The 53,578-nt window shown below is 44.6% G+C and carries 54 protein-coding genes (1 of these 54 only partly in view); 38 read left to right on the top strand and 16 right to left on the bottom strand.

What is annotated here, in order from left to right; genetic code table 11:
* Nucleotides 1-470: 470 nt before the first annotated feature.
* Both KUL49_RS10515 and KUL49_RS10510 read left to right on the top strand, forming a co-directional pair.
* The gene (locus KUL49_RS10515) at nucleotides 471-1,289 is read left to right on the top strand and encodes a glycosyltransferase family 2 protein (RefSeq protein ID WP_131137242.1); all 819 of its coding nucleotides are present in this window, start codon (nucleotides 471-473) and stop codon (nucleotides 1,287-1,289) included.
* Between the two features lie 25 nt (nucleotides 1,290-1,314).
* Entirely contained in the window at nucleotides 1,315-1,857 is a 543-nt protein-coding gene (locus tag KUL49_RS10510) for a gamma carbonic anhydrase family protein (protein ID WP_014947739.1), read from the top strand.
* Here the strand turns inward: KUL49_RS10510 and aroE are convergent.
* A complete protein-coding gene (gene aroE / locus KUL49_RS10505) occupies nucleotides 1,854-2,693 on the bottom strand; it encodes a shikimate dehydrogenase (protein WP_131137241.1) in 840 nt (279 codons plus the stop codon). The genes KUL49_RS10510 and aroE overlap by 4 nt on opposite strands.
* Here aroE and KUL49_RS10500 point away from each other — a divergent pair.
* Nucleotides 2,692-3,123, top strand: a complete 432-nt coding sequence (locus KUL49_RS10500; RefSeq protein WP_014947737.1) for a group II truncated hemoglobin — start codon at nucleotides 2,692-2,694, stop codon at nucleotides 3,121-3,123. The two genes, aroE and KUL49_RS10500, sit on opposite strands and share 2 nt — an antisense overlap.
* Nucleotides 3,124-3,247: 124 nt before the next feature.
* Here the strand turns inward: KUL49_RS10500 and KUL49_RS10495 are convergent, their stop codons facing one another.
* The 7 genes from KUL49_RS10495 to KUL49_RS10465 all read right to left on the bottom strand — a co-directional run bounded on the left by KUL49_RS10495 (nucleotide 3,248) and on the right by KUL49_RS10465 (nucleotide 9,070).
* A complete protein-coding gene (locus tag KUL49_RS10495) occupies nucleotides 3,248-3,928 on the bottom strand; it encodes an OmpW family outer membrane protein (RefSeq protein ID WP_131137240.1) in 681 nt (226 codons plus the stop codon).
* 233 nt (nucleotides 3,929-4,161) lie between these two features.
* A complete protein-coding gene (hemF, locus tag KUL49_RS10490; RefSeq protein ID WP_131137239.1) occupies nucleotides 4,162-5,094 on the bottom strand; it encodes an oxygen-dependent coproporphyrinogen oxidase in 933 nt (310 codons plus the stop codon).
* Nucleotides 5,091-5,696 carry a Sua5/YciO/YrdC/YwlC family protein gene (locus KUL49_RS10485; RefSeq protein ID WP_014975257.1) on the bottom strand — a complete coding sequence of 202 codons (606 nt, stop codon included), beginning with the start codon at nucleotides 5,694-5,696 and terminating at the stop codon, nucleotides 5,091-5,093. The genes hemF and KUL49_RS10485 overlap by 4 nt, the downstream gene beginning before the upstream one ends.
* A gap of 45 nt (nucleotides 5,697-5,741) precedes the next feature.
* Nucleotides 5,742-6,284 (bottom strand): type I DNA topoisomerase, encoded by a 543-nt coding sequence (locus tag KUL49_RS10480; protein ID WP_131137238.1) that lies wholly within the window; start codon nucleotides 6,282-6,284, stop codon nucleotides 5,742-5,744.
* Between the two features lie 85 nt (nucleotides 6,285-6,369).
* Entirely contained in the window at nucleotides 6,370-6,846 is a 477-nt protein-coding gene (locus KUL49_RS10475; RefSeq protein ID WP_014947732.1) for a DUF494 family protein, read from the bottom strand.
* Nucleotide 6,847: 1 nt separating this feature from the next.
* Nucleotides 6,848-7,957: a DNA-processing protein DprA gene (dprA, locus tag KUL49_RS10470; protein ID WP_131137237.1), complete on the bottom strand. Its 1,110-nt coding sequence runs from the start codon at nucleotides 7,955-7,957 to the stop codon at nucleotides 6,848-6,850.
* A gap of 39 nt (nucleotides 7,958-7,996) precedes the next feature.
* On the bottom strand, nucleotides 7,997-9,070 hold the full coding sequence (locus tag KUL49_RS10465) for a LysM peptidoglycan-binding domain-containing protein (protein ID WP_014947730.1): 1,074 nt from the start codon (nucleotides 9,068-9,070) through the stop codon (nucleotides 7,997-7,999).
* 216 nt (nucleotides 9,071-9,286) lie between these two features.
* Between KUL49_RS10465 and def the strand changes: the two genes are divergently transcribed.
* From def to trkA, 4 genes are all read left to right on the top strand, one after another.
* The gene (def, locus tag KUL49_RS10460; protein WP_014977863.1) at nucleotides 9,287-9,796 is read left to right on the top strand and encodes a peptide deformylase; all 510 of its coding nucleotides are present in this window, start codon (nucleotides 9,287-9,289) and stop codon (nucleotides 9,794-9,796) included.
* A gap of 8 nt (nucleotides 9,797-9,804) precedes the next feature.
* A complete protein-coding gene (gene fmt / locus KUL49_RS10455) occupies nucleotides 9,805-10,755 on the top strand; it encodes a methionyl-tRNA formyltransferase (RefSeq protein WP_039228916.1) in 951 nt (316 codons plus the stop codon).
* A gap of 2 nt (nucleotides 10,756-10,757) precedes the next feature.
* Nucleotides 10,758-12,077 (top strand): 16S rRNA (cytosine(967)-C(5))-methyltransferase RsmB, encoded by a 1,320-nt coding sequence (gene rsmB, locus KUL49_RS10450; protein ID WP_131137236.1) that lies wholly within the window; start codon nucleotides 10,758-10,760, stop codon nucleotides 12,075-12,077.
* A 64-nt stretch (nucleotides 12,078-12,141) separates the two neighbouring features.
* On the top strand, nucleotides 12,142-13,521 hold the full coding sequence (gene trkA / locus KUL49_RS10445) for a Trk system potassium transporter TrkA (RefSeq protein ID WP_014947726.1): 1,380 nt from the start codon (nucleotides 12,142-12,144) through the stop codon (nucleotides 13,519-13,521).
* Nucleotides 13,522-13,635: 114 nt separating this feature from the next.
* On the opposite strand, the gene KUL49_RS10440 is transcribed toward trkA, so the two are convergent.
* Together KUL49_RS10440 and elbB are read right to left on the bottom strand one after the other, a co-directional pair.
* Nucleotides 13,636-15,087: a TrkH family potassium uptake protein gene (locus KUL49_RS10440; protein WP_131137235.1), complete on the bottom strand. Its 1,452-nt coding sequence runs from the start codon at nucleotides 15,085-15,087 to the stop codon at nucleotides 13,636-13,638.
* A 264-nt stretch (nucleotides 15,088-15,351) separates the two neighbouring features.
* Nucleotides 15,352-16,005 (bottom strand): isoprenoid biosynthesis glyoxalase ElbB, encoded by a 654-nt coding sequence (gene elbB / locus KUL49_RS10435; RefSeq protein WP_131137234.1) that lies wholly within the window; start codon nucleotides 16,003-16,005, stop codon nucleotides 15,352-15,354.
* Between the two features lie 420 nt (nucleotides 16,006-16,425).
* Here elbB and polA point away from each other — a divergent pair, with 420 nt between their 5' ends.
* The gene (polA, locus tag KUL49_RS10430; protein WP_131137233.1) at nucleotides 16,426-19,218 is read left to right on the top strand and encodes a DNA polymerase I; all 2,793 of its coding nucleotides are present in this window, start codon (nucleotides 16,426-16,428) and stop codon (nucleotides 19,216-19,218) included.
* Between the two features lie 416 nt (nucleotides 19,219-19,634).
* On the opposite strand, the gene yihA is transcribed toward polA, so the two are convergent.
* The gene (gene yihA / locus KUL49_RS10425) at nucleotides 19,635-20,270 is read right to left on the bottom strand and encodes a ribosome biogenesis GTP-binding protein YihA/YsxC (RefSeq protein ID WP_014947722.1); all 636 of its coding nucleotides are present in this window, start codon (nucleotides 20,268-20,270) and stop codon (nucleotides 19,635-19,637) included.
* 174 nt (nucleotides 20,271-20,444) lie between these two features.
* On the opposite strand from yihA, the gene KUL49_RS10420 reads away from it, so the two are divergent.
* The 4 genes from KUL49_RS10420 (at nucleotide 20,445) to KUL49_RS10405 (ending at nucleotide 23,182) form a co-directional block, all read left to right on the top strand.
* A complete protein-coding gene (locus tag KUL49_RS10420) occupies nucleotides 20,445-21,068 on the top strand; it encodes a cytochrome c (RefSeq protein ID WP_014947721.1) in 624 nt (207 codons plus the stop codon).
* Between the two features lie 300 nt (nucleotides 21,069-21,368).
* Complete coding sequence (locus KUL49_RS10415; protein ID WP_014947720.1) at nucleotides 21,369-22,070, top strand: class I SAM-dependent methyltransferase; 702 nt, start codon at nucleotides 21,369-21,371, stop codon at nucleotides 22,068-22,070.
* Between the two features lie 127 nt (nucleotides 22,071-22,197).
* Complete coding sequence (gene yihI / locus KUL49_RS10410) at nucleotides 22,198-22,701, top strand: Der GTPase-activating protein YihI (RefSeq protein ID WP_014947719.1); 504 nt, start codon at nucleotides 22,198-22,200, stop codon at nucleotides 22,699-22,701.
* Nucleotides 22,702-22,720: 19 nt separating this feature from the next.
* Nucleotides 22,721-23,182, top strand: coding sequence for a DUF2489 domain-containing protein (locus tag KUL49_RS10405; RefSeq protein ID WP_014975247.1), 462 nt, complete (start codon nucleotides 22,721-22,723; stop codon nucleotides 23,180-23,182).
* A 111-nt stretch (nucleotides 23,183-23,293) separates the two neighbouring features.
* Here the strand turns inward: KUL49_RS10405 and KUL49_RS10400 are convergent, their stop codons facing one another.
* A complete protein-coding gene (locus KUL49_RS10400; RefSeq protein ID WP_014975246.1) occupies nucleotides 23,294-23,902 on the bottom strand; it encodes a DNA-3-methyladenine glycosylase I in 609 nt (202 codons plus the stop codon).
* A gap of 146 nt (nucleotides 23,903-24,048) precedes the next feature.
* Between KUL49_RS10400 and glyQ the strand changes: the two genes are divergently transcribed.
* From glyQ to KUL49_RS10385, 3 genes are all read left to right on the top strand, one after another.
* Nucleotides 24,049-24,954: a glycine--tRNA ligase subunit alpha gene (gene glyQ / locus KUL49_RS10395; RefSeq protein WP_014996763.1), complete on the top strand. Its 906-nt coding sequence runs from the start codon at nucleotides 24,049-24,051 to the stop codon at nucleotides 24,952-24,954.
* A 2-nt stretch (nucleotides 24,955-24,956) separates the two neighbouring features.
* Entirely contained in the window at nucleotides 24,957-27,035 is a 2,079-nt protein-coding gene (gene glyS, locus KUL49_RS10390; RefSeq protein ID WP_131137232.1) for a glycine--tRNA ligase subunit beta, read from the top strand.
* Between the two features lie 84 nt (nucleotides 27,036-27,119).
* Entirely contained in the window at nucleotides 27,120-27,563 is a 444-nt protein-coding gene (locus tag KUL49_RS10385) for a hypothetical protein (protein WP_039234509.1), read from the top strand.
* A gap of 171 nt (nucleotides 27,564-27,734) precedes the next feature.
* Here the strand turns inward: KUL49_RS10385 and gyrB are convergent, their stop codons facing one another.
* The 4 genes from gyrB to dnaA form a co-directional block, all read right to left on the bottom strand.
* Nucleotides 27,735-30,155 (bottom strand): DNA topoisomerase (ATP-hydrolyzing) subunit B, encoded by a 2,421-nt coding sequence (gyrB, locus tag KUL49_RS10380; RefSeq protein WP_131137231.1) that lies wholly within the window; start codon nucleotides 30,153-30,155, stop codon nucleotides 27,735-27,737.
* Between the two features lie 8 nt (nucleotides 30,156-30,163).
* Nucleotides 30,164-31,252, bottom strand: a complete 1,089-nt coding sequence (recF, locus tag KUL49_RS10375) for a DNA replication/repair protein RecF (RefSeq protein WP_110289605.1) — start codon at nucleotides 31,250-31,252, stop codon at nucleotides 30,164-30,166.
* Nucleotides 31,253-31,377: 125 nt separating this feature from the next.
* The gene (gene dnaN / locus KUL49_RS10370) at nucleotides 31,378-32,478 is read right to left on the bottom strand and encodes a DNA polymerase III subunit beta (protein ID WP_012516526.1); all 1,101 of its coding nucleotides are present in this window, start codon (nucleotides 32,476-32,478) and stop codon (nucleotides 31,378-31,380) included.
* 32 nt (nucleotides 32,479-32,510) lie between these two features.
* Nucleotides 32,511-34,166 carry a chromosomal replication initiator protein DnaA gene (gene dnaA / locus KUL49_RS10365; RefSeq protein WP_039228897.1) on the bottom strand — a complete coding sequence of 552 codons (1,656 nt, stop codon included), beginning with the start codon at nucleotides 34,164-34,166 and terminating at the stop codon, nucleotides 32,511-32,513.
* Between the two features lie 438 nt (nucleotides 34,167-34,604).
* Here dnaA and KUL49_RS20805 point away from each other — a divergent pair, with 438 nt between their 5' ends.
* The 23 genes from KUL49_RS20805 to KUL49_RS10255 all read left to right on the top strand — a co-directional run.
* Nucleotides 34,605-34,772: a hypothetical protein gene (locus tag KUL49_RS20805; RefSeq protein ID WP_155279887.1), complete on the top strand. Its 168-nt coding sequence runs from the start codon at nucleotides 34,605-34,607 to the stop codon at nucleotides 34,770-34,772.
* Nucleotides 34,773-34,792: 20 nt separating this feature from the next.
* Nucleotides 34,793-34,927 (top strand): 50S ribosomal protein L34, encoded by a 135-nt coding sequence (gene rpmH, locus KUL49_RS10360; protein ID WP_014290886.1) that lies wholly within the window; start codon nucleotides 34,793-34,795, stop codon nucleotides 34,925-34,927.
* Between the two features lie 15 nt (nucleotides 34,928-34,942).
* Nucleotides 34,943-35,302 carry a ribonuclease P protein component gene (gene rnpA, locus KUL49_RS10355; protein ID WP_015000154.1) on the top strand — a complete coding sequence of 120 codons (360 nt, stop codon included), beginning with the start codon at nucleotides 34,943-34,945 and terminating at the stop codon, nucleotides 35,300-35,302.
* Complete coding sequence (gene yidD / locus KUL49_RS10350) at nucleotides 35,287-35,535, top strand: membrane protein insertion efficiency factor YidD (protein WP_014951464.1); 249 nt, start codon at nucleotides 35,287-35,289, stop codon at nucleotides 35,533-35,535. Before rnpA ends, yidD begins: the two co-directional genes overlap by 16 nt.
* Nucleotides 35,536-35,545: 10 nt before the next feature.
* The gene (yidC, locus tag KUL49_RS10345) at nucleotides 35,546-37,204 is read left to right on the top strand and encodes a membrane protein insertase YidC (RefSeq protein WP_131137230.1); all 1,659 of its coding nucleotides are present in this window, start codon (nucleotides 35,546-35,548) and stop codon (nucleotides 37,202-37,204) included.
* A 64-nt stretch (nucleotides 37,205-37,268) separates the two neighbouring features.
* Nucleotides 37,269-37,751: a YajQ family cyclic di-GMP-binding protein gene (locus KUL49_RS10340; RefSeq protein ID WP_039228889.1), complete on the top strand. Its 483-nt coding sequence runs from the start codon at nucleotides 37,269-37,271 to the stop codon at nucleotides 37,749-37,751.
* A 2-nt stretch (nucleotides 37,752-37,753) separates the two neighbouring features.
* Nucleotides 37,754-39,142 (top strand): tRNA uridine-5-carboxymethylaminomethyl(34) synthesis GTPase MnmE, encoded by a 1,389-nt coding sequence (mnmE, locus tag KUL49_RS10335; RefSeq protein ID WP_131137229.1) that lies wholly within the window; start codon nucleotides 37,754-37,756, stop codon nucleotides 39,140-39,142.
* A 90-nt stretch (nucleotides 39,143-39,232) separates the two neighbouring features.
* The gene (gene mioC, locus KUL49_RS10330; protein WP_110289603.1) at nucleotides 39,233-39,670 is read left to right on the top strand and encodes an FMN-binding protein MioC; all 438 of its coding nucleotides are present in this window, start codon (nucleotides 39,233-39,235) and stop codon (nucleotides 39,668-39,670) included.
* A 27-nt stretch (nucleotides 39,671-39,697) separates the two neighbouring features.
* Complete coding sequence (locus KUL49_RS10325) at nucleotides 39,698-40,366, top strand: DnaT-like ssDNA-binding domain-containing protein (RefSeq protein ID WP_015000151.1); 669 nt, start codon at nucleotides 39,698-39,700, stop codon at nucleotides 40,364-40,366.
* Between the two features lie 6 nt (nucleotides 40,367-40,372).
* Nucleotides 40,373-41,200 carry an ATP-binding protein gene (locus KUL49_RS10320; protein WP_131137228.1) on the top strand — a complete coding sequence of 276 codons (828 nt, stop codon included), beginning with the start codon at nucleotides 40,373-40,375 and terminating at the stop codon, nucleotides 41,198-41,200.
* 896 nt (nucleotides 41,201-42,096) lie between these two features.
* On the top strand, nucleotides 42,097-43,998 hold the full coding sequence (gene mnmG, locus KUL49_RS10315; protein WP_014951457.1) for a tRNA uridine-5-carboxymethylaminomethyl(34) synthesis enzyme MnmG: 1,902 nt from the start codon (nucleotides 42,097-42,099) through the stop codon (nucleotides 43,996-43,998).
* 318 nt (nucleotides 43,999-44,316) lie between these two features.
* A complete protein-coding gene (gene rsmG / locus KUL49_RS10310) occupies nucleotides 44,317-44,952 on the top strand; it encodes a 16S rRNA (guanine(527)-N(7))-methyltransferase RsmG (protein ID WP_015000148.1) in 636 nt (211 codons plus the stop codon).
* A gap of 35 nt (nucleotides 44,953-44,987) precedes the next feature.
* Nucleotides 44,988-45,782, top strand: a complete 795-nt coding sequence (locus KUL49_RS10305) for a ParA family protein (RefSeq protein WP_014951455.1) — start codon at nucleotides 44,988-44,990, stop codon at nucleotides 45,780-45,782.
* Between the two features lie 45 nt (nucleotides 45,783-45,827).
* Nucleotides 45,828-46,706, top strand: coding sequence for a ParB/RepB/Spo0J family partition protein (locus tag KUL49_RS10300; protein WP_015000147.1), 879 nt, complete (start codon nucleotides 45,828-45,830; stop codon nucleotides 46,704-46,706).
* A gap of 206 nt (nucleotides 46,707-46,912) precedes the next feature.
* Nucleotides 46,913-47,299: an ATP synthase subunit I gene (locus KUL49_RS10295; protein ID WP_131137227.1), complete on the top strand. Its 387-nt coding sequence runs from the start codon at nucleotides 46,913-46,915 to the stop codon at nucleotides 47,297-47,299.
* A 101-nt stretch (nucleotides 47,300-47,400) separates the two neighbouring features.
* Nucleotides 47,401-48,234 carry a F0F1 ATP synthase subunit A gene (atpB, locus tag KUL49_RS10290; RefSeq protein WP_131137226.1) on the top strand — a complete coding sequence of 278 codons (834 nt, stop codon included), beginning with the start codon at nucleotides 47,401-47,403 and terminating at the stop codon, nucleotides 48,232-48,234.
* 99 nt (nucleotides 48,235-48,333) lie between these two features.
* Entirely contained in the window at nucleotides 48,334-48,564 is a 231-nt protein-coding gene (gene atpE, locus KUL49_RS10285; protein ID WP_075177146.1) for a F0F1 ATP synthase subunit C, read from the top strand.
* A gap of 37 nt (nucleotides 48,565-48,601) precedes the next feature.
* The gene (gene atpF, locus KUL49_RS10280; RefSeq protein WP_075177147.1) at nucleotides 48,602-49,072 is read left to right on the top strand and encodes a F0F1 ATP synthase subunit B; all 471 of its coding nucleotides are present in this window, start codon (nucleotides 48,602-48,604) and stop codon (nucleotides 49,070-49,072) included.
* Between the two features lie 14 nt (nucleotides 49,073-49,086).
* The gene (atpH, locus tag KUL49_RS10275; RefSeq protein WP_014951451.1) at nucleotides 49,087-49,620 is read left to right on the top strand and encodes a F0F1 ATP synthase subunit delta; all 534 of its coding nucleotides are present in this window, start codon (nucleotides 49,087-49,089) and stop codon (nucleotides 49,618-49,620) included.
* A 13-nt stretch (nucleotides 49,621-49,633) separates the two neighbouring features.
* Complete coding sequence (atpA, locus tag KUL49_RS10270) at nucleotides 49,634-51,175, top strand: F0F1 ATP synthase subunit alpha (RefSeq protein WP_014951450.1); 1,542 nt, start codon at nucleotides 49,634-49,636, stop codon at nucleotides 51,173-51,175.
* A 58-nt stretch (nucleotides 51,176-51,233) separates the two neighbouring features.
* Complete coding sequence (gene atpG, locus KUL49_RS10265) at nucleotides 51,234-52,094, top strand: F0F1 ATP synthase subunit gamma (protein ID WP_012520217.1); 861 nt, start codon at nucleotides 51,234-51,236, stop codon at nucleotides 52,092-52,094.
* Nucleotides 52,095-52,127: 33 nt separating this feature from the next.
* Nucleotides 52,128-53,513, top strand: a complete 1,386-nt coding sequence (atpD, locus tag KUL49_RS10260) for a F0F1 ATP synthase subunit beta (RefSeq protein ID WP_014951449.1) — start codon at nucleotides 52,128-52,130, stop codon at nucleotides 53,511-53,513.
* Nucleotides 53,514-53,573: 60 nt separating this feature from the next.
* Nucleotides 53,574-53,578 carry the 5' end (the start) of a F0F1 ATP synthase subunit epsilon gene (locus tag KUL49_RS10255; protein WP_014951448.1) on the top strand. It continues 409 nt past the right edge of the window, so the window shows 5 of its 414 coding nt (coding positions 1-5); the start codon lies at nucleotides 53,574-53,576; the stop codon falls past the right edge of the window.

Raw genomic sequence — 53,578 nt, 5'->3', positions numbered from 1 at the left:
AAGGCTTGCTGTTTTGCTTTTCCCCCGAAGCGGATGCGCATTTTAGGGAAATGAGCGCTCACGTCAACACTTATTTTAAAAAAAGTGTCATATTTGCTTTGATTGCTTAAAATAGCCGCAACATGAAGAAATATCGAACGAACAAAGGAGCAAAAGTCCGTATTCTATTACCTGTTATTAGTCATCTTACCTATAAACCGCATTTGTTGACTGGTAAACTAATTCAAGTATTACATCTTTTAACTCTCGGCGAACTTGTTAGGCTTTGAAGCTATCTATAAGAAGTTCAAATATGAAATAAGATTCGTCGCGAACAAATATATGTCTATACCCCCTACTGCGTAGATAGTCTACCGAGCGCTACTGATACTCTCGATTATTCTTATGAGAGAAGTCAACTTGTTCGCGGGTACTGGGTATGTCATCCGACATTGCTACACTTATTATATAGATGAGGTTCATCACGCAATATGAAAACGAGCGTTATTTTTACAACCTATAATTCACCAGCATGGTTAGAGAAGGTGCTATGGGGTTTCTTTGAGCAAACCGCAAATGATTTCGAAATAGTTATTGCAGATGATGGCTCTCGTGATGAAACCAAGATGCTTATTCAACGCATGCAAAGTGAAACAGAGATTCCTATCAAGCATGTATGGCAAGAAGATGATGGCTTTCAAAAATGTCGTATTCTCAATAAAGCCATTTTAGCCTCTGAAGGTGAATATCTTATTTTCACAGATGGCGACTGTATACCTCGAAAAGATTTTATCGCTCAACATTTAAGACTGTCAGAGGAAAATACCTATCTTTCTGGTGGTTACTTCAAATTGCCTATGAACGTGAGCGAAGCAATAACCCGAGAAGACATAGTAACTCAACGTGCATTCGACGTTGATTGGTTAGTTAGTAAAGGGTTAAAGAAAACGCACAAAACAATGAAGCTAACTGCAAGAGGTGCTTGGGCAGAGTTTTTAAATAAAATAAGCCCAGCTCGCCCAACATGGAATGGTCATAGTGCGTCATGCTATAAAAAACATATTCTTGCCGTAAATGGGTTCGAAGAAACGATGCAGTATGGTGGTCAAGATTGTGAATTTGGAGACCGCTTAGTTAATTACGGATTAAAGGCCAAACGGATACGCTATTCAGCTGTTTGTGTTCACCTAGATCATAAACGTGGGTATGTTACACCAGAGATGCTTCAAAGAAGTAAGGCAATACGCGAAGATACTAAGAAGAATAAGATAATTAAAGCACGTGTTGGTATAGAAGAATCATCACAGTAGAACTGTAATTAAAAGAGTTGTTCTGATGCATAAGTCGATTGATAGTTTTAAAGGTGTTTCTCCTACATTAGGAAAGAATGTCTATGTTGATGGCTCGGCAAGAATCGTCGGTGATGTAGTTTTAGAAGATGATGCGAGTATTTGGCCGCTGGTTGCAGCTCGTGGCGACGTGAACAAAATTCGTATTGGTGCCCGTTCTAATATTCAAGATGGCAGTGTTTTACACGTTACCCGTAAATCTGAGAAAAACCCCAACGGCTTCCCACTTATTATTGGTGAGGACGTTACCGTTGGGCATAAGTGTATGCTGCACGGCTGCCAGTTGGGCAATCGAATTCTCGTTGGCATGGGCGCTATTGTAATGGATGGTGTTGTTGTTGAAGACGATGTGTTTATTGGTGCAGGTACATTAGTACCGCCGAACAAAAGGTTAGAAAGCGGATTTCTTTACGTGGGAAACCCCATGCAAAAGAAAAGACCGCTCAACGACGCTGAAATGGCATTCCTGAAACAGTCTGCCGTTAACTATGTTGTATTGAAAGATGAGTACCTTGAAGAAGCGAACTAGTTTCGCTTCTCACCGTGCTCAACGATAGCCCTGACACGTTTTACAATATCTGAAGTATCGGGGCGCTTTAGTGTCCATATGTAGAATGCTTCAGCCGCTTGCTCAACCAGCATCCCTAACCCATCTATTTGCGTTTTAACACCAAGTTCGGCCGCATCTCTCATAAAGCGCGTGGGTGAGTTTTTATAAACCATGTCGTACACCACTTCACAGTTTTGTAAAACACCATCATTTAAACGGCACGGCAATTCATTGCTTAAACTGGCGGCTGTTGAATTAATAATAATATGAGGCGCAACATCTGCGATATCTTCAAGCGCAGCCACCTGCACTTTAGCGTTTGAAGCGGCACTTGCCACTTCCTCTGCTTTCGCTTTGGTTCTATTGGTGATGGTTAAAGAGGCGGCCCCTGCTTTTAATAACGGGGAGATTACGCCACGGGCGGCGCCGCCGGCACCAATAACCAACACGCGCTTACCCTTAATTTCCACACCGCTGTTAAGCAAGTCGTTTACCAGCCCTACACCATCAGTGTTGAATCCCCATATTTCACCGCTGTCACCATTCATTAGCGTATTAACAGCTTGTGCATCTTTGGCTGCTTGGTCATCTACCTTTGCCAAGTTGAATGCATCAAGCTTAAAAGGCATGGTAACGTTACAACCTACAGCGCCTTCCTGAGCTAAAAACGCGTTGGCGGCATCTACAAAACCGTCTACTGGCGCAAGTATCTTTTCATAAGAAATCTTTTCTCCCACTTGTTCAGCAAACATTTGATGGATAGTTGGTGATAAACTCTGTGCAATAGGATTTCCGAATACAGCGAATTTTTTCATGGGAATACGAGACTTATTTAATATAAAGAAGAAAAGCGATAATCGTGCTTCGCAGAGTACACCATATGAACGTATAGGTGGAGAGGAGAAAGTACGGGAATTAGCAAATACGTTTTACGACATAATGGAAACCGATCCACTCGCCAATGAATTGCTAGCTATTCACCCCCAGCCATTAGACAGAATTCGCCACGTGTTCTTTCTCTATTTAAGTTTATGGCTTGGTGGTCCTGATGATTATCAGCAGCAGTATGGCCACCCGCGTCTGCGTGCACGGCACCTACCTTATACCGTAACACCAGAGTTAAAAGCGCAGTGGATGTACTGCATGCGAAAAGCCATGTTTAAAACGGTTGAAGATATCGCCTTAGCTCAACAGTTAATAGACGCACTTGATCAACTCGCCAATCACATGGTGAATACAAAATAAAAAAGCGCGTTGAAAGGATTAACCTCTTAACGCGCAACTCCCCTGTTACTGTCTACGCTCTTTATGGCGCATAAAGTAGTGCAATTGTGAAAGCCTAATAGTTAATAAGGCGTAGAACTAATAATTAGAATGTGTAACCCACCGATAAGGTATACACCCAAGGATCTATTTCAACATCACTTACCTTTCCAGCAGCATCACCCACTTTGAAGGTTGCTTCCGTATCTATATCAATGAATCGAACCGATGCATTGACATGCCATTTGGTATCAATTTGGTAATCCATTCCCACCTGTGCTGACAAGCCAAATGAATTATCAAGCGATAGGTCGCTTAAGCCAGCTGTTTCATTCGCACCTGTGAACTCTTCATCAAAGATAAAGGTATAGTTGATACCTGCACCAATGTATGGCTGAAACGCAGAGCTGGCATCATTAAAATAGTAGTTTGCGGTAAGCGTAGGAGGAAGATGCGTGACTTCACCAAGCTGATTACCCGTCCCTAACGGGTCAGCAACAGAAAAATTAACGTCGTGCTTAAAGGGCGTTGCGGCAAGCAGCTCGATATTAATGTTGTCAGTAATAAAGTACGCTACATTTAAACCTAGCTGAGTATCGTTATCGATATTAAGAGCCACGCCAAGATCAGTTCCACCCGCGACGATGTTAGAGGTAGATTCGTCAGGAGCAACGGTCGTAAGACCGCCACGAACAATCCAGTCGCCCTGCTGGTGAGCGCTAGCTAAAGGTGAGAGTGCAGCAAGTGTAAGGCAAAGTGCAGATGCAGATAAAAAGTGTTTGCGCATGATGTGTCTCTTTTGTGTTTAACTAAGATGGCGCTACTTTACGCCTGTAGTTAAGAGAAACATTGATCCAGCGCAAGTTTGATAACTCACTGAAACACAGATGATATTCCACCTTGATGTAGATCAAAAAAACGCCGCATTAACGTTAATACGGCGTTTTTTAGTCATTAAAGATGAAAGCTGCTATCGGCGGTCTGCGTAAGGATTTAAGCGGAGCCTTATTTAACAAATAATCACCAATCAGTAGGTTTTAACCAGTCTGTCAGCTTGGCTTCGGCGCTACCCGGTGCAGGTGTATAACAATACTCCCAGCGCGCGAGCGGCGGCATCGACATTAGAATTGATTCAGTACGCCCGCCGGTTTGCAGTCCAAATAAAGTGCCTCGGTCGAATACAAGGTTAAACTCAACGTAACGGCCCCGGCGGTAAAGTTGGAAATCACGCTCTCTTTCGCCGAAATCGGTTTGCTTACGACGTTCAACAATAGGAACGTAAGCATCGATGAAGCCATTACCAACAGCCTGCATATATGCAAATGACTGTTCAAAGCCCCATTCATTCAGGTCGTCGAAGAATAAACCGCCCACTCCGCGAGTTTCATTGCGATGCTTTAAGTAAAAGTAGTCGTCGCACCACTTTTTGTACTTAGGGTAAACATCATCGCCAAACGGCTTACATAATTTTTTAGCAGTATCATGCCAGTGTAAAACGTCATCTTTAAACGGATAAAATGGCGTCAAGTCGAAGCCGCCGCCAAACCACCAGATAGGTGCTTCGCCCTCTTTTTCTGCAATGAAAAAGCGAACATTAGCATGTGACGTTGGGATATAAGGGTTATGTGGATGAATAACGAGTGATACCCCCATTGCTTGAAAGTTTCTTCCCGCAAGCTCAGGGCGATTAGCCGTTGCTGAAGCAGGCATTTGACTGCCAAACACATGAGAAAAGTTAACGCCGCCTTGTTCAATCACCGCACCATTTTTTATTACTCGAGAACGGCCACCGCCACCTTCTTCTCGCTGCCAGCTGTCTTCAACAAACTGGCCCTTACCGTCGGCAAGTTCAAGGGTTTGACAGATGGTGTCTTGCAGCCCTAGTAAATAGCTTTTTACTTGTTCTATTACTTCAGGGGCATTTTTACCGTCCAGTAATTCTGCTGATGTCATGCTCTTATTACCTCTGCTGTGTCACCATCGCGAATGGTACTGGGTTTAGTTGCACCGCCTACTTCCCCTTCTACATAGAAAACGGAATCAGCGAATACGGCTTTTGCCTCTTCAGTGGTGATGGCTGGCGGTTGGCCGGTCAGGTTAGCGCTTGTAGAAACTAACGGTTTACCTAACTTGTTGCACAATTCCACTACTACAGGGTGATTAGTTACGCGCACCGCTATTTTACTATGCTTGCCGGTTAACCAAACTGGCGCAGATGACGACTTAGGTAATAGCCAAGTATTAGGGCCTGGCCAGCTCGAAAAAATATCGGTGCGTCTGTCAGGGCGAATGGCGTTATCGTTAACATAAGGCAGTAGCTGACTGTAGTTTGCAGCAATCAAGATCACGCCCTTTTCTACCGGTCGCTGTTTTATCTCTAACAGCGCATTTACAGCGGCTTCATTGTCGGGGTCACATCCGATGCCCATTACCGCTTCGGTTGGATAAACGATTAAACTGCCAGCTTGGAATGCGGCAACAACAGGGTCTACTTCAGGTGAGTTAGCCTCAACGGGGGTAAACGTGTTTACGTTCCCATTTTGGATATCAGACATGGTTTTAATCTCTACGTATAGTTCTTCGTTTAGTTGTTCGTATAATTACTTTTTAAAGCCACAACTAGGCTGAGGACACTGTAACTGCCCCTTTTTATCTATCAATACTCCCCAACCGCAATCTGGGCAGCTTTCATTAACCGGCGTGAAATTTAGCACATATCGACATTGTGGATAATGGTTGCACGCAAAAAACTGTTTGCCGTATTTGTTAGTACGCGAGATTAGATGCCCTTTCTTACACTTTGGACAATCCACCAAAGTATCTTCTTTTTCTTTAATGGGCTCTATGTGATGGCATGAAGGAAAATTGGTACAGCCGATAAACATGCCAAACCGCCCTTTCTTTATGGCTAAGTCGGATGCGCATTCAGGGCAGGCTACACCGTCTAAGGTTTTCAGTATGGTGGTTTGTTTATCGTGAAGTGGCTTACTAAAGCTACATTCCGGATAGCCCGTACACCCGATAAAAGGGCCAGATTTACTGTTCTTTATATGAAGAGGTTTACCGCACTCGGGGCAATCTCCGAAATTATCATCGAGAGCATGCTCGTGCACTGAAAAGAGTGAATGGTCTATTTTAGACATGTATTGGACGTTAAGGCCTTAAACGCGCTGCAATTTCACAGCGCATTTTTAAGTAAAGATTCAAATACCAGTGACTACAACTGCATTAATGCAGAACACCATCTGGCTCTTCGAACAAAAGATCTTCCATTTGTGCGTAGGCTTTCTCTTTGCCAGGTACGTTGAATAGTACCATTAGCACAACCCACTTCAGGTCTTCCAAGCAAAATTCATTGGAATCAATTTCCATAACGCGATCTATAACCATTTCGCGTGTGGAGGCATCCAACACATTAACCTGTTCTAAGAACATAAGAAAACCGCGACATTCCACATCTAAACGCATTTGTTCTTCATGCGTGTAAATACGGCTTAAGCTAGTGCTAATACCTTTGCAAAAGTACGGTTTGATGTCCGTCTCTTGCAGTGCCGCTAACTTTTCTAACCATGCGAGGGCTTTATAAATCTCATCGTGATGAAATCCTGCGCGCACAAGCTCTTCCGTTAACTCGTCTTGGTCAACACGAATTTCCGTTTCACTGTGAATGAAGTTTTCAAACAGATACATGAGGATATCGAACATATTATTTTCCCCTCAATTTAACGTAACCACCAGGGACAGCGGCCACTAAACCACGCAACTCATATTCTAATAATGATGCCATTGCTTGCGATACAGATATGGCATTGCGCTGGGCTATGACATCAATAGCGGTGATGTCATAATCCACACTAGCTAATAATTTATCGGTTGCCAAGCTATTCGCTGTACTTTTTTCGTTTTGCTCGTCAACATTCAAGCCTAGTTGTTCAGGCTGAACGCCAACTTCATCGAGAATATCGCTTATATTTGTTACTAATTTGGCGCCCTGTTGGATTAACCAGTGGCAACCTTCAGCGTAAGCGTTAGCGATATTGCCTGGCACAGCGAATACTTCTCGCCCCATATCTGCGGCCAAATTCGCAGTTATCAAGGTGCCACTCTTAATTTTTGCCTCTACCACTAAGGTTCCAAGGGATAACGCTGCGATAATTCGGTTTCTCCTAGGAAAGTGCCAGGGTTTAGGTCCCTGCCCCGGAAAAAACTCTGTAACGGTGACACCTCCGTCATTGTTGATAGCTTCATAGAGCTTACTATTTTTAGCCGGATATACCTTTTCAGGTCCCGTACCCATTACCGCAATGGTTCCGGTGCTACCAGACAGGGCGCCTTGGTGTGCGGCGCTATCAATGCCCATGGCAAGGCCGCTCGTCACTACAACTCCGCTACTAGATAACCCATAAGCAATGTCGGTTGCGGTACGCTTACCCTGAAGGCTGGCCCTTCTGCTTCCCACTATAGCAATCTGTGGTTTTTGAAATAGCGCTTTGTTTCCCGTGGCGAATAGCGCGAGGGGCGGACTATCCAAATGCTTAAGTAATTCTGGATAGTGAGGCGATGACAACGGCACGATGTGTCTATTGTCGCTCGCTTGCAGCCAGTTTATTGCTGCATCAATAAGAGGCGGTGAAATGTTGTTAGTGAGTTGTTTAACCTCGTTAGGCAGCGTAGACGCATTGCTGCCTAAATCGACAATAGAAAGTTGATATTTTTCGAGAGCCTGTAGCCATAGTTTAGGTGAAACACGCTGAGCGGAAGCCAGCGCTATCCATGCTAATGCTTCGCTGTCTAACTGAGAAGATTGTAGTGCCATTATCGCTCCTAATGCGAGCGACAATGAACCATGCAATGTTTAAGGCTTGGCGACAATGAAGCCGCGCTTTATCCCCTTATTCGCTCGCGTAATTAATCCGTAACTTGCCGCATCAAATGTTTTAAACACAACAACTTCACCTACTTTAAGCGCGGGTTGCGATACCGTATCGATAAACCACTCACCACCAGTGTTAGCGCCGGGTTCATCTACATAGCGTGGACTTTCTTCGTCAATAATGGCTGGACCTTGTGAGTAAAGCCCTAGAACCGTACCTGGCGCTACTTCCATACTGCCTAAATCAAGAATGACAACGTCGTATTTGCCAAGTAAATCGTGATCATGCAAATCTCCAACTATTGCGCCTCGCTGCGAAGTAGCCGGAACAAGTTCAAAGCCTTCAGGATGTTCAAATCCACCCGCCATTAACTTATCACCGCGCTTAGCTTCTTGGTTCGCATCGTCGATGAAAAGCAACATCGTGTTGCTACCTTCATCTTTTTCCACTAGTGAAGCTGTTGAAACATGGGTAACTTGAATACCAAGGATTTCCCCATCAAGATTTCTAATCGTAGCGTGCTTTCTTACAACTCTGTACTGATCGTCGGTACTGAATTGTTGCTGGCTTAACACAAAATCATCAGACGCAAACCTTACGTTTCCATCCTGATTACCCAGCAATTTAGGTAGCGAAGCATAGCTTTCCTCGTCTAGCAGCATATGTTGCCTAATGAATGGAGAGATAGTTGTCCACGACAACACATCAACAGGCTTCGGTTTTACTCGCTTATCGGTAGCCGGAGAAAGCTTATAGGAAGGCTTGTCGCGCTTTACACTTAATACAGGCTGCCCATCAACATACCCAACGACGATAACATCGCCCGGGTAAATAAGGTGTGGATTGTCGATTTGGGTGTTGGTTCGCCATAATTCAGGCCAGAGCCAAGGCTCATTGAGAAAAACGTTAGCGATTGCCCATAGCGTGTCCCCACGCTTTACTGTGTAGGTTTCTGGCGCGCTCTCTTTTAGCTGCAGCGCAAAGGTAGGCAAAGAAAGCAGTACACCTAAGATAAACAATGCTGCACGACGCGCGTAAATCAATCGCTTTTTCAAATTAACCACCTGCAAATTATTCACTGTCACTCATTGTTGTTTTTTCAGACAATAGCACTATATCGGCATAACTAGGTATTCTAATAGGGTTTCGGTAAAAAACTGCACGAAACAGCCCGATATACGTTAGAATAGTAACTTAATAAGCACTGTAAAGTGTGCTGGCAATTAGATCGTATATGAATTTATACAGCGAAAAGGTGAAGTAAGCGAGAAATGGCAATTTTAGACGTATTAAGTTTTCCTGATGAACGTCTTCGCACGGTAGCTAAGCCGGTTGAAGAGGTTAATGACGAAATTAAACAATTGGTATCGGACATGTTCGAAACCATGAAAGACGAGAACGGTATTGGCCTTGCTGCAACGCAAGTTAACCGCCACGTTCAAGTTGTTGTAATGGACGTATCGGAAGATCAAAACGAGCCACGCGTATTTATTAACCCTGAAATCATTCGTAAAGATGGCTCCACGATTAGCGAAGAAGGCTGTTTATCAGTGCCGGGTAATTACGCGAAAGTTGAGCGCGCCGAAGCAATTACCGTAAAAGCACTAGATCAAAATGGCGAAAGCTTTGAGTTGGATGCAGAAGGTTTGTTAGCGATTTGTATTCAGCACGAGCTGGATCATCTAAAAGGCAAATTGTTTATTGATTACCTTTCACCGCTTAAGCGCCAACGTATTCGTAAAAAGCTTGAGAAAGAAGCGCGTCTTGCTGCAAAAGCCTAAGGAATAACGTGACAACTCCATTGAAAGTGATTTTTGCCGGTACTCCGGATTTTGCAGCTAAACATTTATCAGCGTTACTCGAGAGCGAGCACGAAGTCATTGCTGTTTACACTCAGCCTGATAGACCCGCAGGGCGAGGTAAAAAGCTTACCGCCAGTCCGGTTAAAGTATTAGCAGAAGAAAACGCCATTCCAGTTTACCAGCCTCAGTCGCTTAAAGCTCAAGACGCTCAGGAAGAATTAGCCTCGCTCAATGCCGATTTAATGGTAGTTGTTGCTTACGGACTGATACTGCCTACCGCGGTGTTAAATGCACCTAAGCTAGGGTGCATTAACGTGCACGGCTCTATTCTGCCCAAGTGGCGAGGCGCGGCACCAATACAGCGTTCAATCTGGGCAGGTGACGCTGAGACTGGCGTAACCATAATGCAAATGGACGAAGGTTTAGACACGGGTGACATGCTTCACATAGCAACATTACCTATTACCTCTGAAGATACCAGCGCCACCTTATATGAAAAGCTTGCAGAGCTAGGACCACAAGCGTTGGTTGAGGTCGTTAATGAATTTGATCGTTACACGCCCACCAAACAAGACGACTCTCAAGCGACCTACGCGAAAAAGCTATCAAAAGAAGAAGCCCTGATTAATTGGGCAGACGATGCTGAGCAAATAGAGCGAAATATCCGCGCCTTCAACCCTTGGCCTGTAGCGTGGATGCAGGTCGAAGATCAGAACGTTAAAGTATGGTCTGCCAGCGTTGTTCCTTTAAATAAAGGTGCCACGCCAGGTACGGTAATCAGTGCTAATAAAGAGGGCATTACAATCGCTACGGGGCGCGATGCGCTTTGCATTACATCTCTTCAAATTCCTGGCAAAAAGGCGCTTCCAGCGTCAGACGTTATCAATGCTCGCCAAACGTGGTTTGAAGTGGGCCGTTGTCTGACACAAGCGGACTAAACGTGAAACCATTACCCCTTCCCAAACAAAAGAACCTGCGCGCAGATTGTGCGTGGGTCATCTATCAAATTTTAGAGCAAGGCAAGTCATCGCGTGAGTGCTTAGAACGCGTTCAGCGCAGACACAACGCCAAAGATAACGCATGGATTCAAGAGATGTCACTAGGGGTAATGCGTCGCCTTCCCCTTTTACAGCACTGGCTGCGCTCTTTGTTGGATAGGCCTCTAAAAGGCAACAAGAAAGTCATAGAACATCTTATTCTTCTTGGTTTGTACCAGCTTAATTTTTCCCGCGTTAGCAACCACGCCGCCGTTGGCGAAACCGTCGCCGCAGCATCTTATTTAAATGCCGCAGGATTAAAAGGGTTAGTTAATGCAGTACTGCGTAATTTTCAGCGAGAAAACCTTGCAGACAAACCTGTAGACGACGCAATCATAAACAGCGGCTTGCCAAAGTGGTTGTTTAAGGCAATAGAGAACGCCTATGGTGACGACGCCGAGCAGGTTCGTAACGAAACGAATGCCATGGCCCCCATTTGGCTTCGCGTAAATAAGTTGCAAACATCCTTGGCAGCATTTACTCAGGCGTTAGACAAAGCAGGGGTTGAATATACCCTTAGCGCAAACCATGCTGATGCCGTAATTCTGACTAAGCGAGTAGACATTACTGCCCTGCCTGGTTTTGAAAAAGGTCACTTTGCGGTACAAGATGGGGCAGCGCAATTAGCTGCGCATTACCTAAAGCCTCAAGCGAACGAACGCATTCTAGACTGTTGCGCCGCACCAGGCGGAAAAACAGGGCACATTGTTGAGTGTGCACCTGATACACAGTACGTATTAGCGCTTGATGCTGATGCTACCCGCCTAAAACGGGTAGAAGAAAACATGACTCGCCTTAAGCACACTGTCGATATTAAGCAGGGTGATGCTGCTAACCCAGAAACTTGGTGGGACGGAAAGCCCTTCGACAGAATATTACTGGATGCTCCCTGCTCTGCTACCGGCGTGATTCGACGTCACCCTGATATTCGCTGGCTTCGAAAATCTAATGACATTGACAATTTAGCGCAGCTTCAACGCCGCATATTAGATACGCTCTGGGGCCTGTTAAAACCAGGCGGCACACTACTTTATGCAACCTGTTCTATTTTGCCAAAAGAGAACATGGCGCAAATACAGCAGTTTTTGTCCGACACACCGGATGCCACCTTATCGCCCATACTGAAAACAGAAACCGTTGATAAACCCGGGCGCCAGATAACGCCAGGAGAGCAACAAATGGATGGTTTCTATTATGCGAGGCTGGTAAAGTCAGCAGACTGAGTTCAATAGTTGTGCAACGTCACACAGTTAAGACTTGCACGAATATGAAGGCAAAATAATAACGATGAAGATCATCATTTTAGGGGCCGGCCAAGTAGGCGGAACACTTGCTGAAAACTTAGTGGGTGAGAATAACGAAATAACAGTTATTGACTCTGACCCCACTATATTGCGCGCACTTCAAGACCGTCTTGATTTACAAGTAGTAACAGGCGTGGGCTCACACCCTGATGTGTTGCGTAAGGCCGGTGCAGAAGATGCAGATATGCTGATTGCCGTAACCAATAGTGATGAAAGCAATATGTTGGCCTGTCAGGTGGCCTACAGCCTATTTAAAACACCCACTAAAATCGCTCGCGTGCGCTCTGAACAGTACATAATTTACCAAGAGCAGCTATATAAGCAGCAAGACATTCCCGTTGACCACATTATCGCTCCTGAGCAGTTGGTAACTAAGGCCATCAAACGTCTTATTGACTACCCGGGTGCACTTCAGGTGGTTGAGTTTGCTGAAGGCAAGGCCAGCCTTGTTGCGGTTAAAGCCTATTACGGTGGCTTATTGGTAGGCCACGCGTTATCTGCGCTTAAAGACCATATGCCTAACGTTGAAACTCGGGTTGCTGCCATTTACCGACGCGGCCGCCCTATTCGCCCGTTAGGTACCACGGTTATTGAGGCCGATGATGAAGTGTTCTTTATTGCCGCTACCAAGCACATTCGCGCAGTAATGAGTGAGCTTCAAAAGCTCGAATCAAGCTACAAACGAATTATGATAGCCGGTGGTGGCTTGATTGGTGCAGGCCTAGCGAAAAAGTTAGAGCACAATCATAACGTTAAGCTTATTGAATACAGCCCAGAAAGGGCCAAATATTTATCTGCGAACTTAGATAAAACCATTGTATTTAGCGGTGACGCGTCTGATCCTGAATTGCTAAGTGAAGAAAACATCGAGCAAGTTGACGCTTTCATAGCCGTTACCAACGACGATGAAGCGAATATCATGTCAGCCATGCTGGCAAAGCGTATGGGTGCACAAAAAGCCATGGTGCTTATCCAGCGAAGTGCTTATGTGGACTTGGTGCAAGGCGGTGAGATAGATATCGCGTTTTCACCTCAACAAGCCACTATTTCGGCGCTACTGACTCACGTACGTCGCGGTGACATTGTAAACGTGTACTCATTACGACGAGGTGCTGCCGAGGCTATTGAAGCGATAGCGCACGGTGATGAAAATACCTCTAAGGTGGTTGGCAAACAAATAGGCGATATTAAACTACCGCCAGGTACTACGATTGGGGCTATTGTTCGAGACGATCAGGTGATTATCGCTCACAGCGATACCAAGATTGAAGCAAACGACCATGTAATTTTGTTCTTGGTTGATAAGAAGTACATCAACGACGTGGAAAAGCTGTTCCAACCCAGCGCATTTTTCTTTGGCTAGCGCTTTTGCAAAGCGTCATAGGTGCCGCAAGATTAAAAGTTGAAGACATAAAAATAAAGGGCGATATTTATCGCCCTTTATTTTTAGCTCTTATCAAAATTACCGGTTTATTTGTTAACTGCGCCAGAACGTAGGTGAGAACAAAACCAGCAATGAGAAGACCTCTAGTCGACCAAACACCATGGCAATCACCAGTATCCACTTGCCTGCGTCAGTAACATTAGCATAGTTGGCCGCTACGCTGCCCAACCCCGGACCTAAGTTATTCAGCATGGCCGCAGTAGCGGTAAAGGCGCTTAGGTTATCTAAACCCGTGGCAATCAAGCCTATCATAATGATAACAAACACCACTGCATAAGCTGAAAAGAACCCCCATACGGCCTCTACTACTCTGTCAGGCATGGCACGGTCGCCAAACTTAACGCTGTATACCGCTTTCGGGTGAATTAGCCTATCAACCTCACGCTTGCCTTGTAGAAACAGTAAGCACACGCGTACTACTTTTAGGCCCCCACCTGTAGAACTTGCACACCCGCCGATAAAGCTTGAAAAAATAAGCATAATAGGGAGGAATGCCGGCCAGACTGAAAAATCAGTGGTTGCAAACCCTGCAGTGGTACTAATAGATACCGCTTGGATCATAGCTTGGTCTAAAGCCTGCTCTGCCGAGCTATAGTAGCCTGATAGCGTAAGTACTAGGAAACAAATCCCGATGAGTGAGGCTTGAATGATAAAGAACGCCTTAAACTCTGGATCGTTAAAATAACCTTTAACCGAACGAGAGCTCACCGCCGCATAGTGTAATGAGAAGTTTAACGCAGCAATAAGCAAAAACACGGTACACACCACGTTAACCATAGGACTATTAAAATAGCCTAAGCTGGCGTCGTGGTTCGAAAAGCCACCAATAGCAACCGTTGAGAAAGAATGGCAAATCGCATCAAAAACATTCATTCCCGCAAGCCAGTATGCACCGGCACATGCAATGGTTATGGATAGGTAGATGTACCACAAATGCTTTGCCGTATCGGCAATACGCGGAGTCATTTTATTATCTTTAACTGGGCCAGGAGTTTCTGCCCGATAAAGCTGCATGCCCCCTACTCCAAGGATAGGTAAAATGGCAACTGCGAGTACGATGATACCCATGCCACCTAACCACTGAAGCTGTTGACGGTAAAACTGTACTGAGTGAGGAAGAAAATCTATCCCCTCAATAACCGTAGCTCCAGTGGTAGTCAGGCCAGAAAATGACTCAAAGAAAGCATCGGTTACCGTCATGCTTGGTTGCTCTAGCAAGATAAGTGGAATTGCCCCCACGCTTGCTAGCACTGACCAAAACAGCGCAACAATCAGAAACCCTTCTCTTGCTCTTAAGTCATTTTTCTGCTGACGATTGGGGTACCACAATGCCATACCGCCGATGACACAAAATATAAATGCGAGGATAAAAGGCAGGCCACTGCCATCTTGATAAATCAACGACACGATAGCGGGTGGGATCATGGTTACGCTAAAAAGCGCAATTAATAACCCAAGTATTCGTATGATGGCACGGTAGTGCATTGTTTGTTATGCCTTTATTTTTATAGTGCGCATAAGGACTACTGAGCCCTAGTTACAATGTGCTTTTTGATATGGTTTCAAAAAGCGAATCTATCTACGTGAAACAAGGTAGATGAAATCCTATACGTTACGCATAGGGTTTTGATTATAGGACTATAATGAACAAGGGGAAACCTTTGTCTCCCCACTACATTAGGCTAATTACACATAAAGACACCTGATCTTTTCACTAGTAAAAAACCAACCACTTTTATTTTTAGTTTCCTATTTCATAGTAAGCACGGTTTTAACCATTTTAGTAATACTCGCATTGGCTTCACTAATGCTTTGCGCCAGCATATACGCAGGTGTAGTAACAAGCTTTGCGTCATTATCAACAACCACCTCATCAACTGGGCACTCTACATGGGTGGCTCCTAAGGCATTCAACCCACCAGCCGTGGCTTCGTCATTGCCAATGGTCAGTTTAGTTTTGTTGCCATACACTTTTGCTGCTAGCGCAGGTGCAATACACGCATACGCTGCGGGCTTTTTAGCTTGTGCAAAGGCTTTGCACACTGTCAGCACCTCTTCGTTAAAGGTACAATTTTCACCGTCTACAGCAAACGTGCACAGGTTCTTCGCAGCGCCAAAGCCACCAGGTAAAATAAGTGTGTCAAAAGCAGTTACGTCGCACTCAGTCACGGGTTTTATATCACCTCGGGCAATACGGGCCGATTCTACTAACACATTTCGGGTTTCACCTTCTGATACCTCACCGGTTAGGTGATTGACTACATGCAGTTGGTTTACATCTGGAGCAAAACACTGGTAAGACGCACCTTCTTGCTCAATGGCTAAAAGTGTCAATACCGCTTCGTGTAACTCAGCCCCGTCAAACACACCACTACCACTTAAAATAACGGCTACTTGTTTCATATTGTCCTCCTAGACGCTATGCCATCTACTTATTCAAAATTTGGCTATTAAACACACAACTGTTCAAAAAAAGTTCTTAATAATACGTGTATACATTGTTAATGGTTATGCTACATTACTTGACCAACTTGGTTAAACCAAAATAAACGTACACCAAGTTATCCACATAAAATGGAATGGTAAGTAGCAGGTACGCTGTTTTCACACCTAAGTCTCATTCCCTTATTTTTCTTGATTTGAAAGGTGATCTTTAACTTGACAAAGATCATCCAGATCACTGTGCCCAAAATTTTAGATCACAAAGTTATCCACAGGCGAAATGCGATCCGCTATCGACCTTAATGTTCCTTCATGATATGGCGATCTGCCCTAGCCTGTGGCATCCTTGCGCTCATATTGTCTATTGGAAAATCGCCATCTATGCCTGATTCTAAAAAGCCTCCATTTATTCTTGTCGATGGATCGTCATATCTTTTTCGTGCCTTTCACGGTTTACCACCATTAACCAACTCAAAAGGCCAAGACACCGGTGCTATTTATGGTGTTGTGAACATGCTTAAAAGCTTGATCAAACAATACAATCCGACGCATATGGCGGTGATTTTTGATGCTAAAGGCAAGACCTTTCGCGATGACATCTATAAAGAGTACAAAGCGAACCGTCCTCCGATGCCGGATGAGCTAAGAAGCCAAATCGAACCGTTGCACGCCATCATTAAGGCAATGGGATTACCTGTTATTGTTGAATCGGGTGTAGAAGCTGATGACGTGATTGGCACGTTAGCCAAACACGCCACAGAAAAAGGTATTGATACCCTTATCAGCACCGGCGATAAAGACATGGCGCAGCTGGTAAATGAACATGTCACCTTAATCAACACCATGACAAACCAACTGATGGATGTCGAAGGTGTAAATACGAAGTTTGGTATTCCACCGGAGCTTGTGATCGACTTCCTTGCGCTTAAGGGCGATAAAGTCGATAACATTCCAGGTGTACCTGGTGTAGGTGATAAAAGTGCTCAAGCCTTGTTAAACGGTATTGGCGGTATCGACGACATATATAAGAACCTGGATAAAATTGCAGATCTATCGTTTAGAGGCAGTAAGTCGATGGCGGCTAAAATGCAGGAATACGAAGAGCAAGCTCGGCTTTCTTATACCCTAGCTACTATCAGCATCGATCTTGACCTTGACTACGACGTTGAGACGTTAATGCCTTGCCAAGCCGATAACGAACAACTTCGCGATCTGTTTGCCGAATACGAGTTCAAACGCTGGCATGCAGAAGTAAGCGCGCTAATAGCCGGCGGAGATACCTCTGGTGCCAATGCAAACACCAACGAAGAAAAAAGCGATAGCGCAGAAGAGAGCGAACAAAGTGAATCGATAGAGATCGATAAATCAAAGTATGAGACAGTGCTTGATGAGGAACGCTTTAATGCGTGGGTCGCGAAGCTAGAAAAAGCCGAGCTAATCGCTTTTGATACCGAGACAACCAGCCTTAACTACATGGATGCGGAGTTAGTTGGTGTTTCATTTTGTATAGAGGAAGGTGAAGCAGCTTATGTGCCTGTTGCTCACGATTATCCAGATGCACCCGCCCAGCTATCACGGGAATTTGTATTAGACGCATTAAAGCCTATTTTAGAATCGGACACCGTGATCAAAGTAGGCCAACACATAAAATACGACAAAAATGTGTTAGCGAACTATAACATTACCTTAAACGGCATCGGCTTTGACACCATGCTTGAGAGCTATGTACTAAACAGTACCGCGCAGCGCCATGATATGGACTCACTTGCCCTAGCCTACCTTGGTCATAAAACTATTCACTTCGAAGAGATTGCGGGTAAAGGCGCAAAGCAGCTAACGTTTAATCAAATTAGCCTTGAAGAAGCTGGGCCTTATGCCGCAGAAGATGCTGATATCACGCTTCGCTTACACAACGCTATTTGGACGAAGTTGAAAGAAATTCCTGAGCTTAAAAATCTATTGATAGATGTTGAGGTTCCCCTAGCCTGTGTACTTTCTCGTATGGAACAGGAAGGTGTATTGATAGACAGCCAAAGGCTGCGTCAGCAAAGCCAGGATCTTGCCACCCGGATTGCCGAGCTTGAAAGTGAAGTACATGAGGAAGCTGGCGAGCCATTCAACTTAGGTTCTACTAAACAGCTTCAACATGTCTTGTTCGAAAAAATGTCGCTACCGATCATAAAGAAAACGCCTAAAGGGGCGCCGTCTACTTCTGAGGACGTACTGCAAGAACTTGCGCTTGAGTACCCGTTGCCGAAGAAGATCATGGAATACCGTGGCCTAACCAAGCTAAAGAATACCTACACGGATAAACTTCCTAAGATGATCAATCATCGTACGGGTCGAGTGCATACTTCTTATCACCAAGCAGTAACCGCCACGGGACGACTCTCTTCTACCGATCCTAACTTACAGAACATCCCTATCCGAAATGAGGAAGGTCGCCGCGTGCGTCAGGCATTTGTACCCAGAGAAGGAAATAAGTTCGTCGCAGCCGACTACTCACAAATTGAGCTGCGCATTATGGCGCACCTTTCTGGCGATAAAGGTCTGTTAGATGCCTTTGCGCATGGTAAAGATATTCATAAAGCAACCGCTGCGGAAGTTTTTGGTGTGCCACTTGATGAAGTAACCACTGAACAGCGTCGCAGTGCAAAAGCGATTAACTTTGGCTTAATTTACGGTATGAGTGCCTTTGGGTTGTCGAAGCAACTTAATATTCCACGTAATGAAGCACAAAAATATATGGATCTTTACTTCGAGCGCTACCCAGGCGTGCTTGAGTACATGGATTCAACACGTGAGAGCGCGAAAGAAAAAGGTTATGTAGAAACCGTATTTGGTCGCAGACTTTATTTGCCAGACATTAAAGCTAGTAATGGAGCACGTCGAAAAGGTGCAGAGCGCGCGGCGATTAATGCGCCTATGCAAGGCACGGCTGCGGACATCATTAAGATGGCAATGATCAAAGTTGATGACTGGATCAGGAAAAATGCATCTGATGATGTGACCATGATGATGCAGGTACACGATGAATTGGTTTTTGAGATAAAAGAAGACAAAGTGGAAACCTATGTCTCTACTATTACTGCTCTTATGGAAAGCGCAGCTACGCTAAATGTTCCGCTGGTTGTCGAGGCAGGTGTGGGCGAAAGCTGGGATGAAGCGCACTAGTTTGGTAATTAGATTACAGTTTTTACATTAAAAGGCGCGTTATATTCATTAAATTTGGTAATTTAATTACATAACACCCTTGCCTTTTCTGTGCTTTGTTGTAATATTACACATGTAGGGTACAGAGGTGAGAAAGCTGTTTTCAAACCTTTGCTTTAACCCCGACAGTTTTGTCGGGGTTTTTTTATATCTGCGGAAAATAAATAATTCTTAAATATCAATAACTTAAAAAATAAAGCGAATTTTATTTTAATTTTTCTGAACTTCTCTATTTATCACGACTCTATATCTACGGTTTTTATGTGTTTTCTCTCAGTTTACGCCTCGCTCTATGCGGGGCGTTCTTTTTTCTAACACCCCATCATACCTATCCATCGGGCACGTCAGATCAGCACAAACGGTAAGGGTGAATTGCGCTACTGTACTTCGCTATCAGACTCTTCTGTTTCGTCTTGTTTATCTAAGCCAAACCACGTATCCAAAATACGCTCTAATTCGGGTAACCCGTGCTTATTTAATGACGAGAAGGTTTGCACGGTAACATCGCCCATAAATGCCATCGCAGCTTCACGCGCCATTAACAGCTGTGCCTTTCGCTTACCGCTTTTAAGTTTGTCGGCTTTAGTGAGAAGTGCCAGTACTGGAATATTTGAGGCTACTGCCCAATGGATAAGATCTTGGTCTAAATCTTTGAAGGGGTGACGAATATCCATTAAAACGACTAATCCTTTAAGGGACTTGCGCTTTTGAAGATATTCACCAAGTGACGCCTGCCACTTCTTTTTCATGGCTACTGGCACTTTTGCAAAGCCATATCCTGGCAAATCAACCAAGCGTAAGTCTTCTTCTAATTCAAAGACGTTGATCAATTGGGTGCGACCCGGTGTTTTACTGGTTCTTGCCAAGTTCTTCTGACGAGTTAACGTGTTAAGTGCACTCGATTTACCCGCATTAGAGCGGCCCGCGAACGCTACTTCAATTCCGGTATCATTCTTTAAATGACGAATATCAGGTGCGCTCGTAAAGAATTTTGCTTTGGTGTAATACGACATCTAGACTTACCTCCACATGCGTCTCAACCTTCGGTTTACAGTTTTTTAATGAATAAACCAACTAAAAACCATAGTTTTATCATGGAATAGGTTTTTCTGACGCGTTAAATGTGTAAAATACGCATGATATCACGTATATCACGCGAGCCGTTGGATCCATTTAAGAGATTTATTATGAAAAAACTGTGTTTGTTGGTATGTATGTCTTTAGGTTTAAGCGCAACTGCTATGGCAGAAGGCGACGCCGAGGCAGGTAAAGCGAAATCTGCAGTATGTGCAGCCTGTCATGGCCCTGATGGCAACAGCATGATTGACATGAACCCAAAGATTGCTGGCCAGCATGAGAAGTACATTGTTAAGCAATTAACCGAATTTAAACTTGCCTCTCAAACAGGTGGCGAGGAAGGTCGTAACAATGCTGTGATGAACGGCATGGCTGCCCCACTTTCAGAGCAAGACATGAAAGACCTAGCCGCTTATTTCTCAAGCCAAGAGCCAAAGGCGGGTGAAACACCAGAGCAATACGTTGAAGCTGGCCGTGCATTGTACCAAGGTGGCGACGAGTCTCGAGGCGTAACTGCATGTATCGCGTGTCACGGTCCTAAGGGCAACGGCATGGGCTTAGCAGGTTTCCCTGATATCAGCGGTCAACATGCAACTTACACTGCAGCTCAATTGAAAGCATTCCGTTCAGGCCAACGTCACAATGACATGAATGGCATGATGCGTGATATTGCGATGAAATTAACCGACGAAGATATTGAGATTTTATCTAACTATATCGCGGGCTTACACTAAGCATTACCGTTTTTGCACATTGTTGTTAAAAATTTGTTACCGAAAAAGTTGTATTTTGAAATTATTCGTGTAATCTAACGGCGTAGTTTGTAGGTGCCTTTGAAAAGCTACAAGCTAAATAACAAGAATAATAATAAAAATGCAGCATGGAAGACGGGATAAAGAGCCACGAGGGCCAAAAACAACAATACAGCTCTGCTAACAATAAAAATAAGGGGAGCACGGCTAGGGAAGCAAAATACACATAGAAGTGTATAACGGGAGAGGTGTCATCTGACACTCATACAATGTAAGGTGATGGTGAGAACCATCACCTTTTTCTTTTTTAAGCCCCTTATTATTGTTCACTTTCCTATGTACTGTCCTTTATGCAAAAGCGCTAACGCGCCATCTCACTATCACTCAGATAAAAAGCGCGATTACCTTCAATGTAATCAATGCAAACTCGTTTATGTTTCTCCCGAATTCTTACCATCTAAAGAAGTAGAAAAGCAGGAATATGACCTTCACGAGAATAGCTTTGAAGACGAAGGGTATCGAAAGTTTTTAGGAAAGGTTTTAACGCCACTTACACCTTTTATAAAAGACATGAAATTTGGTGAACTCCGAGGACTAGACTTTGGCTGTGGCCCTGCGCCTGTTTTAGCAAGTATGCTGGAAGAAGAAGGCGTTAGGATGAATATGTACGATCCCTTCTATGCACACAACTTATCGGTACTTGAGCAAAGCTATGACATAGTGACATGTACAGAGGCTATAGAACACTTTCACGCCCCTCATGTGGAATGGGCGCTTTTTAACAAACTTGTAGCTTCTGGTGGCGTTCTTGCCATCATGACCAAGCGCGTACTTGATAAAGCCAGGTTTGCAAATTGGCACTATAAAAACGACGTCACCCACGTTAGCTTTTTCAGCGAAGCAACCTTTCAATATTTGGCACAACGAGATGGCTATGATGTCACTTTTCCTGCCAGCGATGTCGCTCTATTGAGAAAGCGCTGAAACAAATTCCCGTAATACTTTATGTTCCCCGTATTGATTTTGCACTGCATACCCAAAGATCAATACGTAGACACTAATTCGCGCTATAATAGCGCTGTTTTTTCACTCTCTTTGTTATTTGGAAATTATGGCACGTTCAAAGAAATCACGTAAAGTCGGCCTAATCGGCGTTCGTAAAGATCCTGACTTTAAACCAAGCGAAAACCGTAAATCAGACTCGCCTCGCCCTAAAAAGCATAAAGGTAAGCCCGCTGGTAATCGCCACAATGTTGAACAGAAAAAAGTGACGGGCAAAAAGAGTGCTGAGAATAAAGATCCGCGCCACGGCAGTAAAAAGCCTATTCAGCTTGTAAAAGCAGTGACGCCCACCCCTGCTCAAAAGAAAAAGTACGCCACACCAGCCCAAGAACTGGCAGCGCTTGAAGCAGATCAACGCTTGTCAGATTTACTCGACAAACTTGACGACGATAAACCGCTCACCCGTGAGCAACAAGCTTATGTCGACGAGAAGATGGCACGCCACCGCATTCTTTGTGACCTATTAGGAATAGTAGAAGAGGATGATGAAGACGACGATATGGATCCGTTTAATGATTTAGACGCTATTAATATCGACGACTTTAAGCACTAATAAAAAACGGGAAAGAGTCATGCTTTGGGCAGTACTTTCAGGCATCGCGCTACTAATTATTCTTGCGCTAGGTTTTTACGCAGGCAAACTGCTGTTTATGTTAAAACAACAAAAAGAGCGACAAGAAGCGGCAAGGCAGTCGCGCGTAGCCACTATAACCGACAGTATTATAGTAATAGCTAAGGCGATGGAGCAGCAGCAATGTGATTTGTCAGAAGGCGTAATTCGCATCGTGAACTTGCTTAACGCGCTTCCAATAAGTACTCCGCCTGATTTTAAAGCGCAGTATCCCAACATTCATGCACTATTCACAGAGGTAAGCGGTTTTGCAATTTTAGAAGCAAGGCAACAGCTACCTAAGAATGAGCGAAGAAAGCAAGATATCGCTCGCGAGCAGATTGAATCGGAGTACGAATCTAAAGTGTTGGACGAATTACCACCGCTGAAGGCGTATTGTGAGACACTTATAGCCACTAAATAACGAGTAAGCGCTACGCTGATTTAAAAGATAAAAACTGATGCAATCAATATCGAAAATGGCCGAGTACAGTATGTAGTCGGCCATTTTTTAACCCGGTTACCTTTGCCTATATCACTTTATCGCGAGCTCGCAGGTACGCTCGTAGCAATGACACCCTACCTCGTGGTCATTGACCATACCTACAGCTTGCATAAAAGCATAGCAAATCGTTTCACCTACGAAATTAAATCCGTGCTTTTTAAGTGCTTTTGACATTGCTTTAGACGCATCGGTTGATGTGGGTGCTTGCCTGAAGTCTTCCCATGCATTAATGACCGTACGTCCATCTGTAAATTGCCAAATAAAATCACTGAATGGCTGCGACGCTTCGATAGCTAAAAAACCCTTGGCATTTTTGATAACCGACTCTATTTTGAGCTTGTTTCTGATTATGCCGCTATCTTGCATAAGTCTGTCGACATCTGCGGGGCCCATCTTCGAAATTTTCTCAGGGTCGAACTGATAGAATGCCTGTTCAAAATTCTGCTGTTTTTTCAAAATGGTCAGCCAAGATAAACCAGCCTGTTGTCCATCGAGGCATAACTTAGCAAACAACGCGCGACTATCTAGCTCGGGTACACCCCATTCGTTATCATGATACGCTAAATAAATAGGGTCGCTGCTTACCCAACCGCAGCGATGCAAAGGCATATTTTTTTCTATTTTTGTTTGATTGGGCATGGCTTAAAATTAAATCCTTGTTGTGAAGTGGCATATTGGCTTTATTCGTGACGTTTTTTCACCCTTTACACCTACATACTATGCCTCACAAATTGTATACTATCCCACCTTTATTTTAAGTCAGATAACTAATAAGCAGCGGATGTATGCAGAAATACGATATTAAGACCTTTCAAGGGTTGATCCTTGCGCTTCAAGATTATTGGGCGCGTCAGGGCTGCGTTATTATTCAGCCTCTGGATATGGAAGTGGGTGCCGGTACTTTTCACCCTATGACGTTCCTACGTTCTTTAGGTCCAGAGCCAATGAGTAGCGCCTATGTTCAACCGTGCCGTAGACCAACCGATGGTCGTTACGGTGAGAACCCAAACCGCTTACAACATTACTATCAGTTCCAAGTAATGCTTAAGCCTTCACCTGATAATATTCAGGAGTTGTACTTGGGCTCTTTGAAAGAGTTAGGATTCGATCCGCTGGTTCATGACATTCGCTTCGTAGAAGACAACTGGGAATCACCCACGCTTGGTGCGTGGGGTCTTGGTTGGGAAGTGTGGCTAAACGGTATGGAAGTAACTCAGTTTACCTACTTCCAGCAGGTAGGCGGTCTAGAGTGTAAGCCTGTTACCGGCGAAATTACCTACGGCTTAGAGCGACTCGCCATGTACGTTCAAGGTGTCGATAGTATCTACGACCTGGTTTGGACTGACGGCCCTATGGGCAAAGTGACCTATGGCGATGTGTTCCATCAAAACGAAGTAGAACAATCGACGTATAACTTCGAACACGCCAATGTTGAAGCTTTATTTAGAACCTTCGACGAATGTGAAGCAGAAAGCCAAAAGCTTATCGAAAACAACCTTCCACTTCCTGCCTATGAGCAGGTTATGAAGGCGTCACACGCATTTAACTTGCTTGATGCTCGTCATGCTATTTCAGTGACTGAACGCCAGCGCTATATTCTTCGCGTTCGAACGCTAGCCAAAGCGTGTGCAGAAAGCTATTACCAAGCACGTGAAGCACTTGGCTTCCCACTATGTAACAAGGAGGCATAAGCGTGCGTACAGAAAATTGTTTAGTTGAATTAGGTACTGAAGAACTCCCACCAAAAGCGCTTAAATCTTTAGGTGAAGCCTTCGCCACGCAGTTTGAAGCTGCGCTTACGCAAGCTGACTTAAGCTTTGATTCAGTCAGCTGGTTTGCAGCCCCTCGCCGCTTAGCCGTTTATGTTTCAGGTCTTGCTGAAGGTCAGGCTGACAAAGTAGTAGAGAAACGCGGCCCAGCAGTATCAGCCGCGTTTGACGCCGACGGTAACCCCACTAAAGCAGCACAAGGTTGGGCTCGCGGTAACGGCATTGACGTGGCTGACGCAGAGCGCCTTGTAACTGACAAAGGAGAGTGGTTACTTCATAAAGCCCACGTTCCAGGGCAATCAGTTGCAGAGCTTCTAGAAGGGCTGATAAACCAAGCGGTAAGCAAGCTACCTATTCCAAAGCCAATGCGTTGGGGTAATTACAATACTCAGTTTATACGCCCGGTTCACACCCTTTGCGTGCTTTACGGAAGCGAAGTGGTTAACGTTTCTGTATTGGGCTTAACAAGCGGCCGCGTTGTTCAGGGTCACCGATTCCATGGCGAAGGTCGCTTTGAACTTGATCATGCTGACAATTACGCCTCTGCCCTTGAGCAACAATATGTGCTGGCAGATTTTGAGGCGCGTAAAGATAAAGTGCGTCAGCAGCTTGAAGACGCAGCGCAAAGCTTGTCGCTTAAGCCAGACTATAATGAAGACTTACTGGAAGAAATCGCGTCACTTGTAGAGTGGCCGGTTGTACTTCAAGCTGGGTTTGATGAGGCTTTCTTGGCAGTACCGAAAGAAGCGCTTATCTATACCATGAAAGACGACCAAAAATATGTGCCGCTGTTAGATAGCGATGGTGCACTTTCAAACACTTTCTTATTCGTAACGAATATCGAAAGTCGTGATGCGTCTCAAGTTATTTCAGGCAATGAAAAGGTTATCCGCCCTCGTCTTGCAGACGCTGAGTTCTTCTTTAACAGCGATAAAAAGACGACATTAGAAAGCCGCCTTGAAAGCTTAGAAACCGTGTTGTTCCAAAAACAGCTTGGTACGCTAAAAGAAAAGTCTGAGCGTATATCCGCCCTATCGGCGTTTATCGCGTCGCAAATAGATGCGAATGAAACACAAGCTGCACGAGCAGGTCTTCTAGCTAAAACCGACTTGATGTCGAACATGGTTATGGAGTTCCCAGACGTTCAAGGTGTTATGGGTAAATACTATGCGCTAAACGACGGTGAAGATGCGCCTGTTGCAGAAGCACTGTATGAACAATACATGCCGCGTTTTGCTGGTGACGCACTTCCTAGTTCAGGCGTTAGCGCGTCGGTCGCGCTTGCTGACAAACTAGATACTCTTGTGGGTATTTTTGGTATTGGCCAGTTACCTAAGGGTGATAAAGACCCATTTGCGCTTCGTCGTGCAGCTATCGGTGTATTACGTATTGTCACTGAGCTGTCACTGCCGCTAGATCTTGAAACGCTAGTAAGCAAAGCTATCGATGTGTATGGCGATAAGTTAACAAATGCTGAAACACGATCTCAGGTTGTTGATTTTGTATTGGGTCGATTTACTGCGCTCCTACAAGATCAAGCTATCGCCATTGACGTTATTCAGGCCGTTGCTGCTCGTCGCCCTACTAAGCCAGCTGACTACTTAGCCCGAGTTCATGCGGTAGATAAGTTCAGAGCATTGGAAGAAGCCGAAGCGCTAGCTGCCGCTAACAAGCGTGTTGCAAACATCCTTGCTAAGCAGAACGTTGAAGTGACAGACGCAGTGAATATTGATGAGTCACTGTTAGCTGAAGAAGCTGAAAAAGCGCTTTACGTTGAGCTGAAAGCCGCACAGAAAGAAGTTGATATTGCTGTTCCTTCACAGGACTACACGCGTATTCTTACTGCGCTTGCAACCTTACGTAATGTAATCGATAACTTCTTCGATAACGTAATGGTTATGGCTGATGACGAAGCGGTTAAAAATAACCGACTTGCTTTACTGTCGCTTTTAAGGCAACTTTTCCTTACTACCGCAGATATATCTATTCTCGCGAAGTCTTAGGCTAGTAAGAGTTAATGCGGTTTTATGCCGCGAAAAACAAAGAGCCCAGCCTTAACGTTGGGCTTTTTTATAAATGGAGACGCTGTGAAAAAGTTACTAACTATTGCTTCTATGTGCATAGCACTTTCAGCATGCTCAAGCAGTGGAAGTTTTAAAATTCCAGAAATAGCACCGGACGTGCCTCGCATTCAATTCGAAAACATGTTCCTAAGAGGTGTATTTAACTGGTGGGAGGCTGACCCTAGTTACAAGTTCAAACGATCAAATTCAGGCTGGACAGTGGACGTTGAACTCATAGCCGACGGACAACCTTATGATTTTAGGTTGTCAGATGCAAAATGGACGCCCTCACAAAGCTGTGGCGGCAAATATAAAGGGCAGCCTGTAATGTTAGGTTCCACTGTTTATTTAGTCTGTGAACAGGGCTCAGAGAACTTGCAATTTACCCCCTCCTCAACTGGCACCTATCGCTTTACAGCAACAGCAGCAAGTGCGGGGGAAGTCGCCTTGGTTGTTTCTAAAGTTTAGACTTGAGTGCCGTGTAGTAGTAGCGGCATTCACCAAGCTTTTTTCATTGTAAAGACTCTTGCCTCACATTCAATGCCAATAAAAAGTTCTCTGTTTAGTACGAGTAATTAACCTGAGCTTAGGCACAAAAAAAGCGACCCGTTGGTCGCTTTTTTCAAATAGCTAAAAGCTCTACACGTCTAAGTTTTCCACTTTCAGCGCGTTAGCTTCGATAAACTCTCGACGAGGCTCAACTTGGTCACCCATCAATGTAGTGAACAGCTGGTCACAACCAATGGCATCCTCAATGGTAACTTGAAGCATACGGCGGCTTTCTGGGTCCATGGTAGTTTCCCAGAGTTGCTCAGGGTTCATCTCACCTAGCCCTTTATAGCGCTGAATGTATTGGCCGCGTTTCGCTTCGTTCATTAGCCACTCTAGTGCTTCTTTGAAAGACTCAACTGGCTGTCTACGCTCGCCACGCTGAATATAGGCGTCTTTGCCCATCATGTCGTTAATGGCAAGGTTAAGCTCTTTAAGACGCTGGTATTCAGACGACTCGATGAACTCATGATCGATAACGTACTCATAATCGATACCGTGCATACGCATAATGATTGTAATGTAGTACTCGCTAAGCTCAGCATCAGTGCGAATTTCATAACGGTATGTAGCACCATCGTTTTCGCGCTCTGTAAGCTGCTCTACGAAGTGTTTCGCCACATGCTCTAGTGCAGATTGATCTTTAAGGTCTTCAAGGTTTAGCGTAGGCGTGTAAAGCATTCTGTAGAGGATAGATGCAGGCATAAGACGTTTCATACGTGCAATCATCTTCTCTACCGATTGGTACTGCTTAACAAGGTTTTCAAGGCCTACATCACTAATACCTGGGTCTTCATCGCTGGTGTGCAAAGACGCACCGTCAATTGCGATTGATGTTAGGTAGTTAGTTAGGGCATCGTCATCTTTAAGATACTGCTCTTGTTTACCCTTCTTCACTTTGTATAGCGGTGGCTGTGCAATATATACATATCCACGCTCAATGATTTCAGGCATTTGACGATAGAAAAATGTGAGTAGAAGCGTACGAATGTGAGAACCATCTACGTCAGCATCGGTCATGATGATGATGCTGTGATAGCGTAATTTTTCAGGGTCATACTCGTCACGACCGATACCACAACCTAGTGCCGTGATAAGCGTCGCAACTTCCTGAGAAGAAAGCATCTTATCAAAACGCGCTTTCTCAACGTTTAGGATTTTACCTTTAAGCGGCAGAATAGCTTGGTTTTTACGGTTACGACCCTGCTTAGCTGAACCTCCCGCAGAGTCACCCTCCACTATGTATAATTCACTAAGTGCAGGATCTTTTTCCTGACAGTCAGCTAGCTTACCCGGCAGACCAGCCAAGTCGAGCGCACCTTTACGGCGTGTCATTTCACGAGCCTTTCGTGCAGCTTCACGAGCACGAGCAGCATCGATAATCTTACCCGCAATAATTTTACTTTCTGCAGGGTTTTCTAATAAGAACTCGGCTAGCTTTTCATTCATTGCCGATTCAACAGCTGGACGAACTTCAGAAGATACAAGCTTATCTTTAGTCTGTGAGCTGAATTTTGGATCTGGTACTTTAACGGAAATAACCGCGGTTAGACCTTCACGCGCGTCGTCACCACTGGCATTCGTTTTAGCCTTTTTGTTCAGGCCTTCCTTTTCCATGTAGTTATTCAATGTACGCGTCAACGCTCCACGGAAGCCCGCCAAGTGAGTACCGCCGTCGCGCTGAGGAATATTGTTGGTGAAACAGAACACGTTTTCTTGGAAGCTATCGTTCCATTGCATCGCTACTTCTACTGCAATACCGTCTTCTTGTTCACTGCTGAAATGAAACACTTTCTGGTGAACAGGTGTTTTCTTTTCATTTAGGTACTCAACGAAAGCTTTGATACCACCTTCGTACATGAAGTGGTCTTCTTTTCCATCGCGTTCGTCTTTCAAGCGAATAGACACACCAGAGTTCAGGAATGATAGTTCACGAAGACGTTTAGCAAGAATATCGTAGTGGTAAAGCGTATCTGTGAAGGTGTCTGAACTTGGCCAGAAACGGATCATAGTTCCCGTTTTGTCAGTATCGCCTGTTACGGCTAGTGGCGCCTGTGGAACACCATGATGATATTCTTGTTCATGCGCTTTACCACCGCGACGAATACGAAGCTTCAATCGGCTTGAAAGTGCGTTTACTACTGATACACCTACACCGTGCAAACCGCCCGATACTTTATAAGAGTTATCGTCGAACTTACCGCCGGCGTGAAGAACCGTCATAATAACTTCAGCTGCAGACACACCCTCTTCTGGGTGCAACTCAGTTGGTATACCACGTCCATCGTCAGACACAGATACTGAGCCATCGCTGTGAATGAGCACAGTAATCTCAGAACAATGTCCAGCAAGTGCTTCATCGATAGAGTTATCGACCACCTCGAAAACCATGTGGTGTAATCCGGTACCATCATCAGTATCACCGATATACATACCAGGACGCTTTCTTACGGCATCTAATCCTTTAAGTACTTTAATACTGGACGAGTCGTAGTTGTTCTCTGCTGACATACTAGCTTTTACTCCTCTTTCACGCTTCCATGTTCCACGTGAAACATTTTCTTTTCGTTGTATTTTTGTATAAAAGCGAGTTGCGTGGATTCTATTGCAGTAACGAAAACCTGCGTATCCATTTTGAGCAACCCATCAATAAATTGTTCTCTTTTATCGGCATCAAGTTCGGCACCAACGTCATCAAGTAAAAAGATACTTTTACGCTGCGTTGCCGTGTTAAATAGCTTAGTCTGTGACATTTGAAGCGCTGCCACAGCCATTCTAAGCTGCCCTCTCGATAAAAGCTCCTGAGCATTAACACCATTCACTTTTAGCCTTAAATCGGCTTTATGGGGCCCAGAAGAGGTGTGTCCTATTTTACCATCATACTCACGTTTTTTAACTAGGCTTTCCGATAAACCGACATCTTTTTCCCACCCTTTATAGTAACTCAATTCCACATCGAAGTTAGGAAGAAATTCTTGCGCGTACTGCTTAAAAATAGGTGTCAGGGTATCCACATATCCCTGACGAGTAGCAGATAATGACTCACCTAGTTCAGCAAACTGCGACTCCCAATATTGGTTTTGTGGTGCGCTTAAATTTGCCTGCTGTTTCAGCAACGCATTTCTATGCTTTAGAAATTTACCGTACTGATTTGCAAGCGATTGAAACTGATGTTCCACGTGAAACAATCCCCAATCACAAAACCGACGGCGCTCGGATGGCGAACCAATAATAAGGTCAGTGCTCTGCGGAGTAAAAAGCTGAAGCGGTACCAGGCTGACTAAATCTGATAACTTATTTGAATGCTCACCGTTAATACTACAGGTGAATGTCTCATTTCGACTTCGTTGAAAGCCTAGCTTTAATTTATCCCCTTCTTCGGTTCTGCATGACGCGAAAACACTGAAGCTGTCTTTTTCATTTTGAATAACCGAGCTGTGCTTATTTGTTCTAAAAGAACGTCCAAAACCAAGGTAGTAAAGTGCCTCGATTAGCGAAGATTTCCCACTCCCATTTACCCCTTTAATGATGGTTAAAGCTGGTGAAGGAGAAAGTGATACGGAAGTAAGATTACGAAACTGTGTAATCTGGACGCGGTCCAGTTTCATGAGGTCACACTGATGAAAGAAATGAAGCGAGGAGTATCAACACTCATCGCTTCTTGAATTGATAATTTAAATAACAAAATAACGTGGAATATGCGAAACGCTGCAAACACTTAATGTAGTAGTGACTACAGTCGCATTGGCATAATAACGTATAACGCGGCGTCATCAGCATCATCTTCGATTAGCGCACTTGCGTTTGAGTCTGATAGGCTAACTTTAACACCATCAGATCCAAGCGCATTCAATACGTCAATTAAATAGGCAACGTTAAAGCCAATTTCTAAATCGTCACCTTGATATTGAACATCAACGATTTCTTCCGCTTCTTCTTGCTCTGGGTTATTAGCCGTTATCTTAAGCTCACCAGAAGACAAGTTTAATCGTACGCCTCTAAACTTTTCGTTAGATAGAATGGCCGCACGTGAAAATGCTTCTTTTAATACGGCTTTGCTCGCAATAATTTCCTTGTCGCCATTTTGAGGTAAAACACGGCGATAATCAGGAAATCTACCATCAACTAATTTCGAAGTGAAAATGAAATCGTTTGAGAAAATTCGAAGATGGTTGGCGCCTATTTGCACCTTAAGAGATTTATCATCTTCGCTAATAAGACGAGAAATTTCTAACACGCCTTTACGTGGAATAATCACCTGACGAGATGGCAAAGCGGTCTCGTAGTTTAGGCGACAAAGAGCAAGACGGTGACCGTCTGTTGCAACGGTACGAATGATATTCTCTTCCGTTTCAAGGGACATACCATTTAAGTAATAACGTACGTCTTGTTGAGCCATTGAGAAGCTCGTTGCATCGATAAGACGTTTTAGATCACTGCACGATAATTCAAACTCAACTTCGCCTTCCCAGTCTTCTAGATTTGGGTAGTCGTTGGCAGATAAAGTAGAAAGCGTATAACGACCTCGACCGGCACGAATAAGTGCTTTGCTGCCGTCTAACGAGAAATGAATATCTGTTCCTTCAGAAATACCGCGAATAATATCAAACAGCTTTTTAGCAGGAACAGTAATTTCACCTTCCGTGAATTCACCTTCTAATTTCACGCTAGAAATTAGTTCTACCTCTAAATCTGTACCAGTAAGCCAAAGTGCGTCCTCACTTACTTTGATGAGAACATTGGAAAGAATTGGCAGTGTGTGTCTACGCTCTACAGCACCAGATACCAACTGTAGGGGTTGTAAAAATTGTTCGCGGCTTATAGTAAATTTCATCGCAGTGCTATCTCGCCTCTAAGGTCGTGGTGTTAGGAAGACAAAGTCCTAATGAGGTTCTTATAGTCCTCTTTTATATCATGACTTTCTTCTCTTAGCTGCTCTATTTTTCTACAAGCGTGTAAAACCGTAGTGTGGTCTCGTCCACCAAACGCGTTTCCTAGTTCAGGTAAACTGTGGTTGGTAAGTTCTTTAGCCAGCGCCATCGCGACTTGGCGAGGACGCGCTACACTACGACTACGTCGTTTAGACAAAATATCAGCTACTTTTATCTTATAATAATCTGCGACGGTTTTCTGAATATTATCAACGGTTACTAATTTTTCTTGAAGCGCGAGAAGGTCTCGAAGGGCTTCGCGAACGAAATCAATAGTGATAGGGCGACCGGTAAAGTTTGCGTTAGCAATAACACGGTTAAGTGCCCCCTCGAGCTCACGTACGTTTGAACGCAATCGCTTAGCTATAAAGAACGCCACTTCATTAGGTAAGTGAATCCGGTTCTCTGCCGCTTTGCGCATCAAAATAGCCACTCGGGTTTCAAGCTCTGGTGGCTCTATAGCAATAGTTAAACCCCAACCGAAGCGCGATTTCAATCGATCCTCTACCCCATCAATCTCTTTAGGATATCTATCAGAAGTAAGTATGATTTGTTGGTTACCTTCAAGAAGCGCATTGAACGTGTGGAAGAACTCTTCTTGTGAACGCTCTTTATTAGCAAAGAATTGAATATCATCGATAAGTAACGCATCAACGCTGCGATAGAAGCGCTTAAAGTCCTCTATCGCGTTATTTTGTAGTGCCTTAACCATATCCTGCACGAAACGCTCTGAATGCATATACACAATTTTAGCGTCACCGTTATTAGCTACGATGCCATTACCCACTGCATGTAATAAGTGAGTTTTACCTAAGCCCGTACCACCGTAAATAAACAGTGGGTTGTAAGAACCGCCTGGGTTATTTGCGACTTGAGTTGCAGCCGCACGTGCTAGCTGGTTAGATTTACCTTCGACAAAGTTGTCGAATTGATAAGTCGGATTAATATTACTTTTATGCTTCATCGCCTCAGGGATCGGGATCACTTTCGGCGGTGTAGACGATCTTGGCGCTTGATCTGCGTATGCATTATATCCATTACGGTCGTGGTTTTGCGCACCGCGATCATTTAGATCCATACCCTGTGTGTATGAAGGTGATTTTGAAAACGCATTGTTTTGTCCTTGATCACCCGCTTGGCTTGCCGATGATGGCATACCGCTATTCGACATTGGTGAATAAGACGATGTGTGCTGCCCATTACTGCCGCTGTGAACAGGCTGATTACTAGTATTATAGTTCTGATACCCTTGACCGCCCGCAGGTGCACTAGGCTTACTTGGTTGATTATTAGGCGTATTTGGAGCAGGCGAAGATCCGCTGGTACTTACAGGCTGACTACGGCTTACGCTGTGACGATTCATCACTTCTAAACGCAATTGTGGTGCGTCACTTCCGGCAAACTCTTTTAGTAGTGCGGTAATATTATTCAGGTACTTGTCTCTTACCCAATCAAGTACAAAACGATTGGGAGCATAGAGTGCAACCACGCCTTGTTGTTCTTCACAAACAAGCGGTCGTATCCACATACTAAACTGCTGCGTTGGTAATTCTTGACGCAATCTTTCAAGGCATTGGTTCCACAAGGACATGGTACGTAGTTAGCTCCCGTAACTCGCTGAAAAAACCAACTCCTAAAAAGCCAAGCATAGAGAAAGCAGGCACTAAAAAGCGCCATTAGAAGAAAATAGCGTTGGAAGTGTTGGGTAGCAGCGAGAAATTAAGTTATCGTTTTAATCGCTGTGGATTATCTTACTTTATCAACACAATGTAAATGGCGATCCCGATCGATCTTTTCGATCAAAACAACAAGCTACTGATTAATAAGCTTTTTTCTTTTAGATCAAATCAAACTATAACGAGAAAAATTCATTCTAAATTTGTGCTAAAAAACTGTTAGATCACCTTGCTTTTTATATCTATCTCTGTGTTTTTCACAACGCACTGTGGATAACCTAACCAAATTTTACGCGTTATTCACAGACGATTTATACGAAAACTGCGTTATCGATTAAGCTGTCGGTTAGAAAATGCAAAAATTGTTCACTTATTCATCCGAAAAGCGAGAATATGCATTGACAGCACGCCCCGAGATCTCTAGAATTCAGCGTCCTTTTTCGATGGGCTTTTCTGGTGAAAACACCACATTGTTCTGGCAACAGCATAATGTGTTACCAAAAACGCCTATGTTTAACTAAATATAAGTGAGACTTTGGTCATGAAAAGAACATTTCAACCGAGCAATCTAAAGCGCAAGCGTTCTCACGGTTTTCGTGCTCGTATGGCGACTAAAAATGGTCGTAAAGTACTAGCAGCTCGCCGTGCAAAAGGCCGCGCTCGTCTTTCAGCTTAATTGAAAGACGCCAAAGTGGGCGAGAATAATTTTTCTAGGGAGTTACGTCTGTTAACTCCCACCCACTTTACCTATGTGTTTGATAACGCAACCCCAGCTGTATCTCCCTCTTTTACTGTTCTAGCCAGAAAAAATACACTTTCAACTCCTCGTTTAGGCATTACGCTCGCGAAAAAACGTATCCGTAAAGCTCACGATAGAAATCGTTTGAAACGATTAGTCAGAGAAAGTTTTAGGCATAAACAGCACAACTTACCCAATGTCGATATTATCGTAATTGGCAAGTCTGGCGCTGACAACCTTAGCAACCAAGAAGTTTTCGCTACATTGGACAAGCTATGGAAAAAATTAAACAAGCGTTGCGGCAACTCTTAATTGCAGTGCCTTTGGCCTTGATAAAATTCTATCAATGGTTCATTTCCCCTATGTTAGGGCAACGATGTCGTTTCCATCCTTCTTGTTCTTGGTATGCTATAGACGCATTAAAAACGCACGGATTAGTAAAAGGCGGTTGGTTATCTATTAAACGCATATTAAAATGCCACCCTTTGCATGCCGGCGGATATGATCCAGTGCCGGAAAAACAACAAGATAAACACTCAAAATAAAGAGACCTCTATGGAATCGCAACGTAGTTTTCTGATAATTGGCCTTGCGCTAGTTAGCTTTTTGCTTTGGCAATCATGGCAAAAAGATTATGGGCCACAGCCAGTTGTGCCTGTTGAGCAACAACAAACGCAAGAGACATCACAAGGCGTACCGTCATTTAATGAAAATGGCAGCGAAGATGTACCAAGTAGTGATAGCGTTCCTGCTGCACAACCTATCGCAGCGGCGCAAAGCTCAAACCGCATTATTGAAGTTAAAACCGATACGCTAGATTTACGCATCGATTTGCTAGGCGGTGATGTGGTATCAGCAGACTTACTTAAGTTTCCGGTAGAGCAAGGTTCAGACATTCCTTACAGCCTACTTCGCTCTGGCAACGGTCTTTATGTAGCGCAAAGTGGCCTAATCGGTGCTCAAGGGCCTGATGCCAGCAGCAGTGGCCGCCCAGTGTATAATGCACAAAGTGACTATTATGAGATGACTGGCGACACTCTTGTTATTCCTCTTACGTGGAAAAACAACCAAGGATTGTCGATTACTAAAACTTTCACTTTCACTAAAGGTCAGTACGACGTAAATGTTAGCTATAACGTTGAAAATGGCACCGGCAGCGCAGCAACGGTTCAGCCGTATGCGCAGCTTAAACAAGTGATGGAGTTTGAAGACGACAGCAACATGTTTATGCCAACGTACCGTGGTGCTGCATATTCAACAGAAGATGACCGCTACCAGAAATATTCGTTTGACGAGATTGAAGATGACAACCTACGCGAAACCACGAAAGCGGGTTGGGTTGGCATGCTTGAACATTACTTTGTATCAGCATGGGTACCTTCACAAGAGCAAACGAACACGCTTTATTCTCGTAATCTGAAAAATCAGTATGCGGTAATTGGTGTATTATCGCCGTCTGAAAGCGTAGCGCCTGGTGAAACCAAAACCCTTGCGTCTACCCTTTACATGGGTCCTAAAGATCAAGAAAGCCTAGCGAAAATTGCGCGCGGATTAGACCTAACTGTTGATTACGGTATTCTTTTCTGGATTTCACAGCCGCTATTCGCCCTTCTTACCTTCCTTCATAGCCTAGTTAATAACTGGGGTGTGGCAATTATCCTTATCACTATTGTAGTAAAAGGCGCGATGTACTGGCTAACTAAGAAGCAATACGAGTCAATGGCACGTATGCGCAACTTAGCACCTAAGATGCAGCAGCTAAAAGACCGTTTTGGCGACGACAGACAAAAAATGTCTCAAGCTATGATGGAGCTTTACCGCAAAGAGAAAGTAAACCCAATGGGCGGTTGCTTACCTCTTCTTCTGCAAATGCCTATCTTCCTTGCGCTTTACTGGGTACTGATGGAAAGTGTTGAACTACGCCATGCAGACTTTGTGCTTTGGATCACTGACCTTTCTACAAAAGACCCGTACTTTGTGCTGCCAATTCTAACTGGCGCAAGTATGTACCTATTGCAAAAACTTCAGCCAACCACCATTACTGATCCAATGCAGCAGAAAATCATGCAATGGATGCCGGTAGCAATGAGTGTATTCTTCCTGTGGTTCCCTGCAGGTCTGGTACTATACTGGCTAGTCAGTAACGTGATTACCTTGGTTCAAGCCAAAATGATTTATGCTTCAATGGAGAAGCGGGGCATCAGCAGTAAATAACACGCTGATCAATGAATTATACAGCCCGCCTATGCGGGCTGTTTTGTCTTAAGAGGAATAACCTGTGCCATCATTTGATATTGTTTCTGAAATCAACATGGAAGAAGTACGCAACGCCACTGAAAACGCAAGCCGTGAGCTATCAACGCGTTTCGACTTTCGCGGTATTGACGCGAGCTTTGAGTACAAAGATAAAACCGTGGTCATGAAAGCTGAAGCTGAATTCCAACTTCAGCAAATGGAAAGCATGTTTAGAACGGCGATGTCTAAACGTAACGTCGACACTTCATCTATGGATGTTAAACCCTACGATGCCCACGGTAAAACTTACCGTCAGACCATTACCTTTAAAGAAGGTATTGAGCAGCCGATGGCGAAGAAGATTGTGAAGCTGGTGAAAGACGCAAAAATCAAAGTGCAAACGGCTATTCAAGGCGAAGAACTTCGCGTAACAGGTAAAAAGCGTGATGATTTGCAGCAAGTGATTTCGCTGGTTAAAGAGTCGAACTTAGGCCAACCTTTTCAATTTAAAAACTTCCGCGACTAATTATGGAATCACTCACCCTTTCTACCGACACTATTACCGCACAAGCGACAGCGCCCGGTCGTGGCGGCGTAGGTATAGTACGTGTTTCAGGTCCTAAGGCTAAAACCATCGCAGAGGCGTTAGTACCAAGCGCACTAACACCACGTCTTGCGACCTATACGCCGTTTGTTGATGCTAACAACAGCGTAATAGACCAGGGCATAGCACTGTTTTTTAAAGGCCCTAACTCATTTACCGGTGAAGATGTACTTGAACTGCAGGGCCATGGCGGTCAAGTTGTCATGGACATGCTGATTGATGCCGTGCTTGCAACGGGCCATGCCCGACTTGCCAATCCAGGTGAATTCAGTGAACAGGCCTTTTTAAATGATAAATTAGACCTTGCGCAAGCAGAGGCGATTGCCGACTTGATTGATGCAAGCTCTAAACAGGCAGCCAAAAGTGCGTTGCGCTCCCTACAGGGTGAGTTTTCTACACAAATTCAAACGCTATCTGACCAAATCGTGCATCTTCGTATGTACGTAGAGGCGGCCATCGATTTTCCTGAAGAAGAAATTGATTTCTTATCTGATGGGAAAGTATCAGGTGACTTAAGCGCAATTATGCAAAGCTTAACCAAAGTGCGCGAACAGGCTAAACAAGGCACCTTGTTGCGCGAAGGTATGCAGGTGGTGATTGCGGGGCGACCTAACGCCGGTAAATCGAGCTTATTAAACGCCTTAGCAGGACGAGATAGCGCCATTGTTACCGATATAGCCGGTACCACGCGAGACGTGCTTAAAGAGCATATACACATTGATGGTATGCCGGTGCACATTATCGACACAGCAGGACTTCGAGAAAGCCCAGATAAAGTGGAACAAATTGGTATTGAGCGCGCGTGGCAAGCCATTAATGAAGCTGACCACGTATTATTCGTTGTAGACTCTACCGCAACTGCTGTTATCGACCCTTATGAAATATGGCCAGAATTTATGGCCCGATTGCCACAAGGCATCCCCGTTACCGTAGTTCGCAACAAGGCCGACCTTAGTACCTTAGATATTGGACAAAGCACAGTTGCCACCGAGCAAGGTGATATCTCAGTTATCAATCTATCAGCCAAAGAAGGTAGCGGCGTCGACACGCTAAAAGCACATCTAGCCAAAACCATGGGCTTCGATACTACAACTGAAGGTCAATTTATTGCGCGCAGACGACACATAGACGCACTCGACCAAGCCTACAGTTATGTAAGCACTGGCGAACAACAACTGCATGATGCTATGGCGGGTGAGTTGCTTGCTGAAGAATTGCGCTTGGCTCACCAGGCACTATGTGAGATAACCGGTGAATTCACGTCAGACGATCTACTTGGTAAGATTTTTTCATCGTTCTGTATCGGCAAATAGCGTGACCATAAAAGTAAGAAGGTGAATAACCTACGGGATAAGCCGCACTTACGTTAAGACGACAATCGTAAATAGAGAAGCAACCCAATAATGAGCAAGCATTTTGAAATCATCGTCGGCACCATGTTAGGTGCCGCAGAATATGTGGCTGATGCCATTGCGGCAAAACTTGATGCGAGCGGGCACACCCACACTATTCACGCTGAACCAAATTTAGATGAGATTAAAACAGAATCAACGTGGATCGTGTGTACATCAACCCACGGTGCTGGCGAATTACCTGACAACATCCAGCCGTTCGCAAAACAGTTAGAGGGCGCAGATTTAAGCGCAGTAAACGCCTACGTTATTGGGCTAGGTGACACCAGTTACGACACCTTTTGTTTCGGCGCAAAAGAAATGGAAAAACACATTAAAAACGCAGGTGGCACGTTAATTACCGACGCGCTATACATCGATGTGCTAGAACACCCTATCCCTGAAGATGCCGCCGTGGAATGGTTTGACGAAAAGCTGGCCAATGCTTAACAAGCGTTTTTACGTGGAACCAATGCGATGAACAGCAACCTTACCCAAGCTGAACTAGCGGCGTTGCAATCTCCCCTCTCTAACGATTGCCGGGTACTGTATTTACTTGGGCTTCGAACAGGTGCAAATTCGGCAACGACATCGTCGGCACCTATTGATTATAAGCAATTATTGAATTTGCTAAACGGCGACAGCAAAGACGAGCCTTACCAACGCGGTCGTCAAATCAATAGCTTGGTGAAGCAGCTTGAACAAGTGGGTTTGGTTGCCCTGCCCCTTGAACTTGATCTTGAGCATACAATCAACGGGAAAACCCTACTTCTTCCGCTTCTAAGCGAGCCACAATCGGACTTCGACCAACTACATGCCCGTCATAGCGCCATGACCCCTAATTGGACGCCCAACAAGGCGTTGTTTGAAGAAATGGCCTCGCTACTGGGTATTATCGATAAAACATTTGATGACAACGAGGTGGGTGAATTCATTGCCTATTGGTTAGGAAGACCTAGTTCAGTGTTTAGCGAATTCCAATGGACACAAAAGTTTGCCAACAATATCAAGCGCAAGCGTCTCGCTTCAGGCTACGCCCCAACAAAGGTGGTGGGAACGCAACAAGTGAAAGTTGCAGCCGGCATAGAAGCAGATGATAATGCTAGAAAGCTGGTGGAAAAGTATGCCGCAACTAAGAAGAGTTAATTCGTTATGGATCGTATAACAGACAAAATTGCTAATTTAGCGAGAGCGCTCAACAAAGACGTCGATCCCAATCGTGAATACATCGACTATAAAACGCTGCGTAAGCAGTACGAAGCGAAAGCGAACGAAGAAGTATCACAACTACAGCAGCGTAGTAAAAAAGCGCGTGTAGAAGCTATTTATGGCCGTTCTGATCTGAATCCTAAATGGACCTTCGCCAACTTAGTTGAAGACAGTGACGATGTGATTGAAGCCGTATCGATAGCTCAGTCTTTTATTGCTGCCCATGACGACCCTGCATGGCGTCAAAGCGGCTCGCATATGATGCTGTTTTACGGCGATTACGGTCGTGGTAAATCACATATTGCCGGTGCCATTGCCCATCAACTTATAGAGCAGTACGAAATTTCAGTGCTTTATCGTCAACTGTCTACACTGCTTGAAATGCGCAATTTCTCATTTGATTTTGGGGCTTCAGACAACGCAGGGCAGCGCTTCAGGGAGATCAATCAGGAACTGCTAGACGTTGATCTGCTTATTCTTGATGAGGTGTGTGTAAACGAAAGCGTGTTAAAGAAAAATGCGCAGAGTTGGTTTGGTAACCTGCTTAGACAGCGCTTAGTAAACAAGAAAAACTGTATTTTGATCACCAATCACAATTTAGCTGAACTTGAAAATGCCCTTGGCCCCTATTGTTTTGAGTCGATTAAAGAGTACGACACTTACAAGGTTAGGTTCCAAGGTCCAAGCCGCCGTGAAGGCTTAACCATTGAACAAGAAGACATGCAAGGTTCTGTTTCACAGCCACGCTATCAACCCAACCAGGTGCGCTAATAGCACCTGGTTTCCTCTCTCTCGAAACCTAGCCTTTACTCTGCTAGGTCTTTTCCTTCATTAAACCTTATTGCATGTTCCTGTTGTGCCAGGTAATAGCGAATCAATTAGCCTATTGATCACACTTTTACCAAAACAATACGGTTTTAATTCATAGATACACTCAACGATCTCCTTCAGTCAAACAAATAACCATTCTTACAGACCAACTTCTTCCTTGTAAAAGTGACTTTATTTTGGTCATCTTCTATGTTTTTCTCCTGAAAAATGGTCTGTTTTGAAAAAATAATCTTGTCGTCCATAAAAACGTGCACACTTTTTGAAGGTGTTGATAAATGCGATCTGGCGATCTAATCACAGCTTTTTGGAAAAGATCTCCTCCACAATGTGATCACGCTATAACGCACGTATCTACACGATCTTTTGATCGCGATACATAAATAGCAAACATTTTATCCCCAGTTGAATCACATCTTGATCACCCCTGTGGATAGGATCCTACAAACCACTGTGCATAAGCTTTGATCGAAAAAAGAATAACTTTTCAAACGATTCGGGGTGTGGATAAAAAGGCCATTTATACACAAGTTTGAGGTAGGGTTATGGATCGGGGTTTCCCAATGTTATTGATCGCGTAACTTGATGATCTTTATGTGCTTTGATCGGTTACCCACAGATCTTGATGATCCTAATAAAAGTAAAAATAAACAGATCTAAAAGAGATCTTAAGATCTTATAATTCGATCACACCTTTTCAAAAACAGGTTTTAGAGGAAAATTTAATCATTTCTTTATCCAATAAGTCAGATAAAATACGCGCCCTTTTTTCAGCAGTCTCTGCGTGAGAAAAATTGGTTTTTAATCGGCTTATCGTAAGTTAATAGTGAGGTTTAACCATGTTTTATGCTGAAGCATTTGATGTCATCGTTGTAGGTGGTGGACATGCAGGTACAGAAGCGGCACTTGCAGCTGCTCGCATGGGTGCAAATACGCTGTTGCTCACTCACAATATTGAGACGATAGGCCAGATGTCGTGTAACCCTGCAATTGGTGGGATCGGTAAAGGCCATCTTGTAAAAGAGATCGATGCGTTAGGTGGTGCAATGGCACTGGCTATCGACAAAGGTGGTATTCAGTTTAGAACATTGAATTCTTCTAAAGGCCCGGCTGTTCGTGCAACGCGTGCGCAAGCGGACCGTACGCTTTACAAAAACGCCATTCGCGACATTGTTGAAAATCAAGAAAACCTAACCTTGTTCCAACAGAGTGTTGACGATCTGATTGTTGAAAACGATCAGGTATGCGGTGTTGTTACGCAAATGGGCTTGAAGTTTAAAGCCAAGTCAGTGGTACTGACAGTGGGTACTTTCCTTGGCGGAACCATACACATTGGCCTTGAAAACTATCGCGGCGGTCGTGCCGGCGATCCACCGTCTATCGCACTTGCAGATAGACTACGTGCCCTTCCGTTTCGTGTTGACCGTTTAAAAACTGGGACACCAGCAAGACTTGATGCTCGCTCGTTAGATTTTTCTGTAATGCAGCCTCAACCTGGTGACAATCCCACGCCGGTATTTTCGTTCATGGGTGATAGAACCATGCACCCTACACAGATCCCGTGCTATATCACCCACACTAACGAAAAAACCCACGATATCATTCGCGGGGGATTAGATCGCTCACCCATGTTTACTGGGGTTATCGAAGGTATCGGACCGCGCTATTGCCCAAGTATCGAAGATAAGATCACCCGTTTTGCAGATAAGACATCGCATCAAATTTTTGTTGAGCCAGAAGGTTTAAACAGCATTGAAGTTTATCCAAATGGTATTTCAACCAGTTTGCCATTTGACGTACAGATGAACCTTGTCCGCTCGATCAAAGGTTTTGAAAATGCGCACATTGTTCGCCCGGGCTATGCCATTGAATATGATTTCTTTGATCCACGCGATCTGAAACAAACACTGGAAACGAAATTTATTCGAGGTTTGTTCTTTGCTGGCCAAATTAACGGTACCACTGGCTATGAAGAAGCGGGTGCGCAAGGGTTAGTAGCAGGCGCAAACGCAGCGCTACAAGTTCAAGAAAAAGACCCGATGATTTTACGCCGCGATCAAGCATACATGGGCGTACTTATCGACGACTTAGCCACCATGGGTACGAAAGAGCCGTACCGCATGTTCACTAGCCGTGCAGAATACAGACTACTGCTTCGTGAAGACAATGCCGATAGCCGTTTAACCGCGATGGGCCGAGAGATTGGTCTTGTTGATGATGCGCGCTGGGCGAAATTTAACGATAAGATGGAAGCGGTAGAAAGTGAGCTGCAGCGTCTACGCGGTCAGTGGATCCACCCTGATCACGCGGCAACGCCGGAACTCAATACCATGCTGAAAAATCCGGTGAGTCGTGAACATTCTCTTGAAGAGCTGATCCGTCGACCTGAAATGACTTACGGTCAGTTAATGGAAATTGAAAGTGTTGGCCCAGGTCTCGAAGATCCGGTTGCTGCAGAGCAAGTGGAAATTCAAATTAAGTACGCCGGCTACATTGCCCGTCAAATGGATGAAATCGCGAAAACGCAGCGACACGAAAACACCTTGTTGCCGGTTGATATGGACTTCAGCAAGATTTCCGGCTTGTCTAACGAGGTTGTAGCCAAGTTAACCGAAGCCAGACCGGAAACTATCGGTAAAGCGTCACGTATTTCGGGCATTACCCCGGCGGCCATCTCTTTACTGCTGGTTTACCTTAAAAAACACGGCATGTTGCGCAAGCAAGAGAAAATCAGTGCGTAAAACACGCGCTTAAGTCAACACATTACTCGCAGCGCTTAGTTTTTCCTATTTATTCGCGTATTATGATAATCATAATTGCCTAAACTATGCGAAAACTAGAAAAACTCGGCGCTTTTCACACTGTCCTATTGCACCAATTTACATTCGTTGTGCGGCTTTGATTAATTTATGTGCCTTCTTCAAGCGCACTTGTATCGAGCATGAAGAGCTGCATTAAGAAACGGCTGTAAATGAGCGGCAAATAACGATTCGCCACGGGTGTTTATGGTATGGACTGTGTAGAGCAAAAAACATTAACGCGAACAGACAGATTTTTCGATGACGATACAGCAAGAATTGCACACCATTTTGGTGTCTGGACTCGATGCCCTTTCACTAGATTTAAGTGATAAGCAACAGCAGCAGTTAGTTGATTATGTGCTGCTTATGGACAAATGGAATAAGGCGTACAACCTGACTTCTGTGCGCGATCCTAAGCAAATGATGGTGAAACACATTCTAGACTCGCTGGCTATTGTGCCCTTTCTTGATGGTGACAATATCATTGATGTTGGTACGGGCCCTGGCCTTCCTGGTATGCCATTAGCTATCGCGTTTCCGGATAAATCTTTTACACTGCTTGATTCGCTAGGCAAACGTGTACGGTTTATGACCCAATGTGTGCATACCCTTGGACTAACTAACGTAACCCCAGTGCAAAGCCGCGTTGAAGAGCACAATGGCGATACGCCTTACGATATTGTGTTAAGCCGAGCTTTCGCTTCACTAAAAGATATGTTGCACTGGTGTCAGCATCTGGTAGATTCAGAAGGTCAATTTTTGGCGCTTAAAGGTCAGTTTCCACAAGATGAAATAGACGAAGTGAGTGATCACTTCCATGTGAGCAAAACGGAAAACCTCACTGTGCCAAATTTGGTAGGCGAACGACATCTGGTTTGGCTAAAAAAGAAATAGCCAAAAAATAGAAATAGACGAGAACAGGATCAAACGTGGCTAAGGTAATCGCGATCGCGAATCAAAAAGGTGGTGTTGGAAAAACAACCACCGCAGTTAACGTGGCAGCGTCAATGGCAGCAACTAAACGCAAAGTGTTGCTGATTGATCTCGATCCACAGGGTAATGCAACCATGGGAAGCGGCGTTGATAAATACGACGTTGAATCTACGGCATTTGAATTGTTGATTGAAGAAAAGCCTATTAACGATGTTATCGTTAAAGCGACAAGCGGCAAATACGACCTCATCGCGGCGAACGGTGACGTGACCGCGGCAGAAATCAAGCTGATGGAAATGTTTGCCCGAGAAGTAAGGCTTCGCAACGCGTTGAAGCCCGTTATGGATTACTACGATTTTGTCTTTATCGACTGCCCGCCTTCACTTAACCAGCTAACAGTGAACGCCTTAGCGGCTGCCGATTCGGTAATGGTGCCTATGCAGTGCGAATATTATGCGCTAGAAGGCCTTACTGCTCTTATGGATACCATTCAAAAACTGGCATCTGTAGTGAATCCAGAATTGAAGATTGAAGGCGTATTGCGTACTATGTACGACCCGCGCAACCGCCTTGCTAACGACGTTTCAGAACAATTGAAGCGCCATTTTGGTGAACAAGTTTATCGCACGGTTATTCCGCGTAACGTTCGTCTAGCTGAAGCACCAAGCTTCGGTACGCCAGCGATGTACTATGATAAGTCATCGACAGGCGCTAAAGCCTACTTGGCACTGGCGGGTGAAATACTGCGTCGTAGGGACAAAACAACGCCTGCACAGGCAAAAGCAAGTTAAACGACAATAAGCTGAACACTATCAGCACATGCCATAGAGGACACTATGTCAGCACGTAAAAGAGGCCTTGGCCGCGGTTTAGATGCGCTACTCGCAACCAGCCAATCATCTGCTCAAAAAGAACAAGATGCCGCCGAGGTAAATTCAACCAACGGTGAGTTGAGTAAACTCCCTATTGAATACTTAGTGCCGGGCAAGTATCAGCCTCGTAAAGACATGTCACCTGAGGCATTAGAAGAATTGGCATCGTCCATTCGTGCGCAAGGTATTATTCAGCCTATCGTAGTGAGAAAAGTCGACGAGCACCGCTATGAAATCATTGCCGGTGAACGTCGCTGGCGAGCGTCACAATTAGCACAGCTTGACGAAGTACCTTGTTTAGTTAAAAACGTGCCTGACGAAGCGGCAGTGGCCATTGCCCTTATCGAAAATATCCAGCGTGAAGATTTAAATGCTATGGAAGAGGCGCAAGCCCTTGATCGTTTAATGAATGAGTTCGCGCTGACTCATCAAGAAGTGGCCGAAGCGGTGGGCAAGTCACGTACCACGGTGACAAATTTACTTCGCCTGAATAATTTAAACGATGACGTGAAATTGTTAGTTGAGCATGGCGATATTGAAATGGGTCATGCTAGAGCGCTGTTAGCGCTAGAAGGTGAAACTCAGTCAGAAACGGCGCAAGTAGTGTCGGGCAAAGGTCTTACCGTGCGCGATACTGAAAAGCTTGTGAAAAAGCTATTAGAGCCCGCTAAACCTAAGCCAGAGAAGAAAGTTGACCCTGACGTGCAAAACCTTATGACACGACTTTCAGAAAATTTAGGTACACCTGTGAGCATTGATCACAATGCAAAAGGCAAAGGTAAGCTAACGATTAGCTTTAGCGACCTTGAACAATTAGATGGAATTATCTCTAAAATTCAATAGGTTAAAATAATAATAATTGAGATAATCTCTTTGCCTACCCGCAACTGATGCGCTGTTCGGTGCTAACACCGGACACTCTCCTTTCCGGTTATAGCAATAGAAAATTTTCAGAATAACTTTCAAAAAGCGTTGTACTGTTGAAAATTGTCGGTAAAACAGTATACTTCTGACGCTTTTTGTAAGACGTGAACAAGCTGCGAGTAAAAGTGACGAACAAGTTAGCAAAACGCGGGTTAGACCTCGCTAAGAAAGGGCTACTTTTTCAGGCCGTTACAGCCTTAGTTGTTACCGCATTCGCAGGCGCCGCAGGAGGAAGTCATTCCGCCATGTCGGCAGCGGCAGGGGCTTTAATTAGCATTTTGCCTGCGATAGTGTTTGCTGGCTTTGCATTTCGCTATGCAGGCGCTAGCAAAAACGACCTTGTTGCACGAAGTTTTAGCCAAGGCTCAAAAATGAAGCTGGCACTGACAATCATTTTATTTGTAATTGCTTTTAAAGGCTTAAACGCCGCGCCATTAGAGATTTTCATGGCATTTGTGATTACAACCGCTAGCCATGCGCTAGCCATGTTTCATTACGGTACGAAAGAATAAAGACAGCGCAAGGCGTTGCGATAACGAAAACAACGTAATCGACCGATTGAGACTAAAGAACCAGTCACCAAATTTTTACACTTTACAACTTGGGTTAAACAATGGCATCTGAATATACTACCTCAGAATACATCAAGCACCACTTGACCAATGCCACCATGTGCTCAACTGACAACGGGATTGCGTTTAATAAAGCGTGTTCTGATGCTGGTTTTTGGGCATGGCATGTCGATACGTTGGCATGGTCTATTGGTCTTGGTTTACTTTTCCTTTTCATCTTTAGAAGCGTAGCGAATAAAGCGACAACTGGCGTACCTGGAAAAATGCAGGCGTTTGTTGAGTTAATCGTTGAGTTTGTTGATGACAACGTGAAAAGCACTTTCCACGGTAAAAGCGCACTTATCGCGCCATTAGCACTAACTATCTTCGTATGGGTATTGCTAATGAACCTTATGGACCTTATTCCGGTTGACTTGCTTCCTACCATCGCTGGACTTATCGGTTCTTCTGCGTTTGGTATGGATCCACACGACGTTTACATGAAGTCAGTACCAACGACTGACCTTAACCTTACGTTCGCGCTAGCAGCAGGTGTATTCATTCTAATTCTTTATTACTCAATCAAGATGAAAGGGATTGGCGGCTTTACTAAAGAGCTGACTATGCAGCCTTTTGGTCACCCTGTTTTCATTCCGGTGAACTTCATTCTTGAAACGGTTACTTTGCTTGCACGTCCGCTTTCATTAGCGCTGCGTTTGTTCGGTAACCTTTACGCGAGTGAGCTAATCTTTATCCTTATCGCAACGATTGGCTACTTCCAGCTTCCACTGCACTTTATGTGGGCTGTATTCCATATTCTGGTACTTCCGCTTCAAGCGTTCATTTTCATGATGTTGACCATCGTGTACTTGAGCCTAGCAGCTGAAGACCACTAAGAATTAACGGGTATCGGCAACTCAATTGTCGATACCGTTTTTAACCGAGTTTTATTTTAAACATTAACCTTAACTAAACTTTAAATCGGAGATTTAAACATGCTTGCAATCGCAGTTGCTATCCTAATTGGTATGGGTGCTCTTGGTACCGCTATCGGCTTCGGTCTTCTAGGTGGTAAATTCCTAGAGTCTGCTGCTCGTCAACCGGAACTTGCACCACAACTACAAGTTAAAATGTTCATCGTAGCGGGTCTTATCGATGCTATCGCGATGATCGGTGTTGGTATCGCACTATTCCTATTGTTCGCTCCACCTCAGTACCTACTTTAATTCATACTCTAGCGAACTTTTATGAGGAGAGGCGATAGTGAATATTAACGCCACTTTTATTGGTCAATTAATCGCCTTCGCTGTGTTCGTGGTGTTTTGCATGAAATATGTATGGCCTCCACTGATGGCAGCGATTGAAGAACGTCAGAAGAAAATTGCCGATGGGCTTGAAGCTTCTGAACGTGCAGAGAAAGACCTAGAGCTAGCTCAAGCGAAAGCAACAGAGCAGCTTAAAGATGCGAAAGCGCAAGCAGCTGAAATTATCGAGCAGGCCAAAAAGCGCGCCAACCAATTGGTTGACGAAGAAACGCAAAAAGGCCATGCGGAACGCGAAAAGATTATCGCTTCTGGTTATGCCGAAATTGAAGCTGAACGCAATCGTGCCAAAGAAGATTTGCGCAAGCAGGTTTCTGCACTTGCAGTAGCTGGCGCACAGCAAATCTTACAACGTGAAATCGATGCAAACGCGCAAAACGACATTGTTGAAAAACTTGTCGCTGAGCTTTAATAGGGAGATGAGCCATGTCTGAATTGACAACCGTTGCTCGTCCTTATGCTAAAGCTGCTTTCGATTTTGCTGTCGAGAAAGACGCCGTTGCAAAATGGCAAGAAATGCTCGCCTTTGCAGGCGCTGTAGCAGCGAACGATGACATGCACCAGCTTTTATCTGGTGCGGTTGCCGCTGACACGCTTGCCGACATTTTTAACAATGTTTGTGGTGAGCAACTCGACGAACACGGCCAAAACCTAGTTAAGGTTTTGGCTGAGAATAAACGTTTAGCCGCGTTGCCTGAAATTTCTACTTTGTTTGATGCATTTAAAGCAGATTACGACAAAGAAATAGAAGTGGACGTAACCTCAGCATCTACGCTGACTGATGCACAACAAAATGAGTTGGTTGCATCTTTGGAAAAACGTTTGGCACGTAAAGTGAAGCTTAATTGTAACGTGGACCCTGCCCTGATCGCTGGAATGGTAATTAATGCCGGCGATACAGTTATTGATGGTTCCGTAAAGTCGAAATTGAACCGTCTAGCAGACGCGTTGCAAGCATAACGGGGATAAGAGCATGCAACTTAATTCCACTGAAATTGCTGAACTGATCAAGAAAAGAATTGAACAGTTCAATGTAAGCAGTGAAGCACGTAATGAAGGTACTATCGTCGCAGTAACAGACGGTATTATCCGCATTCATGGCCTTGCCGATGTAATGCAAGGTGAAATGATCGAGCTTCCTGGAAGCCGTTACGCAATTGCACTAAACCTTGAGCGAGACTCTGTAGGTGCAGTTGTTATGGGTCCTTATGCGGACCTTAAAGAAGGCGATAAAGTACAATCTACTGGTCGTATTCTTGAAGTACCAGTAGGTAACGCACTACTAGGTCGTGTTGTAAACACACTAGGTGAGCCTATCGATGGTAAAGGCGCAATCGATGCAGCTGGTTTCGAACCAGTTGAAAAAATTGCACCTGGCGTAATCGAGCGTCAATCGGTAGACCAGCCAGTACAAACTGGTTATAAGTCAGTTGACGCCATGATCCCAGTAGGTCGTGGTCAGCGTGAGCTTATCATCGGTGACCGTCAGTGTGGTAAAACAGCAATGGCTGTTGACGCTATCATCAACCAAAAAGGTACAGGCATTAAATGTGTGTACGTAGCGGTTGGTCAGAAAGCATCTACTATCGCTAACGTAGTACGTAAACTAGAAGAGCACGGTGCACTTGACCACACTATCGTGGTTGCAGCATCTGCATCTGAGTCTGCTGCGCTTCAATACCTAGCGCCTTACTCTGGTTGTACTATGGGTGAATTCTTCCGTGACCGCGGTGAAGACGCGCTAATCGTATATGATGATTTGTCTAAGCAAGCTGTTGCTTACCGTCAAATCTCACTACTACTTAAGCGTCCACCAGGCCGTGAAGCTTACCCAGGTGACGTATTCTACCTTCACTCACGTCTACTAGAACGTGCTGCACGTGTAAACGAACAATACGTTGAGCGTTACACAAACGGCGAAGTGAAAGGTAAGACAGGTTCATTGACTGCGCTTCCAATTATCGAAACGCAAGCTGGTGACGTATCTGCATTCGTACCAACTAACGTAATTTCAATTACCGACGGTCAGATCTTCCTAGAAACTGACTTGTTTAACGCAGGTATCCGTCCAGCGGTTAACGCTGGTATCTCGGTATCTCGTGTTGGTGGTGCTGCACAGACTAAAATCATCAAGAAGTTGGGTGGCGGTATCCGTCTAGCCCTAGCTCAGTATCGTGAACTTGCGGCGTTCTCGCAGTTTGCTTCTGACCTTGATGATGCAACTCGTGAGCAACTTGAGCACGGTGAGCGCGTAACTGAGCTAATGAAGCAGAAGCAGTACGCACCACTTTCAATTGCTGATATGGGTGTATCTCTGTTCGCGGTAGAAAAAGGTTTCCTTAAGGGTATCGAGCTTAACAAAATCCTAGATTTTGAAGCCGCTCTTCACTCTTACATGAACAGCGAACACGCTGACCTTATGAAGACTATCAACGAATCAGGTAACTACAACGACGAGATTGCCTCTAAGTTGAACGACGCTTTAACAAACTTTAAAGCGACACAAACTTGGTAATCAATGGTGCTGGTGTTTAGCCACCAGCGCAATTCGTTGAGTAATCGGAGAGATAGTCATGGCCAGCGGTAAAGAAATAAAAGGTAAGATTGGGAGTATCAAAAATACTCAGAAGATTACCAGTGCGATGGAAATGGTTGCTGCGTCTAAAATGAAAAAGGCGCAGGAACGCATGGCTTCTGGCCGTCCATATGCACAAAATATGCTTAAAGTGATTGGTCACATTGCAAACGGTAACCTTGAATATCGCCATCCTTATTTGGAAGAGCGTGAAGTCAAGCGCGTCGGTTACATTGTGATTTCCACTGACCGAGGCTTATGTGGTGGCTTGAACACCAATGAATTTAAGCTCGTCACTCAAGACGTCAAAAAATGGCGTGAACAGGGTGTAGAAGTGGATTTCGCTGCATTAGGTTCTAAGGCGTGCAGTTTCTTTAACCGTTTTGGTGGCAAGTTACTTGCTGCTGAATCTGGTTTAGGTGACAAGCCGTCTGTGAGCGATGTAGTGGGTGTTGTACGCGTTATGCTTAAAGCGTACGACGAAGGACAAATTGACCGAGTATTCTTGGTATTCAATGACTTCGTTAACACCATGACACAGAAACCTGTGATCAATCAGTTATTGCCTTTGCCAAAGTCAGAAGACGAAGAATATCAACATCGTTGGGACTACATCTACGAGCCAGATCCAAAAGAAATTTTGGAAGCACTAATGGTTCGTTACATTGAGTCTCAGGTGTATCAGGGTGTTGTAGAAAACGCGGCGTCAGAACAAGCTGCGCGAATGGTTGCCATGAAGGCAGCAACCGACAACGCCGGTAACCTCATTGATGAGTTACAACTGGTATATAACAAAGCGCGTCAGGCTGCAATCACACAAGAAATCAGTGAGATTGTGAGCGGTGCCGCAGCGGTGTAGGCAAAGGTTTAAAAGAGATAACGAGGACAAATTATGAGTCAAGGTAAGGTCGTCCAAATCATTGGCGCCGTTGTGGATATTGAATTTCCACAAGATGCGGTACCAAGAGTTTATGACGCACTACGAGTTACCGAAGGTGACTTGTCAGGTCTAACCCTGGAAGTGCAACAGCAATTAGGTGGTGGTGTTGTTCGTGGCATCGCACTAGGTACTACTGACGGACTAAAACGTGGTCTTGCAGTAGAAAATACCGGTAACCCAATCATGGTTCCAGTTGGTACGAAGACACTTGGTCGTATCATGGACGTATTGGGTAACCCAATCGACGAAGCAGGCCCAATTGGTGAAGAAGAGCGTATGTCTATTCACCGTGAAGCGCCTAGCTACGAAGATCAGTCTAGCTCGGTAGAACTACTAGAAACTGGTATCAAAGTAATCGACTTGGTTTGTCCATTCGCTAAGGGTGGTAAAGTTGGTCTATTCGGTGGTGCGGGTGTAGGTAAAACCGTAAACATGATGGAACTTATCCGTAACATCGCAATCGAGCACAGCGGTTTCTCAGTATTCGCTGGTGTTGGTGAGCGTACGCGTGAGGGTAACGACTTCTATCACGAAATGAACGAATCAAACGTACTTGATAAAGTATCGCTTGTATACGGTCAGATGAACGAGCCACCGGGTAACCGTCTACGTGTTGCACTTACCGGTCTAACAATGGCTGAGAAGTTCCGTGACGAAGGCCGTGACGTTCTATTCTTCGTAGATAACATCTATCGTTATACCCTAGCAGGTACTGAAGTATCAGCACTTCTAGGTCGTATGCCATCTGCGGTAGGTTACCAGCCTACTCTTGCAGAAGAGATGGGTGTACTTCAGGAACGTATTACGTCAACGAAGACAGGTTCAATCACTTCAATCCAAGCGGTATACGTACCTGCGGATGACTTGACTGACCCATCTCCAGCGACAACCTTTGCTCACTTGGATGCAACGGTAGTACTTTCTCGTGATATCGCGTCTCTTGGTATCTACCCTGCGGTAGACCCACTAGATTCAACGTCTCGTCAGCTAGACCCGCTAGTAATTGGTCAAGAGCACTATGACGTAGCACGTGGCGTACAGACTGTTCTTCAGCGCTATAAAGAGCTGAAAGACATTATCGCGATCCTAGGTATGGACGAACTATCTGAAGAAGACAAGCAAGTGGTATCACGTGCTCGTAAGATTCAGCGTTTCCTATCTCAGCCGTTCTTCGTAGCAGAAGTATTTACTGGTGCACCTGGTAAATATGTATCGCTAAAAGACACAATCAGTGGCTTTAAAGGCATTCTAGACGGTGAATACGATCACCTTCCAGAGCAGGCCTTCTACATGGTTGGTTCTATCGAAGAAGCGCTAGAGAAAGCCAAGAAAGCATAATGACAGGGCTAGCAGTTGCTAGCCTAGCATCATGCTAACGTACCTAATCAGGAGGTTCACATGGC

Origin of the sequence: Alteromonas sp. KUL17 (assembly GCF_006538305.1) — a bacterium.
Classification (GTDB): Bacteria; Pseudomonadota; Gammaproteobacteria; order Enterobacterales; family Alteromonadaceae; genus Alteromonas; species Alteromonas macleodii.
The sequence above is the reverse complement of the archived record's forward strand: the minus strand, read 5'-3'. Positions and strand labels throughout refer to the sequence as shown.

Coding starts and splice junctions, on each gene's coding strand:
- KUL49_RS10515 (WP_131137242.1), top strand. CDS start 471: ATGAAAACGAGCGTTATTTTTACAACCTATAATTCACCAGCATGGTTA.
- KUL49_RS10510 (WP_014947739.1), top strand. CDS start 1,315: ATGCATAAGTCGATTGATAGTTTTAAAGGTGTTTCTCCTACATTAGGA.
- KUL49_RS10500 (WP_014947737.1), top strand. CDS start 2,692: ATGGGAATACGAGACTTATTTAATATAAAGAAGAAAAGCGATAATCGT.
- aroE (WP_131137241.1), bottom strand. CDS start 2,693: ATGAAAAAATTCGCTGTATTCGGAAATCCTATTGCACAGAGTTTATCA.
- KUL49_RS10495 (WP_131137240.1), bottom strand. CDS start 3,928: ATGCGCAAACACTTTTTATCTGCATCTGCACTTTGCCTTACACTTGCT.
- hemF (WP_131137239.1), bottom strand. CDS start 5,094: ATGACATCAGCAGAATTACTGGACGGTAAAAATGCCCCTGAAGTAATA.
- KUL49_RS10485 (WP_014975257.1), bottom strand. CDS start 5,696: ATGTCTGATATCCAAAATGGGAACGTAAACACGTTTACCCCCGTTGAG.
- KUL49_RS10480 (WP_131137238.1), bottom strand. CDS start 6,284: ATGTCTAAAATAGACCATTCACTCTTTTCAGTGCACGAGCATGCTCTC.
- KUL49_RS10475 (WP_014947732.1), bottom strand. CDS start 6,846: ATGTTCGATATCCTCATGTATCTGTTTGAAAACTTCATTCACAGTGAA.
- dprA (WP_131137237.1), bottom strand. CDS start 7,957: ATGGCACTACAATCTTCTCAGTTAGACAGCGAAGCATTAGCATGGATA.
- def (WP_014977863.1), top strand. CDS start 9,287: ATGGCAATTTTAGACGTATTAAGTTTTCCTGATGAACGTCTTCGCACG.
- trkA (WP_014947726.1), top strand. CDS start 12,142: ATGAAGATCATCATTTTAGGGGCCGGCCAAGTAGGCGGAACACTTGCT.
- KUL49_RS10440 (WP_131137235.1), bottom strand. CDS start 15,087: ATGCACTACCGTGCCATCATACGAATACTTGGGTTATTAATTGCGCTT.
- elbB (WP_131137234.1), bottom strand. CDS start 16,005: ATGAAACAAGTAGCCGTTATTTTAAGTGGTAGTGGTGTGTTTGACGGG.
- polA (WP_131137233.1), top strand. CDS start 16,426: ATGCCTGATTCTAAAAAGCCTCCATTTATTCTTGTCGATGGATCGTCA.
- yihA (WP_014947722.1), bottom strand. CDS start 20,270: ATGTCGTATTACACCAAAGCAAAATTCTTTACGAGCGCACCTGATATT.
- KUL49_RS10420 (WP_014947721.1), top strand. CDS start 20,445: ATGAAAAAACTGTGTTTGTTGGTATGTATGTCTTTAGGTTTAAGCGCA.
- yihI (WP_014947719.1), top strand. CDS start 22,198: ATGGCACGTTCAAAGAAATCACGTAAAGTCGGCCTAATCGGCGTTCGT.
- KUL49_RS10405 (WP_014975247.1), top strand. CDS start 22,721: ATGCTTTGGGCAGTACTTTCAGGCATCGCGCTACTAATTATTCTTGCG.
- KUL49_RS10400 (WP_014975246.1), bottom strand. CDS start 23,902: ATGCCCAATCAAACAAAAATAGAAAAAAATATGCCTTTGCATCGCTGC.
- glyQ (WP_014996763.1), top strand. CDS start 24,049: ATGCAGAAATACGATATTAAGACCTTTCAAGGGTTGATCCTTGCGCTT.
- gyrB (WP_131137231.1), bottom strand. CDS start 30,155: ATGTCAGCAGAGAACAACTACGACTCGTCCAGTATTAAAGTACTTAAA.
- recF (WP_110289605.1), bottom strand. CDS start 31,252: ATGAAACTGGACCGCGTCCAGATTACACAGTTTCGTAATCTTACTTCC.
- dnaN (WP_012516526.1), bottom strand. CDS start 32,478: ATGAAATTTACTATAAGCCGCGAACAATTTTTACAACCCCTACAGTTG.
- dnaA (WP_039228897.1), bottom strand. CDS start 34,166: ATGTCCTTGTGGAACCAATGCCTTGAAAGATTGCGTCAAGAATTACCA.
- KUL49_RS20805 (WP_155279887.1), top strand. CDS start 34,605: ATGCAAAAATTGTTCACTTATTCATCCGAAAAGCGAGAATATGCATTG.
- rpmH (WP_014290886.1), top strand. CDS start 34,793: ATGAAAAGAACATTTCAACCGAGCAATCTAAAGCGCAAGCGTTCTCAC.
- yidC (WP_131137230.1), top strand. CDS start 35,546: ATGGAATCGCAACGTAGTTTTCTGATAATTGGCCTTGCGCTAGTTAGC.
- mnmE (WP_131137229.1), top strand. CDS start 37,754: ATGGAATCACTCACCCTTTCTACCGACACTATTACCGCACAAGCGACA.
- mioC (WP_110289603.1), top strand. CDS start 39,233: ATGAGCAAGCATTTTGAAATCATCGTCGGCACCATGTTAGGTGCCGCA.
- KUL49_RS10325 (WP_015000151.1), top strand. CDS start 39,698: ATGAACAGCAACCTTACCCAAGCTGAACTAGCGGCGTTGCAATCTCCC.
- KUL49_RS10320 (WP_131137228.1), top strand. CDS start 40,373: ATGGATCGTATAACAGACAAAATTGCTAATTTAGCGAGAGCGCTCAAC.
- mnmG (WP_014951457.1), top strand. CDS start 42,097: ATGTTTTATGCTGAAGCATTTGATGTCATCGTTGTAGGTGGTGGACAT.
- rsmG (WP_015000148.1), top strand. CDS start 44,317: ATGACGATACAGCAAGAATTGCACACCATTTTGGTGTCTGGACTCGAT.
- KUL49_RS10300 (WP_015000147.1), top strand. CDS start 45,828: ATGTCAGCACGTAAAAGAGGCCTTGGCCGCGGTTTAGATGCGCTACTC.
- atpB (WP_131137226.1), top strand. CDS start 47,401: ATGGCATCTGAATATACTACCTCAGAATACATCAAGCACCACTTGACC.
- atpE (WP_075177146.1), top strand. CDS start 48,334: ATGCTTGCAATCGCAGTTGCTATCCTAATTGGTATGGGTGCTCTTGGT.
- atpH (WP_014951451.1), top strand. CDS start 49,087: ATGTCTGAATTGACAACCGTTGCTCGTCCTTATGCTAAAGCTGCTTTC.
- atpA (WP_014951450.1), top strand. CDS start 49,634: ATGCAACTTAATTCCACTGAAATTGCTGAACTGATCAAGAAAAGAATT.
- atpG (WP_012520217.1), top strand. CDS start 51,234: ATGGCCAGCGGTAAAGAAATAAAAGGTAAGATTGGGAGTATCAAAAAT.
- atpD (WP_014951449.1), top strand. CDS start 52,128: ATGAGTCAAGGTAAGGTCGTCCAAATCATTGGCGCCGTTGTGGATATT.